Origin of the sequence: Arsenicitalea aurantiaca (genome assembly GCF_003994485.1) — a bacterium.
In the GTDB taxonomy this organism is placed as follows: domain Bacteria; phylum Pseudomonadota; class Alphaproteobacteria; order Rhizobiales; family Devosiaceae; genus Arsenicitalea; species Arsenicitalea aurantiaca.
This window is the reverse complement of record NZ_RZNJ01000004.1, coordinates 509,777-561,067: the sequence shown is the minus strand read 5'-3', so window position 1 is coordinate 561,067 and position 51,291 is coordinate 509,777. Positions and strand designations below refer to the sequence as shown.

Here is a 51,291-nt window from a genome sequence, read left to right as displayed (position 1 = left end):
CGAGACGCGCTTTCCCGATCACGAGCCCCATGGGGTGTGCGGGCAGATCATCCCGTGGAACTTCCCGCTGCTGATGCTGGCCTGGAAAGTGGCCCCGGCGCTTGCGGCGGGCAATTGCGTGGTGCTCAAGCCCGCCGAGTTCACCTCGCTGAGCGCGCTGCTGTTTGCCGAGCTGACGGTGAAGGCGGGCCTGCCCAAAGGCGTCTTCAACCTCGTGACGGGTGCGGGGGAGACCGGCGAGGCGCTCGTTGGCCATCGGGGCGTCGACAAGATCGCCTTTACCGGTTCGACCGAAGTGGGCAAGGCCATCCGCGAGGCGACCGCGGGGACGGGCAAGGCGCTGACGCTCGAGCTCGGGGGCAAGAGCCCCTATCTCGTCTTTGAGGATGCCGATCTCGACAGCGCCGTCGAGGGGCTGGTGGATGCGATCTGGTTCAACCAGGGGCAGGTGTGCTGCGCGGGTTCGCGGCTTCTGGTGCAGGAGAGCATCGAGGCGGCTTTCCTCGACCGGCTGCGGGCGCGCATGGCGAGCCTGCGGGTGGGGGATCCGCTCGACAAGTCGATCGACATCGGGGCGCTGGTGGCGCCGGTGCAGGTGGCGCGGGTCCGGGATCTGCTCGCCCGGGGCGCGGCCGAGGGCGCGACGCTGCACGAGCCGGACTGCGCNCAACCAGGGGCAGGTGTGCTGCGCGGGTTCGCGGCTTCTGGTGCAGGAGAGCATCGAGGCGGCTTTCCTCGACCGGCTGCGGGCGCGCATGGCGAGCCTGCGGGTGGGGGATCCGCTCGACAAGTCGATCGACATCGGGGCGCTGGTGGCGCCGGTGCAGGTGGCGCGGGTCCGGGATCTGCTCGCCCGGGGCGCGGCCGAGGGCGCGACGCTGCACGAGCCGGACTGCGCGCTTCCCGAGGGGGGCTGCTTCATGCGCCCGGTGCTGGTCACCGACGTGTCCCCGGCCAACAGCCTGGTGGCCGAGGAGGTGTTCGGGCCGGTGCTGGTGGCGATGAGCTTCCGCACCCCCGAGGAGGCGGTGGCGCTGGCCAACAACACCCGCTACGGGCTGGCCGCGACGGTGTGGACCGAGAACGTCAACCTCGCGCTCGACATCGCGCCCCGGCTCAAGGCCGGGGTGGTGTGGATCAACGGCACCAATTTCTTCGATGCCGGGGTGGGGTTCGGGGGCTATCGGGAGAGCGGCTATGGCCGCGAGGGCGGGCAGGAGGGCATGACCGCCTATCTGCGCCCGCGCTGGGAAGCGGCGCTGCGGGCCGAACCCGACACAGCNCGCGACGGTGTGGACCGAGAACGTCAACCTCGCGCTCGACATCGCGCCCCGGCTCAAGGCCGGGGTGGTGTGGATCAACGGCACCAATTTCTTCGATGCCGGGGTGGGGTTCGGGGGCTATCGGGAGAGCGGCTATGGCCGCGAGGGCGGGCAGGAGGGCATGACCGCCTATCTGCGCCCGCGCTGGGAAGCGGCGCTGCGGGCCGAACCCGACACAGCAGACGATGCCGGGGGCCTGGCGGCAGAGCCTGCCGATCCTCTGGCCCATAGCGTGCCGGCTCCGGCCGCGTCCGGGCTCGACCGGACGGCCAAGCTCTATATCGGGGGCAGGCAGGTGCGGCCGGATGGGGGGTATTCCCGCCCGGTGCTCGGACCGGACGGCGCCCTTGTGGGCGAGGTCGGGGAGGCCAATCGCAAGGATGTGCGCAATGCGGTGGAAAAGGCGCGTCCCGCCGCTGCCGCCTGGGGCGCAGCGAGTGGGCATGCGCGCGCGCAGATCCTCTACTTCCTTGCCGAGAACCTCGACTACCGGCGCGAGGAGTTCGCCCGGCGCCTCACCGCGCAGACCGGGGCGGATGCCGGGGCGGCGGAGGCCGAAGTCACCGCCGCGATCGACCGGCTCTTCGTGTTCGCCGGCTGGGCCGACAAGTATGAGGGGGTGGTGCACAACCCGCCCATGCGCGCCATCGCGGCGGCCATGGTCGAGCCCCTGGGGGTGATCGGCATCGTCGCGCCGCGCCGCCAGCCGCTCCTCGGCGCAGTGGCGCTCCTCGCCCCGGCGCTTGCCATGGGCAATGCGGCGGTGCTCGTGCCCTCCGACACCGCACCGCTCTCGATGACCGATTTCTACCAGCTGCTCGAGACCTCCGACGTGCCCGGCGGCGTGCTCAACATCCTCACCGGCGATCCGATTGTGCTGGGGCGCACGCTCGCCGAGCATGACGGGGTCGAAGCGCTCTGGTATTGCGGCCCCCAAGCCGGCGTCGCCCCCCTCGAACGCGCCTCGACCGGCAACCTCAAGCAGACCTGGACCGCACCCCAGGCCGACCTCTCCGACCCCGCCCGCTTCGAAACCCAATACCTCCTCCAAAAGGCAACCCAGATCAAAAATATCTGGATCCCATACGGAGCATGATAATGGCCCGGACCCTGGCATCACGGGTCCGGGAGGGAACGGCAGGGTTGCCGCGGCATTAACCTTTCAAAGCGCGTCACCGTTTTTGAAAAGGCAGCGGCACCCGGAAGGACCCAGTCATGCTCAGCATCGAGACTGCGAACGAGGACGATCTCGTCCAGACGGCAGACCTTCACAAGCGCAATCTGCGCCTTGGCCTCTTCCCCAGGCTCGGCCGGCACTTCCTGAGGCATTATCAGGAAAGCTTCCTGCGCTCGCCCTATGGCATCGCGCTCGTTACCCGGGATGAAGACGATCGCATCAGCGGCGCCCTCTTCGGCACGACGGCCAACGCAGAGCATTATCGCTGGGTCGTTCGCAATTGCGGCTGGGAGCTCGCCATGGCCGGCGGGGCAGCGCTTGTTACGCGGCCTGCCGTCGCCATCGACTTTGCCGGGTCGCGCGCCGGCCGCTATCTGCGCGGCATCGGGCGCCGGCTGATCCCGCGCTCGGCGGTGCGCGGGCCGCAAGCATCCTCCGCACCCCTGCCGGTCCTCAGTCACATCGTCACTCGCCAGGACACACGGCGCAGCGGGATCGGTCGCCGCCTCGTCGAGCGGTTTCGCCGACTTGCCGGAGCCGAGGGTGCCGATCGGGCGGTCCTAGTCACAGAGGCAGGCGGGCTCGGAGCGCCCTTCTTTGAACGCATCGGCTGCATCTGCGAGGCTGAACGCCGCGACGAGGACGGCCATGTCCTGCGTCAATACCGGCTTACACTAGACCCAATCGAGACCCATGCGCCTTACGATCCTTCCCCTCGCACTCATGCTGGCCTGCTCGTCGATCATGACGCCGCCCGTCAGCGCGCAGGGCTTGTCGGCGCCCATCCCGGCTGATCCCGGCCTCCGGCCGGCACCCATTGCAAGCCCGTCCTTTACGGGGTCGCTTGCTGAGACGGAACCCGAGATCAAGGCCGTGGCAAGCGCGGTTGCGCTGACGCTCACGCAGTACGACGCTGGCGAGACGCCCGGGGCGATTGCTGCGCGCCTACGCCAGATCGGGGTCGATGATCCCGATCTCGCACGCAGTCTTTATGTTTCGGGCGCTGCATCGACGGGGCGTATCGTCTACCCCCAGCTGGGTGGTTTGAGGCCCGACACGGCTTCGGTGATGACGGTGATCGAACAGACCTTGAGCACGGCCGAAGGCGTGACGACCGTGTCACGCACGCTCGACATCCGGCTGCGCCGGATCGCCGGAGTGTGGCGCTTCGACACCCTCGCCTCGACTGGCGGCGAACCGCCCGCCAACCCGGTCCCACTCTCGCCAGCGGCTATCGCCGTGCTCGATGATACCCGCATTGCGCTGCCCGATTCCGCCCGCTGGGACATCCACGCCGGGGCAGTTTCGGAACGCCTGCTTTCGGTCATGCTGCGGCTCGCCGATTTTGCACCCTATGGCGTCATCACCCTCGTCACCGGCCACCCCTGGGAGATCTTCGGCACCGACCGGCAGAGCGATCACAGCCGCGGGCTCGCTCTCGACGTCTACCGGCTCTCCGACCGGTTGGTGATCGAAGATCGGGCGTCCGGTTCACTGACCCATGAGGCGGTGAGATGGCTCTACAGCCAGCCCGACATTGCCCGGATCGGCAGCCCCTGGGCGCTCGATGGGTTCGGCGGGCGGTCGTTTACCGACGCCCTTCATCAGGACCACCTGCACATCGCCGTCATTGCCGACTGAGTTTTGACGGGCATCAACGCAATTTCCCACTGTGGCCTCTAGCCTCCAGCGTCTCCCGGTCAAGGGCCGGGCACGCGTCGATCCTATCGAATGGAGACCAGAGATGGCGACAGATACCCGCGTTCAAGTCCGGTCCGCTCCGGCACAGCCAAAAGCTGCCCCTGCCCCTATGACGACATCCCTGCCCTGGCGGCCGTTCGAGACCCTGCGCCGCGAATTCGACCGGCTGCTCGAGGACATGGACCGTTCCTTTTTCGGCCGCGGCGCGGAGGCTGGCGACGATGCCTTCTGGCGACGTGCCATCGACTGGCGCATTTCGCCCAGCGTCGATGTGCTCGAGCGGGACAAGGCCTATGAGATCACGGCCGAACTCGCAGGCGTCGAGCCCAAGGATATTGAAATCTCCGTCGCCAATGGCGTTGTCACCCTGCGTGCAAGCAAGAGCGCGGAAACAGAGCACAAGGATGCCGAGCATTTCGTGCGCGAACGGCAATTCGGCCGGTACGAAAGAAGCTTCGGCCTGCCCGCCGATGTCGATGCCGAACACATCGAAGCGCATCTGCACAACGGTGTTCTGAGGCTCGTGCTACCGCGTCGCGCCGATGCGGTGGCAGACCGCCGGACGATCACCGTCAAGGCAGCCTGAGCCTCGCTTTCGAACACTGGATGGTCCTGCGCTCAGCGGGCCGGCGCCACCCGCCAGACCGCGTTGCCGACATCGTCGGCAACAAGCAGCGCGCCGTCCCCGGCGAGGGCAACCCCCACGGGGCGCCCATTGGACGTCTTTTCATCCGGCGCGAGGAAGCCGGTAAGGATGTCCCTGGGTTGCCCGTCGGGCCGCCCATCGGAAAACGGCACGAAGGTGACTTTATAGCCCGAGAGCGTGCTGCGGTTCCAGGATCCGTGCTGGCCGATCGCCATGCCTGCGGGAAAGCCGGGCAAAGTTCCATCGGGGACCCAGCAGAGACCGAGCGATGCGGTATGTCCGCCCAGAGCGTAATCTGGCGCGAGCGCCGATGCCACGAGATCGGGACGCTGCGGGACGACGCGGTCGTCCACGGTCTGCCCCCAATAGGAATAGGGCCAGCCGTAAAAACCGCCATCCTGCACCGATGTCAGGTAGTCGGGGGGCGTCTCGTCCCCGATCCCGTCGCGCTCATTGACCACGGTATAAAGCAGGCCGCTCTGCGGCTCCCACGCCATGCCGACCGGATTACGCAGCCCCGAAGCGAAGATACGGTTCTGGCCCGAGGCGAGGTCGAGCTCGAAGATGCAGGCGCGCCCCTCCTCGGCCTCCATGCCCTCGTCCCCGATATTACTGAGCGAGCCGACCGCGACATAGAGCTTCTGCCCGTCCGGGCTTGCAAGCAGATTGCGCGTCCAATGCCCGCCCGGCTTCATGTCCATGAGCTTGCGGCCCGGCGCGGTGATCGCCAGCGCGGCCTCCTCATAGGGGAAAGCGAGCACCGCATCGGTGTTGCCGACATAAAGCGTGCTGCCCACGAGCGCCATGCCGAAGGGCTGGTTGAGCCCCGACAGAAAGGTCTGCCGGATTTCCGGAACGCCATCGCCATCGGCATCGCGAAGGATGGTGATGCGGTTGGCGCTGGGCTGGATCGCCCCGGCGCGCTTCATGGTGAGATTGGCAAAGAAGCTGACGAAGCCCGTGACCTTGCCGGGCTGGCTCGCCGATTCTGCAACGAGCACATCGCCATTGGGCAGCACATAGACCCAGCGCGGATGCGCCAGATCGCGCGCGAACGCCGTGGCGACGAGCCCGGGCGCGGCCTGGGGCACTGCTGTCGGACCCCAGCCCTTCGCCGTCGGCATCTTGAGGACCGGCACTTTTTGCGGCACGGCCCCCGGGATCTGTGGCGTGGTGCCAAAAACCGGGGTGCGCGGCTCCATTCTGGGGGCGCGGAAGTAGAGATAGATGCCGAGCCCGATGACGATGGCGAGGCCGAGAATGACGAGAAGGGCGGTCGAGTTCATCAGATGCTCCGCAGGAAAGGCTCGCGACAAAAGCATGACCAAAGGGCGGCTGCAACCGGCAAGGCGCGCATCGCGTTGGCTTTTTCGGCAGAGCGTGGAGTGACAAGATGGTGGCGTCAGCAGGGCGGCGGAGTGCGGAACGGGGCCGGGAGGCGGATACGCCGATCGAGGTTCCACCGCGCGGATGGCAGGACATCCTGATCCGCACCTATGGCGAGATCGCAGAGGACCGGGTGATGCTGGTCGCGGCGGCGGTCACCTACTACCTGCTCCTCTCGATCGTGCCGGCCATCACGGCCTTCATCTCTGTCTATGGGCTCTTCACCGACCCCGCGACGGCGGCAGACCATGTGCAATTGCTGGCCAATGTGGTTCCGGCGGGCGGGCTCGCAATCATCGAGGAGCAGGTCACGCGGCTTGCCGCCAGCGGCGACACGACGCTCGGTGTCGCGCTTCTCATCTCGCTCGGCATTGCGCTCTGGAGCGCGAGCGCCGGCGTGCGGACCTTGTTCGAAGCCATGAATATCGCGCATGGCGAACGCGAGAAGCGCAATTTCTTCGTTCTCAACGCCCAGGTTCTTGCCTTCACGCTGGGAGGCGTGTTCGCGGCGACGCTGCTGCTGATCGTCGCGATCGCGGTGCCGGTCGGACTTGAAATGCTGGGGCTGGGGATGGGGCTCGAATGGGTGCTCCAGATCGGCGCCTACCTCGTCCTGGCGCTTGCGCTGCTTACGGGCATCGCGCTCCTCTATCGGTTCGGTCCAAGCCGGGAGCAGCCGAAATGGCGCTGGGTGACGCCCGGAGCCGTCTTTGCGGTCGTTGCCATCCTCGTCGTCTCGGTGCTGTTCTCCTGGTATGCGGCGAACTTTGCCAATTACGAGGCGACCTATGGGTCACTGGGCGGGCTGATCGGCCTTCTAACCTGGATGTGGGTTGCGGTGACCGTGCTCATCATCGGGGCGGAACTGAACGCAGAAGCCGAGCATCAGACGGCACGCGACTCCACCACCGGGCCGGCCGACCCCATGGGCAAGAGGGGAGCGGCGATGGCCGATACGCTCGGACGTTCGACGGGCGGCAGGCCGGATCCGCGGGAAGACCGGGATCGGAGCCCCGAGTGGATCGAGGGCTACAATGCGGCCAAGGGCGAACGCCCGAGACCCAAGAAGCTCTCGCTCGGCGCCCTCGTCTTCACTGTGCCCGCTGCGCTGGCTCTCGGGGTTGCGACGCGCCGCAAGCGCTAGTGTGCCGGCACGATCGAGGTCCAGTCCGCAAGCGATTGCGGCAGGACGAAGGGCACCGGCGCGGTTGGGACCGACCCAACACGCAGCGGGCACCCGAAGGCCGCCTCGAGCCGATCGTCGGTCAATGCCTCCTTGGGTGATCCCATGGTCAGGAGGCGTCCGCCGGCGATGATCGCGATCCTGTCCGCGAACATAGCGGCGAGGTTCAGATCATGAAGCACGGCGACAACCCCGCCACCGGCATCAGCAAAGGCACGGGCTATGGCCATGACCTGCAATTGGTGGCGGATATCGAGGCTCGAGACCGGTTCGTCGAGAAGCAGATAACGCGGCTGGGTATCGAGAACCGGCACCCAGACCTGGCAGAGAACGCGCGCCAGTTGCACGCGCTGCTGTTCGCCTCCCGACAGATCCTGATAGCAGCGCGGCCCGAAGCCGTCGAGATCGACCCGCGCAAGGGCCGCCTCGGGCAGGCCGCCAAGTGCCTGGCCCAGAATGCCGGGACGCCCGGCAGTGGTGCCGAGGGCGACGACTTCTCGCACCGTAAAAGGGAAGGCAAGGACGCTCGCCTGCGGCAGCACGGTCCTCAATCCTGCAGCCGCGGCGGGCCCGAGGCTGCGCGCATCCAGACCATTGAGCCTGATCTCGCCATCATAAGCGTGATCCCCGATAATGGCCTTGAGCAGGGTCGTTTTGCCCGAGCCATTGGGTCCGACGATGGCGGTCAGTTGGCCGGGCTGTGCCTCAAAGGCGATGTCGCTGATGATGGTACGCCCATCGATCCGCACCGAGAGCCCTTGTGTCGCTATCATGAGCTCACCAGGCGATGGCGCTGCGCCGACGCAGCAGGATCCAGAGGAAGAACGGACCACCGACCGCAGCCGTGACGATGCCGATCGGAAGTTCGGCCGGAGCCACTATGGTGCGGCTCACCGCATCGGCGAGGAGCAGAAAACTCGCCCCCAGAAGCGCCGAGGCAGGCAGCAGATATCGATGATCCGGACCGATCACAAGGCGAAGGAGGTGCGGCACCACGATGCCGACGAACCCGATGCCGCCGCTGACGGCGACGGCGGCCCCCGTTGCCGCGGCGACGGCGATGATGGCGACGCGCTTCAGCCGCTCGACCGGCACGCCCATATGGGCGGCCGTTGCCTCGCCGAGCGTCAAGGCGTTGAGCCCGTTGCGCAGAAAGAGGGTCGCGCCGAGCGCGAGAGCGATGATCGGGCCAGACGCCATGACCTTGGTCCAGTTGGCCCCGGCGAGCGAGCCGAGGTTCCAGAAGGTGAGGTCGCGCAACTGGCTGTCCGTTGCGACATAGACGAGGACCCCCGTCGCTGCGCCGGCCAGCGCGCCGATGGCGATGCCGGCCAGCAGCATGGTCGCCACCGCCGTCTGCCCGCTCCGCGTCGCGACACGATAGAGGATCGTGGTGGTGGCAAGCCCGCCGAGAAAGGCCGCGATCTGGAGGCTGTAGATGCCCAAGGGGCCCGTCAGCGGTGCGAGCGCGGTTGTCCCGAGGACGATGACGCCGACAGCGCCGAGCCCGGCTCCCGAGGAGACGCCGACGAGCCCGGGGTCGGCCAAGGGATTGCGAAAGAGCCCCTGCATGACGAGCCCGGAGACCGCCAGCCCCGCCCCCACCAGCATGCCCAGGATCATGCGGGGAAGACGGATGTTCATCATCACCACATGATCGCGGAGCGCCGTCGCATCTTGAGGATCCGGCTCACCCCCGAGGACGTGGAAGAGCGCCGAAAGGTCCGTGCCCGAGGCGCCGGTGGAGAGCGATACCAGCATGGCGAGGACAAGGAGCAGGGCGAGGATCATCACCGCCTGCCGCCCCAGATGCGAGCGGTCGCCCGCGCGCACGCCGCTTAGCCCCCGGGGAAAGGCAGGATCGAAAGCGCTAGCGGCCATCGCCCTGACCCTCGCGCGCAAGCGCCGCCCCATAAAGGGCGCGTGCAAGATCGGTGACCGCATCGGCCGTCCGCGGGCCAAAGCCAAGCAGATAGGCGCCGTCGAGCCGGATGATGGTAGCGTCCCGGCCAGCCGGGGTGAGGCCGATCGCAGGGCTCGCGAGGAGATCGGCGTCGGTGGCTGCATGGTCACCGCCCCGATCCATCATCAGGATCACGTCGGGGCGCGCCGCGATGATCGCTTCCTCGCTAAGCGCCTTGTAGCCCTCATATTCGGTCACGGCATTGACCCCGCCGGCGAGCGCGATGATGGCGTCGGCAGCAGTGCCTGTGCCCGAGGCCTGGATCTTCCCGCCATCGACCGAGAGAACGAAGAGCACGCGCCGCTTTTCCGCGACATCCCGCGTCAGGGCCTCCGCGCGATCGAGGGCGTCATCGATTTCCGCCGAGAGCGCCGCGGCGCGATCGGGCACGCCCAGCGAATCGCCGACCGCGGCGATCTTGGCGAGGATGCCCTCATGGGAATGGTCTTCGGGCACGACGCGATAGGGCACGCCCGCTGCCTCGAGCACGTCGAGCGCTTCGGGCGGACCGCTCCCTTCCAGAACAAGGAGCGCTGTTGGACCGGCAGAAAGCACGCCCTCGGGCGAAAGGGCCCGCATATAGCCCAGATCGGGAAGAGCGAGGGCCTCGGGCGGGTAGATCGCCGTCGAATCCCGGCCCACCAGCCGCTCTCCTTCGCCGAGCGCATAGACGATTTCGGTCAGGGATCCTCCGATCGAGACGAGGCGGGTGGCATCGGGGAAGGGGTCTGCGGCGGCGGGCAGGGCGAAAAGGGCGGCACAGGCCGCAAGCATGAGGCGGTGAGGCATTGAACGCTCCATCAGGCCGCGGTTGACCGGCCGGCGGGCGGCAGGGCCTCGACCAGCCGACGCCAGTCGGGCCGCTCGTCCACACCCTCATGACGCTTGCCGAACATCTGCAGGATCAGCTCCCGATCCGCCCCGTAAAGCTCGACCGAGGTGACGTGACCATCCTTTGTGGGCTTGCGCACCGCCCAGGCCTCGGCGATCTGGTCGGTCCGCAGATGCATGTGGAAGGTCTCGTCCATCACGTTGAGCCACGGCCCCATTGGGGCGACGTTCACGATCGGTCCCGAATGGATCTGGATGCAGCCGCGATTGCCCACGAACACCATGACGGGCAGCGCCTCGGCGACGGCCCCTGCAAAAAGGCCGGCGACGGCGCCCGCATCGAGCGGCCAGGCATAGTCCGCCCCCACCATGTTCAGCGCCTCGTGTCGCCCGAGGTTGAGCGCCTTCAGCATTGGAAAGAACTGGTGGGTGTCGGTCAGACTCTCCCAGCGCGCGCGCAACTCTTCCCGATCTGCGGCGGGGCCGGATGGGACTTCGGGGGAAGGGGTTTCGATATCGAGCGTCCCATCCTGCTCGAGGTTCTGGAGGCGTCCCACGAGATCATGCCAGGCGGCGAGGTCGGTGCCGGGGCGGGCGTGGACCTTGTGCACCGCATCGCCGAACCGGTCAAAAAATTGCAGGGAGCGGCGCAGCTCCCCGGTCTCAGACGGCCGCTCGACGGCAAATCCGAAGGCCCAGCGCTCCGGAAAGATGCGCAGATCGATGTTTTCGCCGAGCACCATCGAGGCCTTCTGGCCGAAATGCACGTCTTCATAGATCCCGATCTTCTCATGGACGACGCTCTCATTGCGGGTGAGCGCCATGACTTCGCCGACCTGCTTCAGCCCCGCCAGCAAGGTTTCGACATCGGGCCGCAGCCCAAGCACGCCCTGGCCGCAATAGGCGGAAACGAGTTCCGCTTCGGTAATCGCGTGAATTCGCGCGAAATCGCGCTCGCGCATTTTGGGATGAGCCGCACGCAGTGTGCGGATCTGTTCTGGCGGTAGCTGGCGGCGATCCATTGGTGGCCCCTATTTGGTGAGGATGAGCTTGTCCTGGCGGGTGATGCGCAGCCGATAGCGGCTGCCTTTGTGGACGATGACCATTTCCCGCTCCATGCCGAAAAGCGTCTCCGACGAGACCATGGGCGGCGTGTGCGCCGGCGGCTCTGACGAGAGAGCGTCATGCAAGCCCTTTTGGGACTGCTCGGTTTTCATCATTGTCCACAATCACTTGTCAGCCATCAACGACACTCTGGTCGGGCTGAATTTTCTTGACTCCATAACTCATGTTTTGTAGCCAGCGCAATAGGTGATCTTTCAAGTCATGTTTTAGATGGCTTGCACCCCGCCGGCGAGCCATCTGCCAGCCAGCGGCCCTTCACACATTACGGAGACGACCAATGGGGCTCGCAAACCGGCATATCGGTCTGCTTCTGGCAGGGGTGGCGCTTGGCGCACTTTCGGCCGGCGAAGCGATGGCGCAGACGCTCAATGCCAACGCAACCAATGTCACGCTGCTCGAACGGCTGGTGATCGGTGCCGGCAATCCGAAAGTGGCGATCGCGACACCGCAGGCGGTGACCGTCGTCGATCAGGACGACATCGACAGCCAGCAGGCCACGACGATCGGGGAGATCTTCGATGCCGTGCCGGGCACGACCATGGTCGGCAGCGACCGCATCCTGGGGCAGGCGTTCAACATCCGCGGCATCGGGGCGGTCAACAATTCGGCCGACGGTTCGCGGATCGTCGTGACGGTGGACGGCGCGCCGAAGTTCAACGAGCAGTACCGCATGGGCTCGTTCTTCTCGGATCCCGAGCTCTACAAATCCATCGAAGTGCTGAGGGGGCCCGCCTCCTCGACGCTTTATGGCTCAGGCGCGCTCGGCGGGGTGATCAATTTCGTCACCAAGGACGCCTCCGACTTCATCGCCGATGGCGCGACGGGGGCGGTCAGGATCAAGGGCGGCTATGACAGCAACGGCAATGGCGCGCTGGCTTCGGCGCTTATTGCCCACAGGATCAACGAAACCTTCGACATCCTCGCGACCGGCAGCTTCCGCCGCTCGGACGCCTTCACCCTTGCGGACGGGTCGATCCTTTCGGGATCGGATTTCGAGACCTGGTCGGGACTGATCAAGGGCACGGCGCGCTTCGGGCAGGGTGAGGAACAGACCGTCCGGCTCTCCTGGCAGCACTGGGATTCCGATGCCGACGACCAGGATTACGTACAGACAGGCACCGAATCGCTCGGCGGCGTCACCAATGCGTTCGGCACGGTCGACCGGCATGTCACGGACGACACCTTCGTTCTCTCCTACGAGAACCCGGCAAGCGACAATCCCTGGCTCGACCTCAAGGTCGCCCTCTCCTATTCGGACACGCGCAATTCGCAGTCCAACCACAAGCCCGGCTCACCGGTGTCCTTTGCGCCGGGCATGCCGCCGATGCCCGTTGCACCGACGGGCCCAGGCGATACCGGCTCGACGGCCATCCTCAACGATACCGATTATGGCTATGCCACCTGGCAGCTGAAGGCCGACAACACGATCGAATGGATCGGGAACGGGCTCGAAAACTATCTGACGATCGGGAGCCAGATCTCGACCCAGCACCGCACCGCCGGACGCCCCGAAGGCACCGCCGCGCTCCAGCAGCACCCCGAAGGCATCGAGGACAAGCTCGGGCTTTTCGTCCAGAACGAGACGATCTTCAACAACGACCTGACGGTCATCGCGGGGGCGCGCGCGGATCTTCACCACATGACCCCGCTGAACGACATCGCAGGCGCGACCGAGATCGAGGGGGTGGCGCTCTCCCCCAAGCTCGCAGCCTTCTATCAGGTCAACGATACGCTCGGGATCTTCGGCTCGGTCGCCCATACCGAGCGTTTCCCGACCCTAGACGAACTCTACTCCTACTCGGCAACCCGCGGGCTCAGCCTGGGGCTCGAGAAGGAGAGCTCCAACAATTTCGAGCTCGGTTTCTCGACCTCCGCCTATGACGTTGGAGGGATCGAGAACACGGTCGCGCTCAAAACGACGGCGTTCGTCAACGACATCACGAACGCGATCAGGACCAACCCCGCACCCTCTGGCGCCGGCGGCCCCTACTACGTCAATCTCGAGCACGTCCGGCTCTGGGGCATAGAGGTGGAGGCCTCCTACGAGTCCGAGCTCGTCTTCGGCCGGCTGGCCTATACCCACACGCTCGGAGAATTCGTCGAGGGCTATTCGACCAGCAGTAGCACGATCAATCCGGGCGATCCGCTCACCAGCGTGCCACAGGACAAGCTCGCGCTCACCATCGGTGCACGGGCCCCTGAATGGAACCTCGAATATGGCGCGCGCGCCATCATCGCGGCAGAAGGAGAGACCGCGGTCACCAGCTCGGGGACGGCCGAAGCCTATGCGACGGCGGACCTCTTCGCGTCATGGAAGCCCCATCACGGGGCCTTTGCCGGCACCGAGGCGCAGTTCTCGATCGAAAACGTCTTCGATGCGGACTATCGGGAAAACCTCTCCACCGATCGCTCCAAGGGCAGGACCTTCAAGCTGACCCTCGCGAGGCAGTTCGACTATTGAGCCGGCGGCGGGGCTTCGGCCCCGCCCTACCCTTCAGTAGACCCCGCTGCCTTTATCAGGCGCCTGGCCCTTGAGACTGCCGAGCCACTTACGGGCCCGCCCGGTCATCAGGGTCAGGTCCGAGCCGATCGCGGCAAAGCTGTAGCCATGTTCGAGATAGCGCCCGACCGTCGCCGGATCGAACCCAACGATGCCCATCGGCTTGCCGATCGCGCTCCCGCGCGCTGCGGCCTCGGCGATCAAGGTCTCGACTTCGGGATGGCCGACCTGCCCCAGCCTGCCCATGGCGCCCGAGAGATCCCCGGGTCCCACGAAAAGCGCGTCAACGCCCGGTACGGCCGCAATCTCTTCGATGCGGGCAATTGCGGCCGGCGTTTCGAGCTGCAGGATGACGCAGATTTCCTCATCGGCGCGCGCCAGATAATCGGTGGCCGCGCCATAACCCGAAGCGCGATGGACGCCTGCAACGCCGCGCATGCCGCGGGGCGGATACCGGGTTGCCGCTATGGCGGCCTCGGCGGCCTCGGGCGTCTCGATGAAGGGCAGCATGATGGTTCGCGCGCCCGCGTCGAGGACGCGCTTGACGAGCACCGGATCGTTCCAGGCGACCCGGACGAGAGGCTCGGCCGGGGTGCATCCGACCGCCCGCAGCAGCGCCACGAGTTCGGCCATGTCGATGGGCACATGCTCCATGTCGCAAACGAGGAAGTCGAAGCCGCAATGGCCGAGTGCTTCTGCTGTGCTTGGAGACGAGGCAAGCAGCCAGCTGCCCAGCAGTGCCGGGCCATCGGCAAGAAGACGTGCCTTCAGACGATTCTTCAGATCCATCTTGAATTTTGCTTTCTCAGCGCGCCTGGTCTGGAAAGGTCACCGCAAAGGGTTCGAGTTCCGGATCAAACTCGGTGCGGACGACATCGGTAAAGAGGTTGGTCGCGACCATCAGCCCGGCAAAGGCGGTAAGGTCGACAAGGGTCTTGTCGGGGTAAAGGGCGGCCACCCGATCCCAGACCGGATCCGGCACCGATTGCGGATCGGTGCCGAGCGCCGCACCGAGGGCGATGAGCGCCGTTTCGGCTTCCGTCGGGGCGAGATGGTCGGGATCCTCACCCGACTGGATCAACGCCCGCTGCATGAAGCTGGCGCCGACACGCGAGCGGCTTGCCCGGCAGATCGCCTGGGCAAAGAGCAGGATGGCGCGATTGCCGAGCACGGGCAGCAACTGATCGCGCAGCGTGAACCATTCCCCGTAGATGCGCAGGGCCGGTGGAGAGTGGAGAAGCGTGCGCTTCATATTGGTCATGCGGCCGCGCAGACGCATTTCCTCGTCATGGGCGGCGCGAACGTCCTCGCCTGCCTCGGCGTAGTCGAGTTGCGGGATGCGCGGGGTCATTGGGCTTCGGACCAGGCAATGTCGCGCACGACCGCGCCGGCCGCAAAGGTGTTGCCGACCGTGCAGATCTCATGGGCAGAGGCAATCAGCGCCTCACGTTCCTCGTCGGTGAAGTCGCCCACAATCTTGAACGCGGAGGTGAACTCGGCGACGCGGGATGGCCCGTCCTCTGCCTTGATGTGGGCAATTTCGACCTCGACCGATTGCAGGCGCTCCCCCCAGCCGGACTTGCGGGCGGCGATGCGGACGCTGAGAACGAGGCAGCCGGCAAGCGCTGCATCCATGAATTCGAGCGGCGTGAACCCGGGATCCGAAGCGAGCCCGGCAAGCGCTGCTGTCGCGCCGGCGCCCGCCTCGATGCTACCTGCGCCGGAGCCACCCAACCGGGCGCTGACTGAAGTGGGGCGGGACGTGACTGTGACCATGATCGGAGCTCCGGTTGCGGGGCGCGAGACTAGCCGCGCAGGCCACGCGACGCCAGCCTTCCAAAGCCGCGAGGGTGGCAGTGAATTTTCTTAAGCCTGAGGGAAATTTGGAACGGCGCGCTCCGGGCCGGAGTGGGCAAGCCCGCCTCGCTCCTATATCCATAGCGCCAGGCTGGAGGCCTGCCCCGGCGGCCCCGGCACAACACGATCAGGAGCGTTCCATGACTGATTATCCTCTTTCGAGCAGCCCCGCCCGTACGGGCCGGATCCTGCGCCGTCTCCTCGCGGCCACCGCCGTTGCGGGCATGCTTGCCGCAAGCCCGGCGCTCGCCCAGGACGCCGCAATCGATGCCGACGCCGTCATCCGCATCGGCTCTCTCTACGAGCCGCAGAACCTCGATAACACCGCCGGCGCCGGACAGGGCATCAGCGAAGCCTTCAACGGCAACGTCTACGAGGCGCTCTTCCAGCTCACCGATTCCGGCGACGTCGTTGAAAATCTCGCGACCGGCTACGAGATTTCCGAGGACGGGCTGACCTATACGATCACGCTGCAGCCCGGCGTCACCTTCCATTCGGGCGACCCCCTGACGTCGGCGGACGTCAAGTTCTCGATCGAGCGCGTTACGGCGGAGACCTCCCAGTCCTCGCGCAGGAACAGCCTTGCGAACATCGAGAGCATCGAGACCCCCGATGACGAGACCGTGGTGATCACGCTTGCCACCCGCTCGATCTCGCTGCCTTACAACCTCTCCTATGTCTGGATCGTCAACGACGCGGCAACCGAACTGACCGCCAATGCCGACGGTACGGGCCCCTATCGTCTCGACGCCTGGCGGCGCGGCTCGAGCCTTTCGCTGACCCCCTTCGAAAATTACTGGGGCGAAGCACCGAGCAATGGCGGCGTCGTCTTCCAGTACTTCACCGACGCCACAGCGCTCAACAATGCGCTCCTCACCAATGCCGTCGACATCATCACTGCGGTGCAGAGCCCGGATTCGCTCGCTCAGTTCCTCGACAATCCTGACTTCACCGTCACCGAGGGCCAGTCGACCACCAAGCTTCTGCTCGCCTACAATGACCGGATCGAGCCCTTCAACAACGTCACCGTGCGCAAGGCCCTGGCCCGTGCGGTCAATGACGAGCAGTTGCTGCAGTCGATCTGGGGCGAATACGGCACGCTGATCGGCTCTTTCGTGCCGCCGACCGATCCCTGGTATGTCGACCTCGTCGATGTCGATGCGTACGATCCTGAAAGCGCTCGCGAACTGCTCGCCGAAGCGGGCTATCCCGACGGGTTCAGCTTCACCATCGATACCCCGAACTATGATCCGCACCCGATCGTCGCGCAGTTCCTGCAAAATGCCCTGGCCGAGGTCGGCGTGACCGTCGACATCAACATCATCACGGCCAATGAATGGTACACCAAGATCTACCAGGCCCAGGATTTCGAGGCGACGCTGCAGGAGCACGTCAATCACCGCGACATCGTCTTTTACGGCAATCCCAATTTCTACTGGGGTTACGACAATCCGGACGTGACGCGCCTGATTCAGGAAGCCGAGCAGAGCGCGACGGTCGAGGAACAGACCGAAAAGCTCGCCGAGGCCAACCGGATCATCGCCGAGGATGCGGCCAGCAACTGGCTTTATCTCTATCCGCAGATCGTGGTATCGACCGCCTCGGTTTCGGGCTATCCGATCAACGGGCTGAACAGCCAGTTCTACGCCTACGACATCGAAAAGCGCGCGGAGTGACGCGGCGGGCCGGCCGGATCATAGGAGCGAACCCATTCTCTCATACGTCCTGCGCCGGCTTGTCATCCTGCTGATCTCGCTTCTTGCGGCCGCGGTAGTGCTCTTTGTGCTGCTGCGGCTGCTTCCTGGAGACCCCGCGAGCGCGCTGATCTCGGTGGGGGCCGATGCAAGCCAGATCGAAGCGGCGCGCGAGGCCGTGGGGTCGAACCTGCCCCTTGCCCAGCAATTCGTGCGCTTCGTTTCCGATCTGGCCCGGTTCGACCTCGGCAATTCCTTCGTCAGTCGCGTGCCGGTTCTCGACGAGATCTCGGCGAGGCTCACGATTACGATCCCGCTGACGCTCTTTGCCTTCCTGCTCTCGATCGTCATCGCCGTGCCACTCGGCATCATTGCCGCCGTTCGCGCCGACCGGTGGTACGGGGCCGCGATCTCGACGGTTTCGCAACTGGGCATCGCCATTCCCGTCTTCTGGGTCGGCATTCTGCTCGTATCGGCCTTTGCCATCAATCTGCGGCTCTTTCCCTCGGGCGGGTTCCCGCTGCGAGGCTGGGCCGATGCAGGCGAAGCGCTGCGCGCCCTCGCGCTCCCGGTTCTGACCATCGCCATCGTCATGTCCGCCTCGCTGCTCCGCTATGTGCGGGCGGCTACCCAGGATGTGCTGGGCAGCGATTATCTGCGGACCGCCCGTGCGCTCGGGGCGAGCTTTCCAGAAGCGCTGATCCGGCACGGCATCCGCAATGGCTCTGTGCCCGTCATCTCGATCCTCGGGATCGAACTCGCGACAACCTTTCTCGGTGCCGTGGTCGTCGAGCGGGTCTTCGCACTGCCCGGGCTCGGCTCCATGCTGCTGCTCGGTATCGAGCAGCGCGACTATCCAAACGTGCAGGGCGTGCTCTTCATTTCCACGCTCTTCGTGCTGCTCGTCGGCTTTGCGGCCGACCTCGTGCAGCGCCTCGTCGATCCACGGCTGCGCGACCGCATGGGAGGTCGGCCATGACAACCATTGCGGACATACCCCAGGCCAAGCCCTCGCGCCGCGGCTCGCTCACCCTGCGGGTCGGGCTCGCGCTCCTCGGCATCCATCTGGTGCTGGGACTTCTGACCGTCTTCTGGACGCCCTATGATCCTGCGGCCATGGCCGGCGGCCGACTGTCCCCGCCCTCGCTCGCCCATTGGGCCGGCACGGACCGGCTCGGCCGGGACCTCATGACGCAGATCATGATCGGGTCGCGTATCGCACTCATGGTAGGGGCCGGTGCAGTCGTGATCGGCGCGCTGATCGGGGTGACACTCGGCCTTCTCGCTGCGTTCGCGACGCGATTTCTAGACGACGTGCTGGCCGCGGCGCTCGACATCCTCATCGCCTTTCCGACCCTCCTGCTCGCAATGCTCGTCGTTGCGGCAAGCGAGAGCGCGAGCCTTGGAACCGCTATCGTGGCGCTCGGCATAGCACTCTCGGCGATCGTTGCGCGTCTCACCCGCATCCTCGCCAAGCGGGTCCTTGCACAGGACTACATCACCGCCGCGCGTACGTCGGGCACCTCCTGGCCCATGGTCGTTTTCAAGCACATCCTGCCGAATATCTGGCCGACGCTATCGGTCAATTTTGCGCTCCAGTTCGGCCTCGCGGTGATCGCGGAGGCCTCCCTCTCCTATCTCGGGCTCGGCGCTCCGCCGCCCAACGCCTCCTGGGGTCGGCTGCTGCAGGAAGCGCAGGGAACGGTCTATACCGCCCCGCTCGGCGCCATATTGCCGGGCATCGCGCTCGTCATCCTGGTGATCGGCATGAACTTCCTCGCCGATGGGCTGCGCGACCGGGCCGATCCGATGCGGGGCGCAGCCCGATGACCACCCATCTCGACGTCAGAGGCCTCACCCTCACCACCCAGGGCCGCACACTCGTCTCGAACCTCTCCTTTGCGATCGCGCCGGGGGAACGGGTGGGGCTCATCGGGGAATCGGGGTCCGGCAAATCGCTCACTGCCATGGCCGTGTCCGGCCTGCTGCCCGCCGCGATCAGGGCCCAGGGCTCGATCACGCTGGCCGGGCAGGAGGTGATCGGCGCGCCGGGCCGAGTGCTCGATCGGCTCAGGGGCACAGAGATCGCCATCGTCTTCCAGGAACCGCTGACGGCCCTCGACCCCCTGATGCGGATCGGGCGCCAGATCGGCATTCCGCTCAGCCGGCGCCATCGGCGTGATGGGCGCGATCTTTCGGGGCGGGCGCTCGAGAGCGAGATCCTGGGGCTGCTCGAGAAGGTTCGCCTGCCCGATCCCTCACGGATCCTGCGCGCCCATCCCTGGGAAATCTCGGGGGGCCAGCGCCAGCGGGTCGCCATTGCCATGGCGCTCGCCTGCCGGCCGAAGCTGCTCATTGCCGACGAACCGACAACGGCACTCGATGTGACGACGCAGGCCGAGGTGCTGAAGCTTCTCGATGCCCTCGTGAAGGAACTGGGCATGGCGCTTCTCTTCATCAGCCACGATTTGCCGGTCGTCGCGAGCATTGCCGAGCGTGTGATCGTGCTGCGTTCGGGGGAAGCGGTCGAGGCCGGGCCGGCGGGCGAGGTGCTGGTCCAGCCCCGCCACCCCTATACCCAGACCCTCGTTGAGGCGGCACGCGCCTTTGACGATGCGCTGTCGGGAGGGCGCTGAGCATGCTCGAGATCGCCAATCTCCGCTTTGGCTACGGGCGGGAAAAGACTGTGCTCGAGGACGTGTCGTTCTCGGTGCGCGCCGGCGCCAATCTGGGCATCGTCGGGGAATCCGGTTCGGGCAAGACAACGCTCCTGCGGCTCCTGCTCGGGCTGTCGCGACCGCAGGGGGGCACGATCAGCTTTGACGGCGAAACCGTGGACGCGGCGGACCGGGGCTTCATGAGGCGCTATCGGCGCAAGGTGCAGGCGGTCTTCCAGGACCCCTATTCTTCCCTCGATCCTCGCCAGAAGGTGCGGGACATCATCGGGGAGCCGCTCGCTTCGCTCTCGATACCTGGAGACCACCGCCAGATGGTGGCTGCCGCGCTCGATGAAGTCGGTCTCGACGAAAGCGCCATGGAGCGGTTGCCGCACCAGTTTTCCGGGGGTCAACGCCAGCGCATCGCCATCGCCCGTGCGATTGTCGCGCGCCCCAAAATGGTGCTGGCGGACGAGGCGGTGAGCGCGCTCGACCTCTCCACCCGCATCCGGATCGTCGAGCTCTTCAAAGCCTTGTCTGAAAGCCTGACCCTGGTTTTCGTCTCCCATGACCTGGGCGTGGTCGCGGCGCTTTGCGAAGAGATCGTGATCCTCGAGGCGGGCCGGATTGTGGAACAGGGGCGAACTTCTGAAATCCTTCGGGCACCCGCCCACCCCTATACCCAAAGGCTTCTTGCCAGCGTTCCGCGCATGCCCGCTTAACGGGGGCATCTCTGCGCAGCCCTCCTCGGGCTTGGGCGTTACCGTTCAGACGCAATGCCCGGACCACAAGGAGCAACCCCGTGAGCAAGCAGATCTACGAAGTCGTCGAACATGATGGCGGGTTCGCCTACAAGGTGGGGGATGTGTTCTCCGAAACCTTTGAAACCCATGAGCGCGCCCATCGGGCGGCCGAGGAAGCGGCGGCACGCCAGCAACTGTCTTCCGAACCGGACATGATCCAATATCAGGACGCCGACGGGAACTGGCATACCGAATTGGCGCGTGGCGACGTGCGGCCCGAAACCGACGTCCGCGACGACCTGCCCTGACAATAGCGCGACTCCGCCCGCCGGACGGGCGGAGGCCCTGATCTAGCTGCTCGGGTAATCGCCGCCATCGACGTGAATCGTCTGTCCCGTCATGAAGCGGCTGTCCTCGCATGCAAGGAACAGATAGGCCGGCGCGACTTCGGCCGGTTGTCCGGGGCGCCCGAGCGGCGTGTCCGTGCCGAATTCGGCGACCTTGTCGGCCGGGAAGCTCGCGGGAATAAGCGGCGTCCAGATCGGACCCGGTGCGACGGCGTTCACCAGTATACCCTTGTCCGCTAGGCGCGCCGAAAGCGAGCGCGTCAGCGCAACGATCGCGCCTTTGGTCATCGCATAGTCGAGCAGTTGCGGCTGACCGCGATAGGCGACGATCGAAGAGGTGTTGATGATGCGCCCGCCGCGGCGGAGATGCTCGATTGCCGCCTGCACCATGAAGACGTATCCGAAGATGTTGGTGCGGAAGACCCGCTCCATTCCTTCTTCGGGAATGTCGGCGATATCCTCTCGCACATACTGCTCGGCAGCGTTGTTGATGAGGATGTCGAGCCGTCCGAAACGCTCGACCGCCGCTGCTACGAAGCGTTCGCAGAATGCCTTTTTACCGACATCGCCGGCCATCAGCAGCGCCTCACCGCCCTCCGCTTCAACCAGCCGCGCCGTCTCCCTGGCATCTTCGTCCTCATCCTTGTAGGCGATGGCGAGTTTCGCTCCTTCCCGGGCAAACAGGATGCTGACAGCACGTCCGATGCCGGAATCGCCGCCCGTGATCACGACGATTTTGCCCTTGAGCCGACCGCTGCCGGGATAGACGGGCATGTAGTCGGGTGCCGGACGCATCTCGGCCTCCCGGCCCGGCTGTCGATCTTGTTCCTGTGCGGGCATTCCAGAGGTCATGTCCTGGCTCCTTTGGCTCATGAACACGGCCAATGCGGGCAGGTCCGGCTGCGTTCCGAAGCGGACACTTGCGGCAATCGGGCAGCAATACCGGCGCCCGGGCGTTAACATCCAGGGTCGCGATTTCGCGCCCCCTGACTGTGACGTTCGAAGGAGGGCCCTGTGCAGACAAGACCCATAGACCAGGTGCTGGCGCGGCCGTTTCTGGCGCGACTGTTAACTCATGTTAAACTCGCCGAGGAGGAGCGACAGAGCGTTCTGGGCGTGATGGGCCCGGCCAAAGTCATTCCTGCGCACACCGACGTTCTCGCCGAGGGGCATCCGAGCGAAGGGGCGACGGTCGTCCTTGCCGGGTTTGCCTGCCGGTTCAAGCAATTGCGTAATGGGCGTCGCCAGATCCTCTCTTATCTCGTACCCGGGGATGTCTGCGAATACCGGTTCATGACGGCGGGACGGCTGGATCACGGGGTGGCGACGCTGTCGCCTGCGCTCCTGTCCACTCTCCCTTCCGCATCGCTCGCCACCATCTGCGAACGCTTCCCGCGCATCACGAGGGGCCTCCTCCGGGCAGCGGCCGTGGATGATGCGACGACACGGGAGTGGCTCATAAATCTGGGTCAGAGGACGGCGCTACAGCGCATGGCGCATATCTTCTGCGAACTGCACCAGCGGCTTGAGGACGTGCAACTGACCCGTCTCGGCGGCTATGACCTGCCGCTGACCCAGGCGGAGCTCGGCGGAGCCTTGGGGCTATCGACGGTTCACGTCAACCGCACCTTGCAGGAACTACGCCGTGCGGGCCTCATCGAGTTCAAGAACGGTCGCGTCACCATCAGCAATCTCGAGGGACTGCGCGAGGCCGCTGCATTTAATGGCAACTACCTTGATGGACAGGCTGCACTTTCTGCCTGACCAAGGGCTCAGCTCGTCATCCGCATGGCGCGCCCGACAATCCGCCCCCAGCGGTCTTCCAGAGACATGTCGAGCGATTGGGCTTGGGCGGTGACGAGCTCGACAGGCTGCACTGCAACAGAAGCGGTGATGCCTTTGCCTCGCATGAGGCGGTCCAGAAGGGTCACGAGCTCATTGGTGAGCACCGGCTTTTGCAGACGCGGCTCGTTGCGGAAAGCCGCCAGAATGTCGTGCTCGCCATAGCCTGTGGCGAAAACCATCGGCACGCCCTGCCGACGCAACAGATCGGCGAGATCGTAAACCTCCTGCCCGTGCAGCCCGATATCGAGGATCGCACTGTCGATGCCTCGCCGCCCCATCATCAGGTTGATCGCATAATAGGAGGTTGGCGCGGGACCGAGGACGGTCGCGCCATGCCGCTTCAGGTCCGCGCAAAGCTCGCGCGCGAGCGCGTAATCGTCTTCAACAACGAGGATGCGTCGGCCTGTGAGATCGATCGTGGTCGGAAAGTCGTGGGTCATCTGTCTTCAACCTTTCGCATCTGGGTGCGCACAGGAGTGCGCGATCGCTGTTCGTTCAGAGCGACCATGATGCAGGCAGGATCGGCTGGCTTGGTGAGCCGAGGAATGTCCCGATAGCGTTCGGGAACGATGGCATCGTCATATCCGGTGACGAAGACGACGGGCACGCCGCGCAGACGCAGGCCTTCAATGGCAGGGAAGACCGTGCGATCCCGCAGATTGATGTCGAGCACGGCGCCGTCAATTTCGGCATCTCCGTCGGCAATCGCGGTCGCGCGTTCAAGCGTCGGGGCAAAACCGACGATCTCTGCCCCGGCAGAGGTCAGGTCTCGCGCAAGCTCCTGGGCAAGGAAGTAGTCGTCCTCGACGAGCAGAATGCGTGGCCTCGCTTGTCCATTCATGACACGATCCTCTCATTGCAACTGCCCCAGAGCCAGCCGATCGAAAAGCCTCACACCAGCGGCACGAGGATGGTGCAGCGGACACCATGCCCGGTCAGGTAGAAGCTGGTCTCGGCACTGAGCTGGTAGGGCAGCGCCTTCTCTATGAGCTCCCGGCCATAGCCCCGTCGCTCAATGTCCGGCTCATGGCCAACGCCCTCGGGACAGACTTCGATCCATTCGATGAAGAGGCGCGGCACCGCCTCGACTTGCTCGGTACGCCAGGTTACCGACAGCTTGCCACCCCGCGCATTGAAGGCGCCGTATTTGAGAGCGTTGGTTGCCAGCTCGTGCAGCGCCAGGGCGAGGATCTGTACCGCCCGTGCAGGGAGTGCCACTTTCGGGCCGGAGAGTACTGCGTTCTGGGCGTTCCGCTGCCCGACCGCCCCCAGCTCCATTGCAATCAGCTCTTCGAGCGTCACCTCGGTCGCATCGGACCGCGACAGCAGTCCCTGCACCCGCGCAATGGCGCCGAGCCGATCTTCAAATCGCGGGCGGAAGCACTCCATGCTGTCGCTCGAGGTCATCAGCTGGCGGCCGATCGAACGCACGACTCCAAGGAGATTGCGCGTTCGATGCTGCAACTCCGAAACGAGCACCTGCTGCCGGTCGCGCAGCCGTACCAGTTCGTCGACGTCTGTGGATGTTCCGAGCCATTCGATCCCCCCATCCGGCCCGCGCACCGCTCTGGCCCGGGTCTGGAACCAGCGATAGCGCTTTTCCGCAACGTCGTAGATCCGCCCGTCCATGGCGAGCATGGCGCCTGTGTTGGCGGCCTGCCGCCAGGCAGCCCGGGCCGCAGCGCAGTCATCAGGATGCACCGCGGCCAGCCAGCCATGGCCCATGCTCTGCTCTGCCGAAAGACCGGTGAACTCCATCCACTGACGGCTTGCCCATCGCCATTGCCCGTCATCGACCGCGCGCCAGACGAGCTGGGGTATGTTCTCGATGAGCGTGAGAAGCCGCTCCTCGGCTGCATGCTGGGCCTCGGCCCGCGCGGCCAGCGCGCGGGCGTTGCGGGCCCGCAGGATGGCATCGGCTGCACGCGTTGCGCCGTCCTCCAAAAGGGCCCTGAGGTCGGCGCAATCGGTCAGGGGCGCGGAATGGAGAAGGACGAAGAGCCCGCAGCGCTGCGCGCCGGCACTTGCCGGAACAACCGTGACGTGGTCCGGCCCCGCGCTGCTCCTCCAGAGGTCCGGCATCGCTCTCGTCTCAAAACGCGCGATCCGAATGCCGTGGATCCACTCGACCAGAGAAGCGAAATCAGCTTCATCGAGGGGGCCGCCAGCGGGGTTGTGCACGCGCCATGCAGCAAGCCGCGGCTCGGGATCCTCCGCTATGAACCCCAGTTGCACAGCTCCGATTACCGGCGCGAGAAAATCCAGCGCCGCGCCGGCAACAGCGTCCGGATCCTTGATCCGCGCCAGATGGTCGGTGAGCCGCAGGATCTGACTCTGCCGCAGGCGCAGCGTGGCGAGGCGCGCCTCCGCATCAATCCGCTGCAGGGCGAACCAGAGCCGCTCGAGCACCGAGCGCACCACATCACGCATTTCCTCGTCCCAAAGTCGCGGGCTCAGGGTGCGCAGGAGAATGGCTGCGGCCAGCCTGCCATTTATCGACCAATCAATGCGGAAGCTCGCCGAAGCGCGATCCAAGGCGGGATATGGCCCCATCATGGGATAGTGCTGGGGCGGCGGGGGAAGCGCGCCTTCCGAAGCAAGCGCGGTCAGGACCAGGCGGTCCTGGCCGTCGGGCTCGAGCAAGGCGAGTTGAGATATGCCGAGAGCCTGCCGCAAGCGGATGACGACGAGCCTCCGCAGGGCCTGGCCATCGCTGGCCAAGCGAATGTCCTCATCGAGCGCATCAACGAGGTGTCTGAGACGCGGCATGGGCCGCGCCTGGATAATCCCTAGAGACATTCCTGCTCCGACATGCGGTGGGCACCCGTCGTGCCGAATGCGCGAGTTCAACTTGGGAGGACGTTAACGAGCTGAATGTGGCCGAACCAGACACAGTACGAAGCCGTACGCGACGCGCTCGATTTAACCGAGATCAATGTGCGGCCCGGCTCTCCATGCCAAAGGAGCCAAGAGGGCGAAGCAGCGTTTGTCCTTGCCCGCGTGATGAGGAGACAGAGATGCAAAAGGAACGCGACGAGGAAATTCGCAAGCGCGCATATGAGCTCTGGGAAGAAGAAGGCTATCCCGATGGTCGCGAGCACGAACACTGGCAACGCGCCGAAGCCGAGTTCGCGGACGCCGGCGCGACCGGTAGCGAGGCCAATGGAGCGCCATTGTCTCCCGATGCGCTCGGCTCTGGAAAAACACGCGGACGCTGAAGTTGGCTCGGCGCTGGTCTTGTGCCGAAGCAGGGCATGACCAGCGATCGCCGCAGGGCCGCAAGAAGCTAGTGAATGCTGCCGCCAGCGCTGGCGGCGGGCGGCATTCGAGCCGGTCAAGCCTTTCGCTTGATGAAGACGTGCAGCGACGAGGCGTTGCGTTCAGATCTCTTCAAGCACCGCTGCCTCCGGTGCATTGCGCTGGATGGACGCCACACAGTTTCGGGCGCTGGCCTTGGCGGTGTAGGTTTCGGAGCGCATCATGGTCTCGCCATTGGCTGCAACGAAACGTACGAAGTGCTGACCGTCGCGGCTCGGGACGATTTCAAAGCGATAGCCTTTGGGCGTTTCATCCCCTGAAAGATCGAAAATCGCGGCACCCGGAGCGTTCTTCTTTACCGACTCGATACAGTTGCGCGCGCTGGCTTTGGCCTTATAGCCCTCCGACCAGACCATGATCTCGCTGTTGTATACGAAGCGAACGATAAACTCGCCAGACTTACCCGATACGATCCTGAACTGATGCGCCATGGCTTCTTCCTCCCCAAGGCTCGATTGCCGAGGTTGAGATTAACCCAAGTTAACGGCCAGTTCAGCAGGAATTGTTACCGGATCAGGCGGACATGGCGCAGCAGCCATTCCTCGAGCACAGATTTCGAGAACGTTCCAGCGTCGAGGTGCTGGTCGATGAAAGCAACGACCATGTAGTCATCGGCCTCGAGAACCGCGTCGTTCAATCCTAAAAAGACGTCGACGCAGGCAAATGCCACGCGCTTGTTCGCATCGACGAACCCGCGGCCCAGCGTCAGGCTTTCCCAGAGCGCAGCCGCCTCCTCGAGAAGGTCTGCGTAGTGACCCGTCTGCGGCCGGAGCAGCGCTGCTTCAACGAGCCCCATGTCCCGCACGCCCGGCTCTCCGCCGAACAGGCGGATCTGCTCGGAGTGGATGTGGAGCGCATCCTTGAGCGAGAGGTAGGCGACCATCGCTATTGGGCCAATGTTTCGTAGACAATACGGCGGCGCTGAACGCTCTCGGCGTGGAGACGTTCGACGAGCGGGTTGACGCGCGGCCCCGCATTTTCAAGCAGGCGCGCATATTCTACCGGTGACAGTACGATGGCGACATCGCGGCCATTCTTGTGGATGCGTACCGGTTCGGTGCGCGCGGTGTCGATCAGCAGACCGAACTTGTTCTTGGCATCGGTGGCTGTGAAATCGATCATCCCGAGTGTCCTCTGACGCCAGCACACTAGAGCCGATTTGGCTCTTTTGGACAATAGGCAGCCAGAAACGAAAAAGGGCCGCGCTTGGCGGCCCTTCTGAAATGCTGCTGATACTGGATCAGCCGATCCAGACCACGGTGCGCGTCCAGGTGTCGACCAAGGCCGGCCGGTCGTTGATGTAGACATAGGCATAAGCCGGATCATCGGGGATCGGCACGAGTTCGACCGCCGGATCAATGACGAAGCCCGGGGCGATGTCGCCTTCGATGATGACGGCGTCACGCGGATTGGCCTGGATGTAGGCGACAGAGGCTTCCGGGATGGCATAGCCGGGCGACTGCACAACCTCGCGGCTGGCAAGATCCACGATGTAGACCCGGTTGTTGGCATAGAAATAGCCGAACTGGTCATCACCCTCGATCGGGTACACCGTTACGCTCGCATCGACGACGAAGCCCGGCTCGATTGCCGTCTCGAGATAGATCGGATCGACCGGATTGCGAGCGGCGTATTCGACCGACGCTGCCGAGACGGTCGCCTCTGCGCCAAGCACGGCGCCAGCAAAACCACCAACGATAGCGCCCAGCGGGCCGCCGACGAGGAAGCCGATCGTGCCGCCCGCTGCGCCGCCAGCAGTACCACCGGCAAGTGCGGCGCCATCCGTGTTCTGAGCGAGTACGGGAGTAGAGAGGCCGAGGGCCGCGATGGCCACACCGGCGAGGAGAAACTTGCGCATCTTGTTCTTGTCCTTACTGCGTTGAGGGATTCCCGCCCCTCGGCAGCATGAACGGATCAAGCCCCGCTCCGTTCCCCGTGAACGGCGGGTCGGACTAGCTGTCACCCATCTTGAGAGCCTTGATGAAAGCTTCCTGCGGGATCTCGACCGAACCGAACTGGCGCATCTTCTTCTTGCCGGCCTTCTGCTTTTCAAGAAGCTTGCGCTTACGCGTGGCGTCGCCGCCATAGCACTTGGCCGTCACGTCCTTGCGCATGGCGCGCACCGTCTCGCGCGCGATGATCTTGCCGCCGATCGCCGCTTGGATGGGGATGACGAAGAGGTGCGGCGGGATCAGTTCCTTGAGCTTTTCGCACATCACGCGACCGCGGGCTTCGGCGGCCGAGCGGTGGACGAGCATGGAAAGCGCATCGACCGGCTCGGAATTGACCAGCACTGAGAGCTTGACGAGGTCGCCCTCGCGATAGTCCGACAGGGTGTAGTCGAAGCTCGCATAGCCCTTGGAGATCGATTTCAGCCGGTCGTAGAAATCGAAGACGACTTCGTTGAGCGGCAGATCGTACTCGACCATGGCGCGATTGCCGACATAGGAGAGATTGCGCTGGATGCCGCGCCGATCCTGGCAGAGCTTGAGGATCGCGCCGAGATAGTCGTCGGGCGTCAGGATCGTCGCCTTAATCCAGGGCTCGCGAATTTCGGCGATCTTGACGACGTCGGGCAGGTCCGCCGGATTGTGCAGCATCTGCACGTCGCCATTGGTCATCTCAACCTCGTAAACCACCGAGGGAGCGGTCGCGATAAGGTCGAGGTTGAATTCGCGGCTCAGTCGCTCCTGGATGATCTCGAGGTGCAGGAGCCCCAGGAACCCGCAGCGGAAGCCGAAGCCCAGGGCTGCCGAGGTTTCCATCTCGAACGAGAAGCTCGCATCGTTGAGCCGGAGCTTGCCCATGGCAGCGCGCAGATCGTCGAAATCATTGGCATCGACAGGGAAGAGGCCGCAGAAGACCACCGGCTGCGCCGGCCGGAAGCCCGGAAGCGCTTCTGCCGTCGGCTTCTTGTCGTCGGTGATCGTGTCCCCGACGTTCGTGTCGGCCACCTCCTTGATGGAGGCCGTGAAGAACCCGATCTCGCCAGGCCCCAATTCCCCGATATCGACGAGCTTGGGCGTGAACACGCCTACGCGGTCGAGCTCATAGACCGCATTCGCATTCATCATGCGGATACGCTGGCCCTTGCGGATGGTGCCATCGATGACGCGGATGAGGACGACGACGCCCAGATAGGTGTCGTACCAGCTGTCCACCAGCAGCGCCTTGAGCGGCGCCGTGATATCGCCGTTGGGCGCGGGCAGGCGCGTGACGATCGCTTCAAGCACCTTGTCGATGCCGAGGCCGGTCTTGGCGGAAATCTCGACGGCATCGCTCGCATCGATGCCGATCACGTCCTCGATCTGGCTCTTGACGCGGTCGGGATCGGCGGCGGGCAGATCGATCTTGTTGAGGACCGGCACGATCTCGTTGTCGGCCTCGATGGCGTGATAGACGTTGGCGAGCGTCTGCGCCTCGACGCCCTGGGATGCATCCACCACCAGCAGCGAACCCTCGACGGCCGCCAGCGAGCGCGACACTTCATAGGCGAAGTCGACATGGCCCGGGGTGTCGATGAGATTGAGGATGTAATCCTCGCCATCGGCAGCACGGTAGGTCAGCCGCACCGTCTGCGCCTTGATGGTGATCCCGCGCTCGCGCTCGATCTCCATGGAGTCGAGAACCTGCGATTTCATTTCGCGCAGGTCGAGCCCGCCCGTCAGCTGGATCAGCCGGTCGGCCAGGGTCGATTTGCCATGGTCGATATGGGCGACGATGGAAAAATTGCGGATGTTCTTGAGCGGCGTGGTCATGGCTGGCTGATAGCAGAAGGGCATGGCGGCGCAAAGATGGTTTATGCGCGGTAAAGCGGCGCGCCGGGACATACGCAACTTCGGGGTCCGGCACGCGTTCGAAGCCCCATGCGCCCCATCATCGTGCTCCTCGCCCTTGCCATCGCGTTCCCAGGCTTCGCTCAGGAGGAGGCGCCCCCGCCACTTCCGCGCGATCGGCCGGAAACCGTAATCGAAGAGCCGATCGAGGCGGTCGAGGAGGCGGAGGAGACCGGCGAGAGCGACGACGAGGACGTGGAGGACGACCAGGTCCGCGAAACGGAGGGCGACGAGCCCCTCGAAACCGAGGACGCAACGGACGATCTCCCCCCGCTGCCGCGGCCGGTCCCGCAAGACGAACCGGTGGCAGAGCCTGCCGACGAACCGGTCGACGATGCCGTGGCGGATGTGCCCGATCGCGTATACCAGGCCGCCTGTCCCGCAGTCCTGATGGGCCTCGTCGAAGCCGAGATGCTACCCCCGATCGAAGATGAGGCCTGCGGCGAGCGCTCACCGCTCTCGGTAACGGGCGTCCTTGCGAATGGTCGGATGGTACCGCTTTCGGGTGCCGTGACGCTCAACTGCGCGATGGCCGGCGCGCTGCCGGGCTGGATCGCGGAAATCGATGGCTATGCACAGGCGCGCGAGAACAGCAGCATTGCGAGCGTCCGGGTGGGCACATCCTATTTCTGCCGCAACCGAAACAATGCCTCGAGCGGGTTCCTATCCGAGCACGGCTTTGCCAATGCGCTCGATGTCACAGGCTTCGAACTCGAGGATGGCCGGTCGATTGCTTTGCCCGATGGTTGGGAGGAGCCGCTTTCGAGCGAAGGCCGGCTTCTTCGGTTTGCCCACAGCGCCGCATGCGCGCGGTTTACCACGACCCTTGGGCCCGAGGCGAATGCCCTGCATGAGGACCATTTCCACCTCGACATGGGCTGTCACGGCCGGACCTGCACGGCCCGGCTCTGCGAATGATCAGCGCCGCGCGTCTTCTGCGGCCGGGTGGTAGGGAGGCAGGTCGGCCCAGTCGCGGGCGGTCCAGCCTTCGGACCAGTCGGTGCGGGCAAGGGGTGTCGGCGCGGTACGGCGCGGTCGGAAAAGGGTGAGGAGCTTCATTGTTCTTCTTTCTTTGAGGTAAGGGGTGCCGCCCTCCCACCGGCGCGGCGGTCTTCCGGCATGTCGCCGGGTCGCGCGCGGGCCGCATCGCGATTACCGCGGTCGGCGGGGTGGAAGGGCGGCAGATCCGCCCAGTCGCGCAACGGCCAGGCGTCCGGACAATAAGCCGGAGGCGGCGGCACGATGAACGAGCGGATGATGGAGCTGATATAGTTGGGCCATTCCATTCTCTAAACCCCGCTTTCCTGCATACCTGCCATCTGCCCATCGCTTGGGCGTCTGGACAATCGACAAGATCTGCGCGCGGGTTTAGAAAAACTCCATGGGTAGCCCGTTCCCGATACCGCTCAACGCCATCCGTGCCATCGAAATCGTGGCGCGCCGGGGTGCGCTCGCGCCGGCGGCGGAGGAGCTCGGCGTGACCCCCGGCGCGGTCAGCCAGCACATACGCCGCGCCGAAGAGCGGCTGGGGGTGGCGCTCTTTTCGCGCACTCAGCAGGGCCTGCGTCCCACCCCGGCCCTGCTCGCCGTGCTGCCCCAGATGCGCGCGGGCTTTGCCGGGCTCCAGGATGCGATGGCTGGGCTGATGGTGGCCGAAAGCCCGATCCTGACGCTGACCGTGGGGAGCGTCTTCGCCTCGCGCTGGCTGATCTGGCGGCTGGGCGGGTTCTCGGCCCTCCATCCCGAAATCGAGCTGCGCCTCGTGGTCACCGGCGCGATGATGGATCTTTCCCCCGGCGATATCGACTGCGCCATCCGCTACGGAACGGGCCGATGGGACGATGTCGATACGCTACCCCTGGGCGGCGGGCGCTATCGCCCGGTGGTGGCCCCGGATCTTGCCGCATCGCTCAACGATCCCGCCGATCTCGCCAATCTGCCCGTCATCGGTGACCGCACCAGCATGCTCTCCTGGCCCGCCTGGTTCGCCGCCTCCGGAACGCCCATGCCGACACTGCACGGGCCAAGCTATGACGATCCCGCGCTCGCCTTCGACGCGGCCGCAAGCGGACAGGGCGTACTGCTTGCGGTTGATCTGATGAGCGCCGACGCACGTCGCCACGGGCGGCTGGTCGATCCTTTCGGCATCGCGGTTAAGGACTGGCTGGGTTACTGGTTCGCGACCCCGCGTGGCCGGCGCGTGCCTGCCAAGGTCGCAGCGTTCCGCGACTGGCTGACGATGCGTATCGCCGAGGAGGGCGACGCTTGACCGGGAAAGCGCCGCCCCTCGCCGTCGGAAAACCGATCCGGGAGCCCAGAATGGATGCACCCCGCCAGCTCCCCTTGTTTTTCGATCTGATGACGGGTGCGGAACACAGTTTTCCCCATACGGGCACGGAGATGAGCTGGCTAGTCGACCGGCTCGTGACGCACGCCAAGACCTTTCCGGAATGGACCGTGACGGGCGGCCCGCAGGCGGGTCTCAGGGTGCAACTTTCCGTTCTTGCCCATATTGCGGGTGAAATGGCACGGATCGGGATTGCCGCGTCGGACCGCGCTTTCGTTCTCGAGGCGCCCCGATCCTTCGGGCTGGGTGCGCATCGCCGTCCTCGTTGCGGGAGCCGAGGTCTTTGTCGGCTTCATGGACCATCCCTATGAGGAATACGAGCTCTGGCCAACCAACGCGCCATTGCCCGAAAAGGGCGCCGAGGCGCCGGGCCGCATGAGCAAGCATTTGTGGTGGCTCAACCTTTCGGCCACAGCATGGCCCGTGCTTGCCGATCTCGCCGAAGAGGGCTGGTTTAGCGCGGAGGTGCCTGATCGATGAGCATCTCGCGCCAAGACATGCTCGAACGCCCCGACGGCACGCGGATCGCCTACGAGGTCCTCGGCCCCGAAGACGCCACGCGCACGGTCGTTCTCGTCCACGGGCTTGCGGCCGCCGGCGCACAGTTCGCGGCAGACGCAATGGCCTTCGCGGCCCGCGGCAATCGCGTGCTGGTGCCCGATTTGCGCGGGCATGGCCGGTCCACCCGCCCACCAAGCGATCCTGCCGCTCAGGATTTCACCATTCCGCTCATGACCGCCGACATGGAGGCCCTGCTCGAGGCCGAGGCCAATGGCCCGGTCCATTGGGTCGGCAATTCGCTAGGCGGGATATTGGGGCTCCATCTTCTGGCCCGTGCCCCTCGGCGGTTCGCGAGCTTTGCAAGCTTCGGCACTGCCCACCGGCTCAACCTGCCGAGGGCCTCGGCGGGCAGCATCGGGCTTGCCTATCGTCTCTTCGGCCCACGCCTCAGCGGCGCGATCACGGCGCGCTTCACCACCGACAATGTCGCGGCCCGCCCGCTCGTCGCGCGCCTCATCGCCCAGTTCGATCCGAGGGTCGGCATGGCGATCGCCCAGAATGTGCGGCGCTATGATCTTCTCGAAGCCGCACTCGGTTCGACCTGCCCCATGCTGATCATCGAGGGCGGCAGGGACCGGCTCGTCAATTTGGCGCTGGCCCGCTCCCTTCCGCAGCTCAGGGGCCGGCCCAATCTCACCCATGTCCACCTCAAGGAGGGCGGGCACTGTGCAAACCTCGATGCGAAGGATGCCTGGCGGTCGACGCTGCTGGCCTTCTGGGAGAGCATGGACCCAGCCGGCGGCGCCTCTCAGGACCTCTGACGCGTGCCGGTGCTCTGGGCGGCGCTGCGAGCCCGCAACTCCGCCTTTTCCGCCTTACGCCGCTGTGCATCGGCAGCCGCGTCCTCGCCCAGATGCGCGATCCCCGCATGGCGCGCGAGTTCGACCTGACGCTGGCGCTCGGCGGCCGAGGCGGCCTTTCGGGCGTCGCCAGCACAATGGGGACAGGAAAGGTTTTCGACATAATCGGGATGCGCGCGATCGGCGGCGGTCAGCGGCATGCGGCATGCCCGGCAGAGGCTGGCCTCCCCCACCAGCAGGCCATGGCCCACCGCGACGCGTTCATCGAAAACGAAGCACTCGCCCTGCCAGAGGCTTTCGGCCTCGGGCACCGTCTCTAGATAGGCGAGGATCCCGCCCTTGAGGTGATAGACCGCTTCGAACCCCTTCTCGAGGAGATAGGCGGAAGCCTTCTCGCAACGTATGCCGCCGGTGCAGTACATCGCGATCTTCCGGTCCCGCTCGGGATCGAGATGGGTTTCTACATAGGCCTTGAAGTCGGTGAAGCTCGTCGTTGCAGGATCCTCGGCGCCGGCGAAACGTCCCAGCCGCACCTCGTAATCATTGCGGGTATCGATGACCCGTACGTCGGGCTCGGCGATGAGGCCGTTCCAGGCCTGCGGGGCGACATAGGTTCCCACACGCCGTGCCGGATTGGCCTCCGGTGCTCGCAGCGTGACGATTTCGGGCTTTGTGCGCACCTTCATGCGCAGAAAGGGCATCGTTTCGGCGCTCGCATACTTGATCTCGGCGCCGACGAACCGGCCTGCATAGGCCCCGTCCGTGAGCAGATGCGATACCAGTTCGGCTATGGCCTCCCGCGTGCCGGCGACGGTGCCGTTGAGGCCTTCGGGCGCGAGGATCAGCGTGCCGCGGATCTCTCGCGCGCAGCAGAATGCCGCCAGCGGCGCCTTCAACGCCTCATGGTCGGGGAGCTCGGCGAACTTGTAGATCGCGAGCACGGTAAAGGGTGCATTGGTCTGCGGAGGCATCGTCATGACGCGCTTCTAGCACCGGGGCAGGCCGGCGCAAAGCGGCTCCGGGCCGGCTTTGCCAGAGCCGATGTTTCTGCCATAAGCGACACCGGTAAAGAGGAGACGCAGATGACCTATCGAGCAGCGAATTCCCGCTATGAGCGCATGCAGTACCGCTATTGCGGACAGTCGGGGCTGAGGCTGCCGGTCATCAGTCTGGGGCTCTGGCAGAATTTCGGCGGGACGCGCGATTATCCGGGCGCCATGGAAATCCTGGGCTATGCCTTCGACCAGGGGATCACCCATTTCGACCTCGCCAACAATTACGGCCCCCCGCCGGGCTCTTCTGAGGAATTGTTCGGGCAGGTGCTGGCGCGCGACTTCCGCCCCTATCGCGACGAGATGATCATCTCGACCAAGGCGGGCTACAATATGTGGCCGGGTCCCTATGGCGAATTCGGCAGCCGGAAATATCTCATCGCCAGCTGTGACCAGAGCCTCAGGCGCATGGGGCTCGACTATGTCGACATCTTCTATTCGCATCGCTACGACCCCAACACCCCGCTCGAGGAAACCATGGGCGCGCTCGCCCAGCTCCATCGGCAGGGCAAGGCGCTTTACGTCGGGGTGTCTAGCTATCCCGAAGCCCAGACCCGGGAGGCCCACCGGATTCTCAAGGACATGGGCGTGCCGCTGACCATTCATCAGCCGTCCTATTCCATTCTCAATCGCTGGATCGAGGAAGACCGGACGATCGATGCCTGCGAAGAACTCGGCGTCGGCATCATCGCCTTCTCGCCGCTCGCGCAGGGCGTGCTGAGCGGCAAGTACAATCGCGGCGGAGCCAGCGAAGGGACCCGCGCCGAGAACACCAACACGACCCTGCGCCAGAGCCACATCGCGCCCAACGTTCTGGAGGCAGTTGATCGGCTCGGCGCCATTGCCGAACGGCGCGGCCAGTCCATGGTGCAGCTTGCGCTGGCCTGGGCCCTGAGGCGCAAGGAGATGACGTCGGCCCTGATCGGGGTGCGTACGCTCGAACAGCTCAAGGACAATCTCGGCGTGCTCGACAATCTCACGCTCTCGGACGAGGACCTCGCCGACATAGACGCAGCGACGCGGGAAGGGCTGATGGATCTCCACCCCAAGCCGACCGGCTGGCTTCGCTGACGGCGTGACTTTCGCCCCGCCGCATAAGCGGCGGGGTCTCCCCGTCTGTCGCCACCCTTCCTTCACGAGCCGATGACCCCGATGCCCGAGACCCCGCGCCCCATCCACATCGCGCTCACCTTCGACGACAATTTCTGGGCGCCCGCCTTTGCGGTGATGCGTTCGGTTTGCATCACCAGCCGCGAACCCAAGTCTCTTGTCTTCCACCTTTGTCACGACAGATTGTCGGTCGAGCACAGGCGGGATCTGGACGCAATCGCAACCGAATTCGGCGCGCAGCTCGAGCACTATCCGCTCGAAAGCCACGGGCAGTTCAACGCCCTCTGCCGCGGCTTGCCGGTGCACCCGCGGCTTCATACGGTCATGTATGCGCGGCTCCTCCTCGACCATATCGTTCCGGCGGAGGTTCAGCGCATCGTCTATCTCGACTGCGACACCATGGTGCTGGAACCCATTGAGGACCTCTTCGACACCGAACTGCATGGCATGCCGGTTGCCGCCGTGCCCGATCCGATGCGCCTGCTTCACATGCTCGGCCGGGACATGCGCGACAAAGCCGGGATCTTTGCTTCCACTGACCGCTACTTCAACTCCGGCGTCATGCTGATCGACCGCGCCGGGCTGGCGCGGGCCGATGTGCCGGCGCGGCTTTCGGAGTTCCGCGCACGCGGGATCATCGAGAAACTCTATTACGACCAGGACATGCTGAACCTGATCTTTCGGGAACGTTGGCATGCGCTCGACTGGCGTTACAACGTCATGGATCCGCGGCATGCGCACCAGACCATGGGCGTGAAGATCCTCCACTTCACCGGCCACAATCGACCCTGGAACCTCTTTTCGACGGCGGCATTCGCCCGGCTCTACCGCCACGTCATGACCAACGAACTTTACTATCGCTATATGCGCCACCGCTGGAAACGCTTCTGGCTGAAGCAGGCGCGGCGGTTGACGGGGCGCAAGTGAGCGGGCTCGAGCCGATCTGCTCATTCTGGCACGGAAAGCTGAGCTTTCTCGAGCAGGTGTGCATCGCCTCCTTCATCGCGCAGGGCCACAGCTTCACCCTTTACGCCTATGAGGACGTCGGCACCCTGCCGGCCGGATGCATCCTGGCGGATGCCGCGGCGATAATCCCGCGCGAGAACCTCTTTTTCTACAAGGGGAGCCGCACACCGGCGGTCTTCGCCGATCTCTTCAGGCTCGAACTGATGGCGCGCGAGGCCGGGATCTGGGCCGATTGCGACGTCTATTGCGTCCGCCCGTTCGCTGGCCTTGGCCCCTATGTGTTCGGCACCGAACGCGCCGCCAGCTGGCGCAATTTCTGGAAGGCCGAGATTAACAACGCCGTCTTCCGCTGTCCCCCCGACAGCGCATTGCTGAGGGCGATGCAGAGCGTCTTCCTGCCCGGCGCAGTGCCACCGGGGCTCGCGCCCTGGCGGCGGGGCGAAGTCGCGATCCGCCGTGCCCTCAGGGAAGAGCTTCCCGTTCACCACATGCAGTTCGGCGCGACCGGCCCGGCGCCCCTCAATCACTATGTGCGCGCGCTCGGGCTCATCGATCATCTGAGCCCGAAGCCTGTCTTCTATCCCCTCGACTACGGCCGGGCCCGCGACCTGCTCGAGCCGGAAAGCACGCTGACCGGTGCCATTACCGAGGCGACGCTGGGCGTCCACATGTGGCACAGCGCCTTGACCGACCGGGGGACGGGCGCGATGAGCCCGCCGCACCCGGACAGTTTTTTCGGCCGCGAGATGGCGCGGCTCGGGATAGCCGACTAGGCCCTGAGGACGCCGCCCGTCGCCTTTTCGACCGCCTTGACGATGGCGGCCGAGACTGCCTCGATCTCCTCGTCGGTCAGAGTGCGTTCGCGAGGCTGGAGCGTGACGGCGATGCCGAGCGACTTGCGCCCTGCCCCCAGATGCGCGCCCTCGAAAAGGTCGAATATCTCGACGCCCGTGATCAGAGCCTTGTCCGCACCTTTTGCCGCCCGAATGACGGTCGCGGCAGGCACGTCGCTATCCAGCACGAAGGCAAAATCGCGCGAGACGGGCATGAGGCCTGAAAGCGCCAGGGCAGGCTTGCCGCGCCCGCTCTTGCGCCGTGGCTCGGGGATTGCATCGAGATCGAGTTCGAAGGCTGCGACGGGACCGCTGAGATCGAACTGCTCAAGGACGCTCGGATGCACTTCGCCGAACCAGCCGATCACCGTCTTGGGCCCCAGCTGAATGCGCCCGCCGCGTCCCGGATGGGCCCAGTCTGCGGGCTCTGCGACCAGTTGCACCTTCTCGATATCCTGGCCCAGCGCATCCAGAAGGGCGCCGAGATCGGCCTTGGCCTCGAAGACGTCGACCTTGCCCGCCGCGCCCTGCCAGTGCCTCCCCGACCCGCCATGTCCGGCCGTACCGGTTCGAATGGCCGTGGCATAGCTGCGCTGACCATCGGGCGCATCGGTCTTGAAGACCTGCCCTACCTCGAAGAGCGCCAGATCGGCGATACCGCGATTTCCATTGCGCCGCGCAGCCGAGAGGAGGCCGGGCAGCAGCGAGGGGCGCATGTCGGTGAGGTCCGACGCGATCGGATTGGCAAGCTTCAGCGCCTCTGTCCCCCCGCCGAAGGCTTCGGCTTCCGCACTCGCGATGAAGCTCCAGGTGACCGCTTCGTCGAGCCCGCGGGCGGCGAGCGCCCGACGGGCGATGCGGCGCCGGTTCTGGATCGTGGTCAGCATGCGCGGGGCGACGCCGGAGAGACGCGGCAGCGGCTCGACCGGCACCTTGTCGACGCCGACCATCCGCATCACTTCCTCGGCGAGGTCCGCCTTCTGCGTCACGTCGGGGCGCCAGGAGGGCACGGTTACGGTCAGGGTCTCCCCTTCTCCTGCAACAGTGAAGCCGAGCCGCTCGAGAATGGCTCGGGTGTCGTCGGCCGAAACGTCGAGACCGGTCAACCGGCGCGTCTCGGTAACGGGAAACGCGATGCGCGTGCCGGGCGAGCCGACATGGCCCGCGACCACCGTTTCGTGCACCGTGCCGCCACAGAGCTCGACAACGAGACGCGTGGCAAGCTCGATCCCGGGCAGGACACTTTCGGGATCGACAGTCCGCTCGAAGCGATAGCGCGCGTCCGATGTGATGCCGAGCTTGCGGCCGGCCGTGGCGATCGCATTGGGATCGAACCAGGCGCATTCGATGAAGACGTTGCGCGTCGCTTCCGAGGATCCGGACGCTTCCCCGCCCATGATGCCAGCGATACCGAGCACGCCGCTTTCATCGGCAATCACCGGGATCGTCTCATCGAGCGCATAGGTCTTGCCGTCGAGCGCCAGAAGGCTCTCCCCGTCCCGGCCCATGCGGGCATGAACCGGACCGTTGAGATTGTCCGCATCGAACACATGGAGCGGGCGCGCCCGGTCGTAGGAAACGAAATTGGTTATATCGACTAAGGCGTTGATCGGGCGAAGCCCGATCGCGCGCAGGCGCTGCTGCAGCCATTCGGGCGAAGGGCCGTTGGTGACGCCCGTAATCAGCCGGCCCGCGAACATACGGCAGGCCTCGGGCTCGCCGGGCGCGAAGCGAAGCTCGACCCCGATCCGGCTCGCGCCGCCCGGAGAGGCGACGGGCGTCTCCTCGACAGGCTTCAGCCGGCCGAGGCCGAAGGCTGCGAGATCGCGCGCTATGCCGCGCACACCTGCCGCATCGCCCCGATTGGGCGTGAGCGAGATATCGAAGACTACCCCGTTTATCCCTGCATAGTCGACATAGCGCGTGCCGACGGGCGCGTCGACGGGCAGTTCGATGATGCCGTCATGGTCATCGGAAAGCTCGAGCTCGGCTTCCGAGCAGAGCATGCCATTGCTCTCCTCGCCGCGGATGACACCCTTCTGGAGCGTCATGTCCTTGCCCGGAATATAGGTTCCTGCCGGAGCAAAGACCGACTTCATGCCGGTGCGTGCATTGGGCGCGCCGCAGACGACATTGATCAGTTCGCCCGTGCCGGCATCAACCTTGCAGACGCGGAGCCGATCGGCATTCGGGTGCTGCTCTGCAGAAGCCACATGCGCGACGACGAAATCTGCAAGCGCCCGCCCCTGATCCTCGACGCTCTCGACTTCGAGCCCGACCATGGTCAGCGCCTCGGCGATCTCGGTGACGCCGGCTTCGGTTTCCAGATGATCCTTGAGCCAATCGAGGGTGAATTTCATCGGTAGTTGCTTTCGCTCGCTTCAATGTAGTCGAGGGTCGAGGAGAGCGAGAAGAGCTTGGCCAAGACGTTGGCGAAGCCCCTGGCGTCCTCGATGGCGTTGTGGGTATGCACGATGTGCCCATACCATTCGGCGGGCACACGCTGCATGCCCCAGTTCAGATAGGGCGCGCCGCGCATGGCACCGGCCATGGTGTAGAGGCAGACCCCGCCGCCCTTGAAGATCTGGCGGGTCTTGAAGGGGCCGCCCAGCACGCGTGTGCCGGCGAAGTTCTCCAGATAATGGTCCATCCAGAGCCCGTCAAAGACGATGGGCGCGGCTGCAAAGACGCGGAAACCGGGGAGGCTCTCGACCCAGTCGGCATAGCGCGGCATCACCAGTTCGGGCGGCTCGGGATCTGTGGTCGCCTGGGTCCAGGCATCGGGCTGGGTCTGCCACCAGGCCATGGTGTCGGGGTCGGGCGCACGATCGCCACGCGGCCGCAGGACCGCCTCGAACTCATCGACCACGCGCCCTTTGACGTCGCAGGCGACGGAGGCAAAGCTCAGCATGGAGGATCTGAGCGGGCTCGGCCCGTCCGCCTCGATGTCGGTCACGACGTAAGTCACGTCCTCGGACATTGGGTTCTATCCGCGCTTGGTAACGGTCTGGATCAGGCGCTGAGCCCGCCGAACAGGGTCGGCAGGTCGAGCGGGCGGAAGCCGTAATGGTCGAGCCAGCGCTTGTCCGCGTCGAAGAACGCCCTGAGGTCCGGCATGCCGTATTTCAGCATTGCGATGCGATCGATGCCCATTCCCCATGCAAAGCCCTGGTAGACGTCGGGATCGAGCCCGCAATTGCGGATGACATTGGGGTGCACCATGCCGCACCCCAGGATCTCGAGCCAGTCACTGCCCTCCCCGATCCGTACCTCATTGCCTGACCGGTCGCACTGCACGTCGACTTCCATGGAAGGCTCCGTGAAGGGGAAATAGCTCGGGCGAAAGCGCGTCACGACGGTATCGACCTCGAAAAAGGCCTTGAGGAATTCCTCGATCACCCAGCGCAATTGCCCGATATGGCTCGAGCGGTCGATCACGAGCCCCTCGACCTGGTGGAACATCGGGGTGTGCGTCTGGTCGCTGTCATGGCGGTAGGTCCGGCCGGGAATGACTACGCGGATCGGCGGCTTCTGCGCCTCCATGGTGCGGATCTGCACGGGCGAGGTATGCGTGCGCAGCACCTTCTTGATCCCGTCGGGCCCGGGCTTCATGAAGAAGGTATCGTGCATCTCGCGGGCAGGATGGCCCTCTGGGAAGTTGAGGGCGGTGAAATTGTAGTGGTCGGTCTCGATGTCCGGGCCTTCTGCGATGGCAAAGCCCATGTCGGAAAAGATCGCGGTGATCTCGTCGATCACCTGGCTCACCGGATGGATGCGCCCCGTTGCAGTGGGTGCAGGGCGGAGCGGCAGGGTGACGTCGAGGCGTTCGGCGGCGAGGCGCCGGCTCAGGGCCTCGACCTTGAGGTCGGTGCCGCGCGCCTCGATGGCGGCAGCGATTTCGGCCTTCAGCCCATTGATGGCGGGGCCGGCGCTCTTGCGCTCTTCGGGCGCCATGCTTCCGAGGCTTGCCAGAAGCGCTGACACCGACCCCTTCTTGCCGAGCGCGGCGACGCGCACCTGATCGAGCGCCCGCTCGTCTGTGGCACCGGCGATTGCAGCGGTGAGCTCGGCGCGAAGGGTCTCGATCTGGTCTTGCAGGGTCATGGCGCGGGACATCCGGTTACGGCAGAAGGGTCAGTGCGAGAACAAAAAGCCCTGCGCCATCCCTTCGGACGGCGCAAGGCTCAAATCAGCCTCGGCAATTTCGAGGTCGGCGCTGCCGGTCAGGCAGTGACGCGCGAATGGGTGGTCTCGTCGATCCCGGCGAGATAGCCGAGAGCCGACTTGGCCTGCGCAACCAGGGCACCGAACGCTTCGGGCTCATGGATGGCGAGGTCGGAGAGCACCTTGCGGTCGACGGCGATCTCGGCCTTGCCGAGGCCGTCGATAAATCGGGCATAGGTCAGCCCGTGATCGCGCACGGCGGCATTGATGCGCTGGATCCAGAGGGCGCGGAAATTGCGCTTCTTCACCCGGCGATCGCGATAGGCATACTGGCCGGCCTTTTCGACGGCCTGCTTTGCGATGCGGATGGTATTCTTGCGGCGGCCATAATAGCCCTCCGCGGCCTTCAAGACCTTCTTGTGACGGGCGTGGGCGGTGACGCCTCTCTTAACGCGTGCCATGTGTCAGATTCCTTTGATCAGCGTCGTTCTTAGCGGTGGTAGGGCATGTACCACTTGACCAGCCCCTCATCCCCCTTCTTCAGCACCTTGGTGCCGCGATTCTTGCGGATGTAGTCGGAGCTGTGGCTCAAGAGCCGGTGACGCTTGCCGGCGACGCCAACTTTGACGCGGCCGGTCGCAGTCATCTTGAAGCGCTTTTTGGCGCCTGACTTGGTCTTCATCTTGGGCATTTCGCTTGTCCTTTCCAGGGGCCCGATGGGCCAGCATAATCGAACCGCCACGGCATGCCTGTTGGCCGGGCGGTCCGGAGAAGGCGGCGTTATAGGGGTGAAGCGGACCGAAGGCAAGCCGCTCAGGCGACAATCTCCTGCCAGGCGGCATCCGCAAGGCTGCGGCGGGCGCTGGCGGCGATCTGGGACTTTTCGGACTGGGCGAGCATGTCCGAAACGATGTTGTTGGCATTGGCCGGATCGAGCACGGCGCGGCTTAGGAAGCTGCGCTCGAGATAGACGAGAACCGCCCAGACGTTCTCGGCCAGTCCGGCACGCCCCTGCCCGTCGAGCGCGGCAAGAACGCTAAGTTCCAGATAAAACGAGGGAAACGGCAGCCCCCGCTGGTCGCGCCAGAGCTTCATGAGGCGGATTTCATCGGTCAGTCCCGAGGCGCCTATGCCCCCGGCATGGAGCGCGGGCATGGTGGTCACGGTCTTGCCGGCACGGGGGAGAAAGAGCATGTGGGCGTCCGAGTCCCGGGCTTCCCGGCGGGCCGGGATGACGTCGACGAGCCGGCCCGAGACGCGGATGCCGATCGAGACGTTGCGCCGCTCCGGGCGGAGCCCCAGCGCCTCGAACCGCTGCCAGAGCGCCGCATAGGCCTCCTCGAGCGGGCGGGCGGTGTCGGGGGCGAGGACGGCGAGGAAATCGATCTGGCGTCCCGAGAGGTTTGCAGTGCCCTTTTCGAAGCTGCCGGCCGGCACGATCTCGAGGAAGTCCGGGCCCGCCCAGTCCCTGCAGATGGCGCCGACGCAGTCGACGAGCGCGGCGGGCAGTAGGCCGGGATCGCGTGGGACCGCCTCGCGCTCGAGAATGGCTTTGAGGTAATCGTCTGCCGTCAATTCCTGCTCCGCCAGTCTAAAAAGCGCCCGATGGCATGACCTAACGCCGAAAGCACGTGTTTGGTGCCGCGCCGAAAGACGAAATCCGCATATCGGGACGTGAGGCAAAGAAAAAGGGGACGGATCGTCTGATCCATCCCCTTTTTCAAGCTCTAATGTCTCTGCCGGTCACCGCGGAGCGAGGACCATGACCATCTGCCGACCTTCGGCGCGCGGCGCGGATTCAACCTTTGCCTTGGTCTCGACCTGGTCGCGCACCTTCAAAAGGAGCTCCATGCCGATGTCCTGGTGGGCCATCTCGCGGCCGCGGAAGCGCATCGTGACCTTGACCCGATCACCATCGTCGAGGAAGCGGTTGACCGCCTTCATCTTGGTTTCGTAGTCGTGGGTGTCGATGTTAGGCCGGAGCTGGATCTCCTTGACCTCGATCACCTTCTGCTTCTTTCGCGCCTCGGCGGCCTTCTTCTGGGCGGCATATTTGAACCGGCCCAAATCGAGCAGCTTGGCGACTGGAGGATTGGCATTGGGTGAGATGAGGACGAGGTCGAGCCCGGCTTCCTGAGCCATTTCAAGGGCTTCGCGCGTGCGCACGATCCCCTTGTTCTCCCCTTCGGCATTGATCAGCTGCACGTCGGGGCTGGAGATATCCTCGTTCGAGAGCGGCCCATCCTTCTGGGGCGCGACGGGTCTCATGGGACGACGAATGGCAAACTTTCCTTCTGTTGACCGAATAATGAGCGGAAATTCGGTGCTTAAAATCGTGGCAGAGCGGCCGGAAGTCAACAGCCAAACGCCGGACAGGCCTCTGCGGGGCATGAAACGCCCAAGCCTGTTGCGCGGTTGCGCATCTCTCCGCCATAGGCAAAACACGTATGAAATTTGACGGGAGTTGCACAATGTTTGACGTCCTGCACCGCACGATCGATGTCGGAACCGGACCGGCCGGCCGCCCGATCGCGACGATCCTCCGAAACGGGGATAACCCCGGCCTCTTCTGGCTCGGCGGCTACCGTTCGGACATGGAGGGCAGCAAGGCGCTCTGCCTCGATGCGCTGGGGGCGCGCGAGAGGCTGATGGTGACCCGGTTCGACTATTCGGGCCATGGCCGGTCGGGCGGGGATTTCCTCGAGGGCACCATCAGCCGCTGGCTCGAGGAGGCGCTCGCGGTCTTCGCCCTGACCGAGGGGAACCAGATCGTCATCGGCTCCTCGATGGGCGGGTGGCTTGCGCTGCTGCTCGCGCGGGCCCTGCGCCAGCGCGGCGAGAACCGGGTGCGCGGCATGGTGCTGATCGCGCCGGCGGTCGACATGACGGTGGACCTGATGGAAGCCGGCTTCACCCAAGCCGAGCGCGAGGCGATGGCGGCGAGCGGGCTCGTGCTGCAGCCATCGGACTATTCGGACGAGCCCTACCCGATCACGCGCGGGCTGATCGAGGATGGGCGAAGGCACCTGCTCTTTGGCAAGGGGATCGAGGCGGGGTGCCCGGTCACCATCCTGCAGGGGGGCAAGGACACCGACGTGCCGCCCGCCCATGCCCTGAAGCTGGTTTCGCATCTCCTCACCGACCCGGTGACCCTGACCCTCATCCCCGATGGCGACCATCGGCTGAGCCGGCCCGAGGATCTGCACCGCCTCGAACAGGCGGTGCTGCGCCATCGCGAAGAGATCGGGCTCTTCTGAACGGGCGGGCGATCAGGCGCCGGTCTGGCCGCGCGCCTCGGCGGCAAGGATTGCCGCGAGGCCCTCGCGGTAGGTGGGGTGGAGGAGCTCGATCCCGAGGATCTGGGTAATGGCCTTGGCCGAGACGCGCTTGTTGTCCGAATAGAAGGATCGCGCCATCGGGGTCATCTCGGCCTCCTCGAAGGGGATTTCGGGTGGCGGGTCCATGCCGATGAGGCCCGCGGCATGGGCGATGACGTCCTGGGGCGGGGCGGGCTCGGTATCGGCGAGGTTGAAGATGCCCCCGAGCCGGGCGGCGGCGGCAAGTGCGGTAACCCGGCCGATATCCTCGACATGGATGCGGTTGAAGACCTGGTCGGGCTTGACGATCCGCCGGGCGGTGCCGGCACGGAGCTTGTCGAAGCTCGACCGGCCCGGCCCGTAAATGCCGGCAAGCCGCAGGACCAGCAGCGGCACGCCGCGCTCGGCGGCATAGGCGGCCCAGGCCTCCTCGGCCTCGACCCGCTGGGCGGAGCGCAGGTTGACGGGCTTGGTCTTGGCGGTCTCGTCGATCCAGCTGCCTGCGAAATCGCCGTAAACGCCGACGGTGGAGTAGTAGCAGATCCATTCGAGCCCGGTAGCGGCGTCGAGATCGGCCCGGTGATGGGCGAGGACCGGATCGCCGGTTTCGCCCGGCGGGGTCGAAATGACGACATGGGTGGCGCGCACGAGATCGGGCCTCAGCGTCTCGCCCGGGGCGTCGCCGGTAAAGAGGTGGGCCGAGATGGCGTTGGGATCGAGGGCATCGCGCTTTGCGGGCCGCCTTGTGGTGCCGGCCAGCGCTGCCCCGCCATCGAGCGTTTCGAGAATGGCGCGGGCGGTGGCGAGGGCGGAATAGCCGAGGCCGAAGAAGAAAAATCTCATCATGGCTCCGTCAGGGTTCTTGGGAAACGAGCGGCGCCGTCCATTCGGCGCGCACCGCGGGGTCGGGCTCGACCGGGGCGTGGCGGGCGGCCAGCTGGGCCACCGCATCGGGATCTTCGAGCCGCCGCACCGCCCAAATGGCGGCGCCACGGACCCGGGCATCCTCATCGGCGAGGCGGGCGCGGGCGGCGGGCAGGAGCGCCGGATCGGCGCTGTTGCCGATGGCGATCAGAACGTTGCGCAGAAAGCGGGCAAGCCCGAGGCGCTTGATCGGCGAGCCCGCAAAGAGCGCGCGAAAGCCCCAATCGTCAAGGGCGACGAGATCCGACAGCGCCGGCGCGCGCAGGTCCTCGCGCGCCGCGAGGCGAGATTCGGCCGTGGCACGCGCGAACTTATTCCAGGGACAGACCGCAAGGCAATCATCGCAGCCATAGATGCGGTTGCCGAGCGCGGCGCGGAAGGCGACGGGGATCTGCCCCTGATGCTCGATGGTGAGATAGGCGAGGCACCGGCGCGCATCGAGCCGGAAGGGCGCGGGGAAGGCATTGGTGGGGCAGATGTCGAGGCAGCGCGTGCACGAGCCGCAGCTTTCGGGGTGCGGCGGATCAGCCGGCAGCTCGGCGGTGGTGAGGATCGCGCCGAGGAAGAGCCAGGATCCCGCATCGCGCGATACCAGCACACTGTGTTTGCCCTGCCAGCCGATGCCCGCGGCTTCGGCGAGCGGCTTTTCCATGAGCGGCGCGGTATCGACGAAGACCTTGACCTCGGCCCCGCTGCGGCGGGCGAGAAGGCCGGCGAGCTCCTTGAGCCTTCCCTTGATCAATTCGTGATAGTCGCGATTGCGCGCATAGACCGAGATGTTTCCGGTCGAGCGACGCGCGAGATCGGCGAGCGGATCGCTCTGGGGCCCGTAATTGAACCCGAGCATGAGGATGGAGCGCGCCTCGGGCCAGAGGGCGTTGGGATGGCCGCGCCGAAGCGCGGTCTCTTCCATCCAGGCCATGTCGCCATGCCAGCCGGCCGCCAGCGCCGCATCGAGCCGGCCGGGCAGGTCTGGCCTTGCATCGGCGCGGGTGACCCCGAGCGCGGTAAAGCCCAGCGCCATGGCCCGCGACCGGAGTTCGGCGAGGATGGCGGTGGGGTTTGATACGGCTTGCGCCAGGCTCAAAAATCGAGATCCGCATAGCCGCGATGGGCCGGCATGCCCGGGACGCGGTCGCTCAACAGGCTGCGGAAGGCGGGCCGCGACTTGATGCGCGCATACCAGTCGCGCGTCTCGACCGAGGTTTCCCAGGTGACATCGCCCAGATAATCGAGGCAGGAGAGGTGCGCAGCGAGCGCGAAATCGGCGAGCGTCATGACGTCGCCGGCGATCCAGTGGCGCGTGGCAAAGAGCCAGTTGAAGTAAAGCATGTGCTCGACGAGGTTCGCCTTGGCGACACGGAGCACGGATGGATCGGGCGTGCCGCCGCGCTGGTCGCGCTTGACGATCTTTTCCTCGATGACATAGCGGGTGACTTCGTCATTGAGTTTTGAGAGCACCCATTCCATCAGCCGCCAGACCTCGGCACGCCCGGCATGGGTGGCCGGAAAGAGCCCTTCGACCGTCGTCGGGGAAAAGCGCTCCTCGATGGCATGGATCACCGCCAGCGCACCCACGACCGGAGGCTCGTGATCTTCCACGAGGAGGATGGGGACGGTGGCGGCGGGGTTGATCTCGAGCAGCAGCGGATCGCGCGACCAGGGCTTGATCGCCTCGAGCTCCACCCCGACGCCATATTCGGCGAACATGAGCCTGGCCAGCCGCGAGGCGGGATCCAGCGTGTGGTGGAGAAGCCTTGCCATTCAGTCGCCCCTAAAATGGGTCGGTTGCATCCGGTTCCGGCCCCGGATCCGGGCCGGGCGGCGCCGTTCTCGTCCCCCAAAGGGCAGGATCGCGGCGCCCAATCTGGCCTTGACCCCCCAAATCGGGATAGAAGCGCCGCGCGGCCAGAAGCCGACCGTTTGGAATTTGGAGATCAGATGAACGCCGATCAAGGTCTTTTTGTGCCGCTGATCCTCGGGATTATCGAAGGACTTACCGAATTCATACCGGTTTCGTCCACAGGCCACCTGCTGCTGGCCGGGTATTTCCTCGGCTTCGACAGCCCGGGACGGACCTTCGAGGTGCTGATCCAGCTCGGGGCGATCCTCGCCATCGTCGTCATCTACTTCCAGCGGCTGGTGCTGATCGCGCGCGATGCGCTGGCGGGCAAGCCCGGCGCGTGGCGGTTCATCCTCGGGGTGGTGCTGGCCTCGTTTCCGGCGGCGATCGTGGGCGTGCTCGCGCACGATTTCATCAAGAGCGTGATCTACGAGACGCCGGTGGTGATCTGCGTGATGCTGATCCTGGGCGGGGTGATCCTGCTTTATGTCGACCAGCTGAAGCTGACGCCCAAACATACCGACATCTACAATTACCCCCCGCTGCTGTGCCTGGGGATCGGGCTCTTCCAGGTGCTGGCGCTGGTGCCCGGGGTCTCGCGCTCGGGCGCGACAATCGTGGGGTCGCTCCTGATGGGGACCGACAAGCGGAGCGCGGCAGAATTCACCTTCTTCATCGCCCTGCCGATCATGACCGGGGCGTTCGGCTACGACCTCTGGAAGAACCGCGACCTCATCACCACCGAGCTCGGGCTCGGCATCGTCGTGGGGTTCGTCTCGGCCTTCATCGTCGCGGTCTTCGTCGTGCGCTACCTGCTCGACTTCATCTCGCGGCACGGCTTTGCGCCCTTTGCCTACTGGCGCATCTTCGTGGGCGCAGTCGGGCTCTGGGCGCTGCTGCTGTTCGGCTGAGCGGGGCGGCCCCTGCCAGGGCCGGGGCTCAGCTCGTCTGGCGGTCGAACTGGCCGTTGCGGCGGAAGCGCCAGAGATAATCGGGCAGGATCGCATCCATCGAGGTGGGGAGAATGCCGAAGGCCGCAAGCGTGCGGTGCTCGGCAATCGCCTCGGGGGAGACGACATTGTCGCGCTGCAGCAGCGTGATCTGGTCCCCGGTGAGGAGCGGCCGGGGCAGGACCGAAAAGACCATCGCCATGGCGCGCGCCACCGGCACGGGCAGCGGCAGGAGCAGGTTCGACCGCCCGGTTGCCTTGAGGACGCGCTCGGTCAGCTGCCGGTAGGTCTCGATGTCGGGCCCGCCGAGCTCGTAGATGCGGCCACCGGGGACCCCGCCACCGACCGCGATCGCGATGGCTTCGGCGACATCGCCGACATGAACCGGCTGGAAGCGCGACTGCCCGCCGATCAGCGGCAGGACGGGGCTCATGCGGGCGAGGCTGCCGAGGAGATTGAAAAAGCCGTCGCCCGGGCCGAAGACGATGGAGGGCCGGATGATCACGGCCTCCGGGAAGGCTTCGAGCACGGCCTCTTCGCCCGCCGTCTTGGAGCGGGCAAAGCCGCTCCCCTCGACGCCTTCGAAGCCGAGCCCCGACATGTGGACGAGCCGGGTGACGCCCGCTTCGCGCGCAGCCTCGGCGACGGTCGCGGCGCCCCGCGCATTGACGGCGGCAAAGCGCTGGCGGCCCTTCTCGAAGCCGATGCCGACGAGGTTGACCACGGCCCCTGCCCCGGCGATCGCCTGGCGCACCGAGGCAGCATCGCGGATATTGGCCTGGACCGGCACGACCTGCCCCACCCCGCCCAGCATGCGCACATGGCCGGCAAGATCGGGGCGGCGCACCGCAACGCGCACGCGATGGCCGCGGCGGGCCAGCGCCTGCACGAGCTGGGTGCCGATGAACCCCGAGCCGCCGAAGACGGTGACGAGGGTGTTCTCATGGTCCATGGACGTGCTCCAACAGGTTTGGCCGCGGCCGTTCCCTGGAGGCGGGCGGCGGGCGGTCAGGGGGTCTTGCGGTGCCCGGAAAGCGCTCCGGGCGGGCTTGCGGAACGCTCTAAACCCAAGGGGATGCACCTGTCGAGCACGATCCGCGCTTTGGCGTTGACAAGTCCGCTCACTCTGCCCTAGGTAGCGGCGCCCATCAGTGCCCTGGTGGCGGAATTGGTAGACGCGCACGGTTCAGGTCCGTGTGTCGCAAGACGTGGAAGTTCGAGTCTTCTCCAGGGCACCAATCGGCGCAAGGCCTCCCTTCGGGGAGGCTTTTTGCTTTTGGGGGTGGGGCGGGGACGGGGCGGGAGCCTTTCCAAGGCCATGTTGGTGTGGCATCAAGCCTCAAGGCTCGGAGTGCGGAGGTTTTCCGTCCGCGCCTTTGTCCAGTCCAATCCAGCTCCAAGAGTGCTTCATGACCGTCAGACTGCATCGGGGTGACTTGCCCGACCTTTCCCGCTATGGCCGCGAAGTCGCCATCGACACCGAGACGATGGGGCTCGACCCGCGCCGGGACAGGCTCTGCGTCGTGCAGCTTTCGCCCGGGGACGGCAGCGCCGATGTCGTGCAGATCCCCGCGGACGGGGCCGATGCGCCGAACCTCAGGGCGCTGCTCGGCGATCCGGGGGTGACGAAGCTCTTTCATTTCGCGCGCTTCGACATGGCCGTGCTCAAGCACCGCTTCGGGGTGGTGACGGGGCCCGTCTACTGCACCAAGATCGCCTCGAAACTCGTGCGCACCTATACCGACCGGCACGGGCTCAAGGACCTCGCGCGCGAACTGCTCGGGGTCGATCTCTCCAAGCAGCAGCAGAGCTCGGACTGGGGCGCGGAGACGCTGAGCCAGGCCCAGCTCGACTATGCGGCCTCGGATGTTCTTTATCTGCACGACCTCAAGCGGCACCTCGACCGCATGCTCGAGCGCGAAGGGCGGACGGGGCTGGCCAAGACGTGCTTCGAGTTCCTCGCGACGCGGATCGAACTGGACCTCTTGGGCTGGGACGAAACCGACATCTTCGCCCATAGCTGACGCCGATGGGGGCGGAGGCCGCAGACTGGCGGGACGCGGACGACCGGGGGGGACGCCGGGGGCTCTATCGCCGGCTCGCCCGTCGCAACCGTTTCGTCAGCGGGCTGCGGCTTCTGGTCCCGGCGTGCGGCTTCCTCGCGCTCGGACTATTCGGGCTCCAGATCCTGAGGCTCGATCTCGGGCCCGAATTCGAGATCGGCCCGATCAGCATCGACCGCGAGACGATCACCGTCGCCGCGCCGCGCTATGGCGGGGTGACGGCGGAGGGG

The 51,291-nt window shown here is 65.5% G+C and carries 56 protein-coding genes, 1 tRNA gene and 5 pseudogenes (1 of these 62 running past the window's edge); 29 read left to right on the top strand and 33 right to left on the bottom strand.

Features of this window, described 5'->3' with window-relative positions; genetic code table 11:
* The 7 genes and pseudogenes from EMQ25_RS13930 to EMQ25_RS13905 form a co-directional block, all read left to right on the top strand.
* A pseudogene (locus EMQ25_RS13930) lies at positions 1 to 682 on the top strand (aldehyde dehydrogenase family protein); the annotation flags it as partial.
* A gap of 73 nt (positions 683 to 755) precedes the next feature.
* Positions 756 to 1,187 (top strand): annotated as a pseudogene (locus EMQ25_RS13925) (aldehyde dehydrogenase family protein); the annotation flags it as partial.
* Positions 1,188 to 1,290: 103 nt separating this feature from the next.
* Positions 1,291 to 1,407: pseudogene (locus EMQ25_RS18405) on the top strand (aldehyde dehydrogenase family protein); the annotation flags it as partial.
* Between the two features lie 36 nt (positions 1,408 to 1,443).
* Positions 1,444 to 2,418: an aldehyde dehydrogenase family protein gene (locus tag EMQ25_RS13920; RefSeq protein WP_244606585.1), complete on the top strand. Its 975-nt coding sequence runs from the start codon at positions 1,444 to 1,446 to the stop codon at positions 2,416 to 2,418.
* 119 nt (positions 2,419 to 2,537) lie between these two features.
* Positions 2,538 to 3,293, top strand: coding sequence for a GNAT family N-acetyltransferase (locus tag EMQ25_RS13915; RefSeq protein ID WP_127189179.1), 756 nt, complete (start codon positions 2,538 to 2,540; stop codon positions 3,291 to 3,293).
* Positions 3,294 to 3,372: 79 nt separating this feature from the next.
* Positions 3,373 to 4,140 (top strand): hypothetical protein, encoded by a 768-nt coding sequence (locus tag EMQ25_RS13910; protein WP_127189178.1) that lies wholly within the window; start codon positions 3,373 to 3,375, stop codon positions 4,138 to 4,140.
* Between the two features lie 169 nt (positions 4,141 to 4,309).
* A complete protein-coding gene (locus EMQ25_RS13905) occupies positions 4,310 to 4,786 on the top strand; it encodes an Hsp20/alpha crystallin family protein (RefSeq protein WP_158626083.1) in 477 nt (158 codons plus the stop codon).
* A 32-nt stretch (positions 4,787 to 4,818) separates the two neighbouring features.
* Here the strand turns inward: EMQ25_RS13905 and EMQ25_RS13900 are convergent, their stop codons facing one another.
* Positions 4,819 to 6,132, bottom strand: a complete 1,314-nt coding sequence (locus EMQ25_RS13900; RefSeq protein WP_127189176.1) for a PQQ-dependent sugar dehydrogenase — start codon at positions 6,130 to 6,132, stop codon at positions 4,819 to 4,821.
* Between the two features lie 107 nt (positions 6,133 to 6,239).
* Here EMQ25_RS13900 and EMQ25_RS13895 point away from each other — a divergent pair, with 107 nt between their 5' ends.
* Positions 6,240 to 7,376 carry a YihY/virulence factor BrkB family protein gene (locus tag EMQ25_RS13895; RefSeq protein ID WP_127189175.1) on the top strand — a complete coding sequence of 379 codons (1,137 nt, stop codon included), beginning with the start codon at positions 6,240 to 6,242 and terminating at the stop codon, positions 7,374 to 7,376.
* Here EMQ25_RS13895 and EMQ25_RS13890 read toward each other — a convergent pair.
* The 5 genes from EMQ25_RS13890 to hemP are packed head-to-tail and all read right to left on the bottom strand — an operon-like array spanning position 7,373 to position 11,429.
* A complete protein-coding gene (locus EMQ25_RS13890; RefSeq protein ID WP_127189174.1) occupies positions 7,373 to 8,188 on the bottom strand; it encodes a heme ABC transporter ATP-binding protein in 816 nt (271 codons plus the stop codon). The two genes, EMQ25_RS13895 and EMQ25_RS13890, sit on opposite strands and share 4 nt — an antisense overlap.
* A 4-nt stretch (positions 8,189 to 8,192) precedes the next feature.
* Complete coding sequence (locus EMQ25_RS13885; protein WP_127189173.1) at positions 8,193 to 9,296, bottom strand: FecCD family ABC transporter permease; 1,104 nt, start codon at positions 9,294 to 9,296, stop codon at positions 8,193 to 8,195.
* Positions 9,286 to 10,167, bottom strand: a complete 882-nt coding sequence (locus EMQ25_RS13880; RefSeq protein WP_244606584.1) for a heme/hemin ABC transporter substrate-binding protein — start codon at positions 10,165 to 10,167, stop codon at positions 9,286 to 9,288. Before EMQ25_RS13880 ends, EMQ25_RS13885 begins: the two co-directional genes overlap by 11 nt.
* An 11-nt stretch (positions 10,168 to 10,178) precedes the next feature.
* Positions 10,179 to 11,231 (bottom strand): hemin-degrading factor, encoded by a 1,053-nt coding sequence (locus EMQ25_RS13875; RefSeq protein ID WP_127189171.1) that lies wholly within the window; start codon positions 11,229 to 11,231, stop codon positions 10,179 to 10,181.
* Between the two features lie 9 nt (positions 11,232 to 11,240).
* Entirely contained in the window at positions 11,241 to 11,429 is a 189-nt protein-coding gene (gene hemP, locus EMQ25_RS13870; protein ID WP_127189170.1) for a hemin uptake protein HemP, read from the bottom strand.
* Between the two features lie 182 nt (positions 11,430 to 11,611).
* Between hemP and EMQ25_RS13865 the strand changes: the two genes are divergently transcribed.
* Entirely contained in the window at positions 11,612 to 13,795 is a 2,184-nt protein-coding gene (locus tag EMQ25_RS13865; protein ID WP_127189169.1) for a TonB-dependent receptor domain-containing protein, read from the top strand.
* 33 nt (positions 13,796 to 13,828) lie between these two features.
* On the opposite strand, the gene EMQ25_RS13860 is transcribed toward EMQ25_RS13865, so the two are convergent.
* From EMQ25_RS13860 to EMQ25_RS13850, 3 genes are read right to left on the bottom strand one after another with little or no spacing between them, the layout of a single operon-like run.
* Positions 13,829 to 14,623, bottom strand: coding sequence for an HpcH/HpaI aldolase family protein (locus EMQ25_RS13860; RefSeq protein ID WP_127189168.1), 795 nt, complete (start codon positions 14,621 to 14,623; stop codon positions 13,829 to 13,831).
* A 16-nt stretch (positions 14,624 to 14,639) separates the two neighbouring features.
* Positions 14,640 to 15,185: a carboxymuconolactone decarboxylase family protein gene (locus EMQ25_RS13855; RefSeq protein ID WP_127189167.1), complete on the bottom strand. Its 546-nt coding sequence runs from the start codon at positions 15,183 to 15,185 to the stop codon at positions 14,640 to 14,642.
* The gene (locus tag EMQ25_RS13850; RefSeq protein WP_127189166.1) at positions 15,182 to 15,610 is read right to left on the bottom strand and encodes an OsmC family protein; all 429 of its coding nucleotides are present in this window, start codon (positions 15,608 to 15,610) and stop codon (positions 15,182 to 15,184) included. Before EMQ25_RS13850 ends, EMQ25_RS13855 begins: the two co-directional genes overlap by 4 nt.
* 221 nt (positions 15,611 to 15,831) lie before the next feature.
* On the opposite strand from EMQ25_RS13850, the gene EMQ25_RS13845 reads away from it, so the two are divergent.
* From EMQ25_RS13845 to EMQ25_RS13820, 6 genes are all read left to right on the top strand, one after another.
* Complete coding sequence (locus EMQ25_RS13845; protein ID WP_192895670.1) at positions 15,832 to 17,367, top strand: ABC transporter substrate-binding protein; 1,536 nt, start codon at positions 15,832 to 15,834, stop codon at positions 17,365 to 17,367.
* A 49-nt stretch (positions 17,368 to 17,416) separates the two neighbouring features.
* On the top strand, positions 17,417 to 18,364 hold the full coding sequence (locus EMQ25_RS13840; RefSeq protein ID WP_280177642.1) for an ABC transporter permease: 948 nt from the start codon (positions 17,417 to 17,419) through the stop codon (positions 18,362 to 18,364).
* The gene (locus tag EMQ25_RS13835) at positions 18,361 to 19,215 is read left to right on the top strand and encodes an ABC transporter permease (RefSeq protein WP_127189164.1); all 855 of its coding nucleotides are present in this window, start codon (positions 18,361 to 18,363) and stop codon (positions 19,213 to 19,215) included. Before EMQ25_RS13840 ends, EMQ25_RS13835 begins: the two co-directional genes overlap by 4 nt.
* Positions 19,212 to 20,021 carry an ATP-binding cassette domain-containing protein gene (locus EMQ25_RS13830; RefSeq protein ID WP_127189163.1) on the top strand — a complete coding sequence of 270 codons (810 nt, stop codon included), beginning with the start codon at positions 19,212 to 19,214 and terminating at the stop codon, positions 20,019 to 20,021. The genes EMQ25_RS13835 and EMQ25_RS13830 overlap by 4 nt, the downstream gene beginning before the upstream one ends.
* On the top strand, positions 20,018 to 20,764 hold the full coding sequence (locus EMQ25_RS13825; RefSeq protein ID WP_127189162.1) for an ABC transporter ATP-binding protein: 747 nt from the start codon (positions 20,018 to 20,020) through the stop codon (positions 20,762 to 20,764). The genes EMQ25_RS13830 and EMQ25_RS13825 overlap by 4 nt, the downstream gene beginning before the upstream one ends.
* Before the next feature lie 80 nt (positions 20,765 to 20,844).
* Positions 20,845 to 21,093, top strand: a complete 249-nt coding sequence (locus EMQ25_RS13820; protein WP_127189161.1) for a DUF2188 domain-containing protein — start codon at positions 20,845 to 20,847, stop codon at positions 21,091 to 21,093.
* A 42-nt stretch (positions 21,094 to 21,135) separates the two neighbouring features.
* Here EMQ25_RS13820 and EMQ25_RS13815 read toward each other — a convergent pair whose 3' ends face one another.
* Complete coding sequence (locus EMQ25_RS13815; protein ID WP_425290242.1) at positions 21,136 to 22,011, bottom strand: glucose 1-dehydrogenase; 876 nt, start codon at positions 22,009 to 22,011, stop codon at positions 21,136 to 21,138.
* Between the two features lie 135 nt (positions 22,012 to 22,146).
* On the opposite strand from EMQ25_RS13815, the gene EMQ25_RS13810 reads away from it, so the two are divergent.
* Positions 22,147 to 22,896 carry a Crp/Fnr family transcriptional regulator gene (locus EMQ25_RS13810; RefSeq protein ID WP_127189160.1) on the top strand — a complete coding sequence of 250 codons (750 nt, stop codon included), beginning with the start codon at positions 22,147 to 22,149 and terminating at the stop codon, positions 22,894 to 22,896.
* A gap of 8 nt (positions 22,897 to 22,904) precedes the next feature.
* Here the strand turns inward: EMQ25_RS13810 and EMQ25_RS13805 are convergent, their stop codons facing one another.
* The 3 genes from EMQ25_RS13805 to EMQ25_RS13795 are packed head-to-tail and all read right to left on the bottom strand — an operon-like array spanning position 22,905 to position 25,746.
* On the bottom strand, positions 22,905 to 23,417 hold the full coding sequence (locus EMQ25_RS13805) for a response regulator (RefSeq protein WP_127189159.1): 513 nt from the start codon (positions 23,415 to 23,417) through the stop codon (positions 22,905 to 22,907).
* Positions 23,414 to 23,818: a response regulator gene (locus EMQ25_RS13800; RefSeq protein ID WP_127189158.1), complete on the bottom strand. Its 405-nt coding sequence runs from the start codon at positions 23,816 to 23,818 to the stop codon at positions 23,414 to 23,416. The genes EMQ25_RS13805 and EMQ25_RS13800 overlap by 4 nt, the downstream gene beginning before the upstream one ends.
* A gap of 50 nt (positions 23,819 to 23,868) precedes the next feature.
* Positions 23,869 to 25,746: a sensor histidine kinase gene (locus EMQ25_RS13795; protein WP_158626082.1), complete on the bottom strand. Its 1,878-nt coding sequence runs from the start codon at positions 25,744 to 25,746 to the stop codon at positions 23,869 to 23,871.
* A gap of 248 nt (positions 25,747 to 25,994) precedes the next feature.
* Between EMQ25_RS13795 and EMQ25_RS13790 the strand changes: the two genes are divergently transcribed.
* Positions 25,995 to 26,195 (top strand): DUF2934 domain-containing protein, encoded by a 201-nt coding sequence (locus EMQ25_RS13790; protein ID WP_127189156.1) that lies wholly within the window; start codon positions 25,995 to 25,997, stop codon positions 26,193 to 26,195.
* Between the two features lie 162 nt (positions 26,196 to 26,357).
* Here the strand turns inward: EMQ25_RS13790 and EMQ25_RS18505 are convergent.
* The 6 genes and pseudogenes from EMQ25_RS18505 to lepA all read right to left on the bottom strand — a co-directional run.
* Positions 26,358 to 26,495 (bottom strand): annotated as a pseudogene (locus EMQ25_RS18505) (YegP family protein); the annotation flags it as partial.
* A gap of 57 nt (positions 26,496 to 26,552) precedes the next feature.
* A pseudogene (locus tag EMQ25_RS18395) lies at positions 26,553 to 26,726 on the bottom strand (YegP family protein); the annotation flags it as partial.
* A gap of 74 nt (positions 26,727 to 26,800) precedes the next feature.
* A complete protein-coding gene (locus EMQ25_RS13780; RefSeq protein ID WP_127189154.1) occupies positions 26,801 to 27,178 on the bottom strand; it encodes a type II toxin-antitoxin system death-on-curing family toxin in 378 nt (125 codons plus the stop codon).
* 2 nt (positions 27,179 to 27,180) lie between these two features.
* Entirely contained in the window at positions 27,181 to 27,417 is a 237-nt protein-coding gene (locus EMQ25_RS13775) for a type II toxin-antitoxin system prevent-host-death family antitoxin (RefSeq protein ID WP_127189153.1), read from the bottom strand.
* A 118-nt stretch (positions 27,418 to 27,535) separates the two neighbouring features.
* A complete protein-coding gene (locus tag EMQ25_RS13770) occupies positions 27,536 to 28,153 on the bottom strand; it encodes a DUF1236 domain-containing protein (RefSeq protein ID WP_127189152.1) in 618 nt (205 codons plus the stop codon).
* Between the two features lie 94 nt (positions 28,154 to 28,247).
* Positions 28,248 to 30,053: a translation elongation factor 4 gene (gene lepA, locus EMQ25_RS13765; RefSeq protein ID WP_127189151.1), complete on the bottom strand. Its 1,806-nt coding sequence runs from the start codon at positions 30,051 to 30,053 to the stop codon at positions 28,248 to 28,250.
* A 108-nt stretch (positions 30,054 to 30,161) separates the two neighbouring features.
* Between lepA and EMQ25_RS13760 the strand changes: the two genes are divergently transcribed.
* Positions 30,162 to 31,049: an extensin-like domain-containing protein gene (locus tag EMQ25_RS13760; protein ID WP_127189150.1), complete on the top strand. Its 888-nt coding sequence runs from the start codon at positions 30,162 to 30,164 to the stop codon at positions 31,047 to 31,049.
* Here the strand turns inward: EMQ25_RS13760 and EMQ25_RS18100 are convergent, their stop codons facing one another.
* Together EMQ25_RS18100 and EMQ25_RS13755 are read right to left on the bottom strand one after the other, a co-directional pair.
* Positions 31,050 to 31,190 carry a hypothetical protein gene (locus EMQ25_RS18100; RefSeq protein ID WP_158626081.1) on the bottom strand — a complete coding sequence of 47 codons (141 nt, stop codon included), beginning with the start codon at positions 31,188 to 31,190 and terminating at the stop codon, positions 31,050 to 31,052.
* Positions 31,187 to 31,417, bottom strand: coding sequence for a hypothetical protein (locus tag EMQ25_RS13755; protein WP_127189149.1), 231 nt, complete (start codon positions 31,415 to 31,417; stop codon positions 31,187 to 31,189). The genes EMQ25_RS18100 and EMQ25_RS13755 overlap by 4 nt, the downstream gene beginning before the upstream one ends.
* A gap of 95 nt (positions 31,418 to 31,512) precedes the next feature.
* Here EMQ25_RS13755 and EMQ25_RS13750 point away from each other — a divergent pair, with 95 nt between their 5' ends.
* The 3 genes from EMQ25_RS13750 to EMQ25_RS13740 all read left to right on the top strand — a co-directional run bounded on the left by EMQ25_RS13750 (position 31,513) and on the right by EMQ25_RS13740 (position 33,800).
* Positions 31,513 to 32,400 (top strand): LysR substrate-binding domain-containing protein, encoded by an 888-nt coding sequence (locus EMQ25_RS13750; protein ID WP_127189148.1) that lies wholly within the window; start codon positions 31,513 to 31,515, stop codon positions 32,398 to 32,400.
* A gap of 270 nt (positions 32,401 to 32,670) precedes the next feature.
* Positions 32,671 to 32,958 (top strand): hypothetical protein, encoded by a 288-nt coding sequence (locus tag EMQ25_RS13745; RefSeq protein ID WP_127189147.1) that lies wholly within the window; start codon positions 32,671 to 32,673, stop codon positions 32,956 to 32,958.
* On the top strand, positions 32,955 to 33,800 hold the full coding sequence (locus EMQ25_RS13740) for an alpha/beta fold hydrolase (RefSeq protein WP_127189146.1): 846 nt from the start codon (positions 32,955 to 32,957) through the stop codon (positions 33,798 to 33,800). Before EMQ25_RS13745 ends, EMQ25_RS13740 begins: the two co-directional genes overlap by 4 nt.
* On the opposite strand, the gene trhO is transcribed toward EMQ25_RS13740, so the two are convergent.
* Positions 33,788 to 34,816 carry an oxygen-dependent tRNA uridine(34) hydroxylase TrhO gene (trhO, locus tag EMQ25_RS13735; RefSeq protein WP_204570029.1) on the bottom strand — a complete coding sequence of 343 codons (1,029 nt, stop codon included), beginning with the start codon at positions 34,814 to 34,816 and terminating at the stop codon, positions 33,788 to 33,790. The genes EMQ25_RS13740 and trhO overlap by 13 nt on opposite strands.
* A 105-nt stretch (positions 34,817 to 34,921) precedes the next feature.
* On the opposite strand from trhO, the gene EMQ25_RS13730 reads away from it, so the two are divergent.
* The 3 genes from EMQ25_RS13730 (at position 34,922) to EMQ25_RS13720 (ending at position 37,740) form a co-directional block, all read left to right on the top strand.
* Positions 34,922 to 35,962 carry an aldo/keto reductase gene (locus tag EMQ25_RS13730; protein ID WP_127189145.1) on the top strand — a complete coding sequence of 347 codons (1,041 nt, stop codon included), beginning with the start codon at positions 34,922 to 34,924 and terminating at the stop codon, positions 35,960 to 35,962.
* Between the two features lie 81 nt (positions 35,963 to 36,043).
* Positions 36,044 to 36,928 (top strand): glycosyltransferase family 8 protein, encoded by an 885-nt coding sequence (locus tag EMQ25_RS13725; protein WP_158626080.1) that lies wholly within the window; start codon positions 36,044 to 36,046, stop codon positions 36,926 to 36,928.
* Entirely contained in the window at positions 36,925 to 37,740 is an 816-nt protein-coding gene (locus tag EMQ25_RS13720; protein WP_127189143.1) for a hypothetical protein, read from the top strand. The genes EMQ25_RS13725 and EMQ25_RS13720 overlap by 4 nt, the downstream gene beginning before the upstream one ends.
* On the opposite strand, the gene pheT is transcribed toward EMQ25_RS13720, so the two are convergent.
* The 7 genes from pheT to infC form a co-directional block, all read right to left on the bottom strand.
* Positions 37,737 to 40,160 (bottom strand): phenylalanine--tRNA ligase subunit beta, encoded by a 2,424-nt coding sequence (gene pheT / locus EMQ25_RS13715; RefSeq protein WP_127189142.1) that lies wholly within the window; start codon positions 40,158 to 40,160, stop codon positions 37,737 to 37,739. The two genes, EMQ25_RS13720 and pheT, sit on opposite strands and share 4 nt — an antisense overlap.
* A complete protein-coding gene (locus EMQ25_RS13710) occupies positions 40,157 to 40,780 on the bottom strand; it encodes a 3'-5' exonuclease family protein (RefSeq protein ID WP_127189141.1) in 624 nt (207 codons plus the stop codon). Before EMQ25_RS13710 ends, pheT begins: the two co-directional genes overlap by 4 nt.
* Before the next feature lie 32 nt (positions 40,781 to 40,812).
* Positions 40,813 to 41,904: a phenylalanine--tRNA ligase subunit alpha gene (pheS, locus tag EMQ25_RS13705; RefSeq protein ID WP_127189140.1), complete on the bottom strand. Its 1,092-nt coding sequence runs from the start codon at positions 41,902 to 41,904 to the stop codon at positions 40,813 to 40,815.
* A 119-nt stretch (positions 41,905 to 42,023) separates the two neighbouring features.
* Entirely contained in the window at positions 42,024 to 42,425 is a 402-nt protein-coding gene (gene rplT, locus EMQ25_RS13700) for a 50S ribosomal protein L20 (RefSeq protein WP_127189139.1), read from the bottom strand.
* A 29-nt stretch (positions 42,426 to 42,454) separates the two neighbouring features.
* Positions 42,455 to 42,655 (bottom strand): 50S ribosomal protein L35, encoded by a 201-nt coding sequence (rpmI, locus tag EMQ25_RS13695; protein WP_127189138.1) that lies wholly within the window; start codon positions 42,653 to 42,655, stop codon positions 42,455 to 42,457.
* A gap of 122 nt (positions 42,656 to 42,777) precedes the next feature.
* Positions 42,778 to 43,539 (bottom strand): nucleotidyltransferase family protein, encoded by a 762-nt coding sequence (locus tag EMQ25_RS13690; protein WP_127189137.1) that lies wholly within the window; start codon positions 43,537 to 43,539, stop codon positions 42,778 to 42,780.
* 168 nt (positions 43,540 to 43,707) lie between these two features.
* Entirely contained in the window at positions 43,708 to 44,244 is a 537-nt protein-coding gene (gene infC, locus EMQ25_RS13685) for a translation initiation factor IF-3 (RefSeq protein WP_192895673.1), read from the bottom strand.
* A 191-nt stretch (positions 44,245 to 44,435) separates the two neighbouring features.
* Between infC and EMQ25_RS13680 the strand changes: the two genes are divergently transcribed.
* Positions 44,436 to 45,221: an alpha/beta hydrolase gene (locus EMQ25_RS13680; RefSeq protein WP_127189135.1), complete on the top strand. Its 786-nt coding sequence runs from the start codon at positions 44,436 to 44,438 to the stop codon at positions 45,219 to 45,221.
* A gap of 12 nt (positions 45,222 to 45,233) precedes the next feature.
* Here the strand turns inward: EMQ25_RS13680 and EMQ25_RS13675 are convergent, their stop codons facing one another.
* From EMQ25_RS13675 to EMQ25_RS13665, 3 genes are read right to left on the bottom strand one after another with little or no spacing between them, the layout of a single operon-like run.
* Positions 45,234 to 46,124 carry an NAD-dependent epimerase/dehydratase family protein gene (locus EMQ25_RS13675; RefSeq protein ID WP_127189134.1) on the bottom strand — a complete coding sequence of 297 codons (891 nt, stop codon included), beginning with the start codon at positions 46,122 to 46,124 and terminating at the stop codon, positions 45,234 to 45,236.
* Positions 46,125 to 46,134: 10 nt separating this feature from the next.
* The gene (queG, locus tag EMQ25_RS13670) at positions 46,135 to 47,292 is read right to left on the bottom strand and encodes a tRNA epoxyqueuosine(34) reductase QueG (protein ID WP_425290240.1); all 1,158 of its coding nucleotides are present in this window, start codon (positions 47,290 to 47,292) and stop codon (positions 46,135 to 46,137) included.
* Complete coding sequence (locus EMQ25_RS13665; protein ID WP_127189133.1) at positions 47,289 to 47,969, bottom strand: glutathione S-transferase family protein; 681 nt, start codon at positions 47,967 to 47,969, stop codon at positions 47,289 to 47,291. Before EMQ25_RS13665 ends, queG begins: the two co-directional genes overlap by 4 nt.
* 177 nt (positions 47,970 to 48,146) lie before the next feature.
* On the opposite strand from EMQ25_RS13665, the gene EMQ25_RS13660 reads away from it, so the two are divergent.
* Positions 48,147 to 48,959, top strand: a complete 813-nt coding sequence (locus EMQ25_RS13660) for an undecaprenyl-diphosphate phosphatase (RefSeq protein WP_127189132.1) — start codon at positions 48,147 to 48,149, stop codon at positions 48,957 to 48,959.
* 28 nt (positions 48,960 to 48,987) lie between these two features.
* On the opposite strand, the gene EMQ25_RS13655 is transcribed toward EMQ25_RS13660, so the two are convergent.
* Positions 48,988 to 49,950: a complex I NDUFA9 subunit family protein gene (locus tag EMQ25_RS13655; protein WP_127189131.1), complete on the bottom strand. Its 963-nt coding sequence runs from the start codon at positions 49,948 to 49,950 to the stop codon at positions 48,988 to 48,990.
* Positions 49,951 to 50,151: 201 nt separating this feature from the next.
* Here EMQ25_RS13655 and EMQ25_RS13650 point away from each other — a divergent pair.
* The 3 genes from EMQ25_RS13650 to EMQ25_RS13640 all read left to right on the top strand — a co-directional run.
* Positions 50,152 to 50,236, top strand: a tRNA-Leu gene (locus EMQ25_RS13650).
* A gap of 171 nt (positions 50,237 to 50,407) precedes the next feature.
* The gene (locus tag EMQ25_RS13645; protein WP_127189130.1) at positions 50,408 to 51,022 is read left to right on the top strand and encodes a ribonuclease D; all 615 of its coding nucleotides are present in this window, start codon (positions 50,408 to 50,410) and stop codon (positions 51,020 to 51,022) included.
* Positions 51,023 to 51,027: 5 nt separating this feature from the next.
* Positions 51,028 to 51,291, top strand: the beginning of a protein-coding gene (locus EMQ25_RS13640) for a hypothetical protein (RefSeq protein WP_127189129.1). The gene runs 393 nt beyond the window's last position; the window shows 264 of its 657 coding nt (coding positions 1–264); its start codon is at positions 51,028 to 51,030; its stop codon lies off the right edge, out of view.

Excerpts from the sequence above, each read along its gene's own strand:
- hemP (WP_127189170.1), bottom strand. The coding sequence starts at position 11,429 with ATGATGAAAACCGAGCAGTCCCAAAAGGGCTTGCATGACGCTCTCTCG.
- rplT (WP_127189139.1), bottom strand. The coding sequence starts at position 42,425 with ATGGCACGCGTTAAGAGAGGCGTCACCGCCCACGCCCGTCACAAGAAG.
- rpmI (WP_127189138.1), bottom strand. The coding sequence starts at position 42,655 with ATGCCCAAGATGAAGACCAAGTCAGGCGCCAAAAAGCGCTTCAAGATG.
- EMQ25_RS13760 (WP_127189150.1), top strand. The coding sequence starts at position 30,162 with ATGCGCCCCATCATCGTGCTCCTCGCCCTTGCCATCGCGTTCCCAGGC.
- EMQ25_RS13900 (WP_127189176.1), bottom strand. The coding sequence starts at position 6,132 with ATGAACTCGACCGCCCTTCTCGTCATTCTCGGCCTCGCCATCGTCATC.
- EMQ25_RS13835 (WP_127189164.1), top strand. The coding sequence starts at position 18,361 with ATGACAACCATTGCGGACATACCCCAGGCCAAGCCCTCGCGCCGCGGC.
- EMQ25_RS13655 (WP_127189131.1), bottom strand. The coding sequence starts at position 49,950 with ATGGACCATGAGAACACCCTCGTCACCGTCTTCGGCGGCTCGGGGTTC.
- EMQ25_RS13845 (WP_192895670.1), top strand. The coding sequence starts at position 15,832 with ATGACTGATTATCCTCTTTCGAGCAGCCCCGCCCGTACGGGCCGGATC.
- EMQ25_RS13905 (WP_158626083.1), top strand. The coding sequence starts at position 4,310 with ATGACGACATCCCTGCCCTGGCGGCCGTTCGAGACCCTGCGCCGCGAA.
- EMQ25_RS13915 (WP_127189179.1), top strand. The coding sequence starts at position 2,538 with ATGCTCAGCATCGAGACTGCGAACGAGGACGATCTCGTCCAGACGGCA.
- EMQ25_RS13645 (WP_127189130.1), top strand. The coding sequence starts at position 50,408 with ATGACCGTCAGACTGCATCGGGGTGACTTGCCCGACCTTTCCCGCTAT.
- EMQ25_RS13665 (WP_127189133.1), bottom strand. The coding sequence starts at position 47,969 with ATGGCAAGGCTTCTCCACCACACGCTGGATCCCGCCTCGCGGCTGGCC.
- trhO (WP_204570029.1), bottom strand. The coding sequence starts at position 34,816 with ATGACGATGCCTCCGCAGACCAATGCACCCTTTACCGTGCTCGCGATC.
- EMQ25_RS18100 (WP_158626081.1), bottom strand. The coding sequence starts at position 31,190 with ATGAAGCTCCTCACCCTTTTCCGACCGCGCCGTACCGCGCCGACACCC.
- EMQ25_RS13710 (WP_127189141.1), bottom strand. The coding sequence starts at position 40,780 with ATGTCCGAGGACGTGACTTACGTCGTGACCGACATCGAGGCGGACGGG.
- EMQ25_RS13920 (WP_244606585.1), top strand. The coding sequence starts at position 1,444 with ATGACCGCCTATCTGCGCCCGCGCTGGGAAGCGGCGCTGCGGGCCGAA.
- EMQ25_RS13805 (WP_127189159.1), bottom strand. The coding sequence starts at position 23,417 with ATGACCCACGACTTTCCGACCACGATCGATCTCACAGGCCGACGCATC.
- EMQ25_RS13740 (WP_127189146.1), top strand. The coding sequence starts at position 32,955 with ATGAGCATCTCGCGCCAAGACATGCTCGAACGCCCCGACGGCACGCGG.
- EMQ25_RS13855 (WP_127189167.1), bottom strand. The coding sequence starts at position 15,185 with ATGACCCCGCGCATCCCGCAACTCGACTACGCCGAGGCAGGCGAGGAC.
- EMQ25_RS13790 (WP_127189156.1), top strand. The coding sequence starts at position 25,995 with ATGCAAAAGGAACGCGACGAGGAAATTCGCAAGCGCGCATATGAGCTC.
- EMQ25_RS13895 (WP_127189175.1), top strand. The coding sequence starts at position 6,240 with ATGGTGGCGTCAGCAGGGCGGCGGAGTGCGGAACGGGGCCGGGAGGCG.
- EMQ25_RS13795 (WP_158626082.1), bottom strand. The coding sequence starts at position 25,746 with ATGCCGCGTCTCAGACACCTCGTTGATGCGCTCGATGAGGACATTCGC.
- EMQ25_RS13730 (WP_127189145.1), top strand. The coding sequence starts at position 34,922 with ATGACCTATCGAGCAGCGAATTCCCGCTATGAGCGCATGCAGTACCGC.
- EMQ25_RS13830 (WP_127189163.1), top strand. The coding sequence starts at position 19,212 with ATGACCACCCATCTCGACGTCAGAGGCCTCACCCTCACCACCCAGGGC.
- EMQ25_RS13890 (WP_127189174.1), bottom strand. The coding sequence starts at position 8,188 with ATGATAGCGACACAAGGGCTCTCGGTGCGGATCGATGGGCGTACCATC.
- EMQ25_RS13775 (WP_127189153.1), bottom strand. The coding sequence starts at position 27,417 with ATGATCGATTTCACAGCCACCGATGCCAAGAACAAGTTCGGTCTGCTG.
- EMQ25_RS13850 (WP_127189166.1), bottom strand. The coding sequence starts at position 15,610 with ATGGTCACAGTCACGTCCCGCCCCACTTCAGTCAGCGCCCGGTTGGGT.
- EMQ25_RS13725 (WP_158626080.1), top strand. The coding sequence starts at position 36,044 with ATGCCCGAGACCCCGCGCCCCATCCACATCGCGCTCACCTTCGACGAC.
- pheT (WP_127189142.1), bottom strand. The coding sequence starts at position 40,160 with ATGAAATTCACCCTCGATTGGCTCAAGGATCATCTGGAAACCGAAGCC.
- EMQ25_RS13885 (WP_127189173.1), bottom strand. The coding sequence starts at position 9,296 with ATGGCCGCTAGCGCTTTCGATCCTGCCTTTCCCCGGGGGCTAAGCGGC.
- EMQ25_RS13755 (WP_127189149.1), bottom strand. The coding sequence starts at position 31,417 with ATGGAATGGCCCAACTATATCAGCTCCATCATCCGCTCGTTCATCGTG.
- EMQ25_RS13875 (WP_127189171.1), bottom strand. The coding sequence starts at position 11,231 with ATGGATCGCCGCCAGCTACCGCCAGAACAGATCCGCACACTGCGTGCG.
- EMQ25_RS13660 (WP_127189132.1), top strand. The coding sequence starts at position 48,147 with ATGAACGCCGATCAAGGTCTTTTTGTGCCGCTGATCCTCGGGATTATC.
- EMQ25_RS13780 (WP_127189154.1), bottom strand. The coding sequence starts at position 27,178 with ATGGTCGCCTACCTCTCGCTCAAGGATGCGCTCCACATCCACTCCGAG.
- EMQ25_RS13680 (WP_127189135.1), top strand. The coding sequence starts at position 44,436 with ATGTTTGACGTCCTGCACCGCACGATCGATGTCGGAACCGGACCGGCC.
- EMQ25_RS13800 (WP_127189158.1), bottom strand. The coding sequence starts at position 23,818 with ATGAATGGACAAGCGAGGCCACGCATTCTGCTCGTCGAGGACGACTAC.
- pheS (WP_127189140.1), bottom strand. The coding sequence starts at position 41,904 with ATGACCCTGCAAGACCAGATCGAGACCCTTCGCGCCGAGCTCACCGCT.
- EMQ25_RS13675 (WP_127189134.1), bottom strand. The coding sequence starts at position 46,124 with ATGAGATTTTTCTTCTTCGGCCTCGGCTATTCCGCCCTCGCCACCGCC.
- lepA (WP_127189151.1), bottom strand. The coding sequence starts at position 30,053 with ATGACCACGCCGCTCAAGAACATCCGCAATTTTTCCATCGTCGCCCAT.
- EMQ25_RS13750 (WP_127189148.1), top strand. The coding sequence starts at position 31,513 with ATGGGTAGCCCGTTCCCGATACCGCTCAACGCCATCCGTGCCATCGAA.
- EMQ25_RS13865 (WP_127189169.1), top strand. The coding sequence starts at position 11,612 with ATGGGGCTCGCAAACCGGCATATCGGTCTGCTTCTGGCAGGGGTGGCG.
- EMQ25_RS13770 (WP_127189152.1), bottom strand. The coding sequence starts at position 28,153 with ATGCGCAAGTTTCTCCTCGCCGGTGTGGCCATCGCGGCCCTCGGCCTC.
- EMQ25_RS13880 (WP_244606584.1), bottom strand. The coding sequence starts at position 10,167 with ATGCCTCACCGCCTCATGCTTGCGGCCTGTGCCGCCCTTTTCGCCCTG.
- EMQ25_RS13860 (WP_127189168.1), bottom strand. The coding sequence starts at position 14,623 with ATGGATCTGAAGAATCGTCTGAAGGCACGTCTTCTTGCCGATGGCCCG.